The following is a 44,889-nucleotide window of genomic DNA, read 5'->3' as shown; positions in this document are numbered from 1 at the left end:
AGAAGCCCCAATCGTCAAACAGGTTCGCTAGATCTCAAAATGCACTCGGCCAAAGTCAGCCCAGAACACCCGCAACAAGCGCCATTGCCGCGGCAGCGGCTTCGTCCAAGTCCCGCATAGCAGACATCGATATTTCTTTAAAAAGTTACAGGTAATACAAGTTTGCTGTCGCAAACGGTGACTTTTGATATCGATCGAAAATACAAAAAAGCCGGCCATCTTACAATGTAGGAGGCTGGCCTTAGTTAGCTAAACAGTCTGTTTGGCACTTCAAAATAAAGTCGGTAGCGATGAGATCGCTTTATATTTCTCGGACACACCAGTCTCATCGCGATATGTGCTGGTATTGATTGACTGTGAGGCATCGCCACTTTCGACATGCCCCAGTAGATCAAACCGTGTGACTTCATGGATGCCTGGCTGATGAATGAGTTGATGGTTCACGTAATGCCGCAAGCTGTGCATGCACAATTTACGCGGGTTGCCATCTAACGTTAACCGCAAGGATTTGCGCCAGAAATCGTCCAAGCTATCGCCGATTTTTCCGGATGTTGCCTGCTTTGTATCTCGGCCTTTGTAACGAGCTTTCGGCAAAATGTCCGGAAACAACAGCTCATTAGGTGAGTTGCTTTGACTGTTTGCATGATCCAGCAACCCGAGCCCAATCAAGTGAGGGTGGATTGGGATGATCCGGTTTTTCTCGGCTCCCTCGGCTTCATTTTCGCCTTTAATCCCGCGATACCGATTGGATCGAATATGAAAGCAAGGAATGGCATCGATAGTCTCAATATCATCCCCCAGAAGGCCGGACACCTCAGCGCGTCGTGCGCCGGTGTATGCTAGGATAAGGGGCACCCAATAGCGTGAATCTTTGATGACTTTATTTCCGGACACATGCCTACGGCCTTCGCTTAGGCAGCCTTGCCATGCGGTATGATTAAACACGTATTGTAACTCATCAAACCTAAATACAGCACGTCGTTTATGAGCCGGAGTATTCGCTTTTGATTTTGGTTTGAGAAGGGTCACATCCAAGCCGATGGTTTGCTCGTGTCCCTCGGATTTTGCGCGTTTTAAGAGAAGTTCCACGGATTTAAGATGGCGGCGCATGGTCGTTGGCGATAAGCCGTTGTCCGAGGCAGGGTTGAGTTCTGATCTGGCCACAAGGGCCTTGATAGTCAGGTCTTGATCTTTGTCAGAACGTAGGAAGTTTTTCGGAACTTTGGCGAGTGCATCGCGATATTGGCTGAGATGGAACTGCTCAATAGCGGTGACGTCTACGATACCTGTCACCAGCGAGAACAGGCGCAGATCAGATGCACGTTGCCGAGCAACTCCTTCACTTAATTCATCTGTTGCCACCATGCGCCAATACACGGATGCGATGTCTGAGGTGTAGCCGGGCTTACTATTAGTTTTGGAGTTTTGGGCCGCCTCATGCATTTCAGAAAGCAAACGGATTGTTAAATTGTCCGGGGCTTGCCAAGGGGGGTGAGCTCCAGACGGTGCCGCCTTGTCCGGAGTTTTCTGCACGATCGGGGCATTGGCTTTAGATGTGATTTCTACCTGCGCACTTGTCTGAACCAGTGCCTGAGCCTCTTTTTGGTAGAGTTCCATGTTAGGGTTTGGCACGCCTTGCACGGCCCCAAGGGCTGCAAGTTTGGCATTCAAGTGAGCTTCTAAAATTTGACACTCATGCTCGCGGGAGTTCGAAACGTTGAGGTCGGTTCCAGTTGTCTTTACAAAGTCAGCTTCAAGCGCAGCGCGCCCTTCTTTAGAAGTCAATGCGCGGAACTCCCGATCGTAGAGGGCCATAACTGTTTCCAGATTCTCCTTGGTCCATTCTGGATTGATTGAACTTACCGGAAACGCTTTTTGCATGCCGCATTCAAGCATTGATTGCAGAACGACTTTACTCAGCTCCTCACGGATCTGATCTTGATCCGATGTGCGGCCAGTCATGCGTGCCATGCGAGTATTACGCTGCATTTCTTGAACAAACACGCGCAAACGTGCCGATGTGTAAGTTCTGATCAATTCCTCTGGCAGAGGAGGGTTGATGAAGATGAAGCCGTTCAACATAGACAAATACTCCGTTTGTACGTGCTGAATAATATAAAGGGCTTTTTTGAGCTCCTTACTACCCAATGAGATCATCAGGGGAGATGTTTTCTGTGGAAAACCAGAAATACGGCGACGAAAATAATAGGTGCCATCTTTGAGAAAGAGATATTGAGCACGAGCCATAATGAGCCCCTTTTGATTGGGGGCTGACAGAAGAGAATGATATAAATTCACCAAGAGGAGCGATGTCACGTGTTGTGTGACCTCTTGTGTAACCAAAACCCTAAGCAGTGTAAGATCCTACCGGACCTAATTTGCAAATGCGTTTGATATCAAACGCTTAAAGGGTGATTGGCTCCGGCGGTAGGGATCGAACCTACGACAAATTGATTAACAGTCAACTGCTCTACCGCTGAGCTACGCCGGATCACTTCGCGTGTATTAGCAATGCGCGTTTGCGGCGTCCAGAGGGATTTACGCGCAAAATGCGTTTTTCTTTGAATTATGCTTAGCGAAGTTTGAACAAGGCACCTTCATTTGGCACGCCTTCACGGGTGACAAGGTTTTTACCTTCTAGATCAATGAGATGCGCAAAGACGTTTCGGGTGGCGGCTGGGATCAGTGCTTTTGGTGTGTCTGTATATATCTCTTGCGCAAGGATGAGCGCCGGCTTGGGGCCGTGTTTGAGTTGCTCTAGAATCTGTTCCGCGCGAGCGTTGCGATGCGCGATGAGCCAGTCGATCCTCGCAATTGGTTCGGTGATGGGCGCGCCGTGCCCTGCATGCATGACCTGTGGATCAAGATCGCGAATTTTGACGCAAGACGCCATAAAATCGGTAAGATCACCGTCCGGTGGGGACACGAGCGAGCTCGCCCAGCCCATCACCAAATCACCGCAAAACAACGTGTTATCCCATGCAAAACACAGGTGGTTACCCATGTGTCCGGGGGTATGCAGAGCAGTGAGCGTTTGATCACCCGCGCTGAAAACCTCGCCGTCTTTCAACAAAATGTCTGGTGCGAAATCAGGATCGATCCCTTCGCCACCGCTGTTCATTCCTGCTTCCAAACAGGCAAGCATTGCATCGCTGCGACCCGCAGAGCTTGGCCCATAGGCAAGGACGGGCGCACCTGTGGCTTGTGACAGGGCTTTGGCCAGCGGGGAGTGATCAACATGCGAATGCGTGACGACGATATGAGTGATTTCTTGGTCTGAGCACGCTGACAAAAGCGCGTCCAAATGCGCTTGGCTTTCGGGCCCAGGGTCAATCACGGCGATTTGCTCTGCGCCAAGCAAATAGGTGTTCGTGCCACGATATGTCATCGGTGACGGGTTCGGTGCGAGGACGCGACGCAGATTCGGCGCAAGCGTTTCAGCACTGCCAATCGGCGGATTAAAGTCTGCTAGGTTCATCGCCTCTTTCCTCTCGAACGCGCTTATGCGTAGGTTATGACATGTCTTTCGCTTGGCTCAAACGCTATATGCCGCGCTCGCTTTATGGTCGTGCGGCGCTTATTCTGGTTCTTCCGGTTGTGACCTTGCAACTGGTCGTTTCCGTTGTGTTCATTCAACGCCATTTTGAGGGTGTGACCGAGCAAATGAGCCGCAGCGTTGCGCTTGAATTGCGCTATTTGCTCAACGAAATGCAAGGATTGCCGACACAGGCCAGCGCGCTGGATGACGTGCGTAATGTGTCGCGTAGTTTGCGCTACGATTTAGCATTTGTAGGAGAAGACCAAGTTCCTACTCAGAATTTGCGGCGCTGGTATGACTTTTCTGGCATTGTTGTCGTGCGCACGCTGAATGAAAATCTGCGAGAGATGCGTCGCGTTGAAATGCCGGATGATCATCGGATTACGGCATATGCGGATACTCAGTTGGGAATATTACGGATCGGGTTTGATCGCCCACGTGTTTCTGCGACGAATCCACATCAGCTATTGGTGAATATGGTATTTTTTGGCGTTCTGATGACCGTGATTGCTTATCTGTATCTGCGCAATCAGTTGCGTCCGATCACCCGTCTTGGGCGTGTCGCAGAAGCCTTTGGTCGCGGGCAAACGCTGCCCTATAGTGCCTCTGGCGCTGTAGAAGTGCGTGCGGCAGGCAATGCGTTTTTGTCCATGCGCGCGCGGATTGAGCGGCAGATTGAACAACGCACGATGATGCTCTCTGGTGTGAGTCACGACTTACGCACGCCTTTGACGCGGTTGAAGTTGGGCTTGTCGATGCTCGATGACGCGGATCGTGAACCGCTTGAGCGTGATGTGGAGGATATGCGTCGACTGCTCGACGAATTCCTGAGTTTTGCCAGTGGCAATGCGGAGGGGGAGCAGGAGTTGTGCGATCCACTGGCCATGATGCAAAGCGTCGCAGAAGACGCAGTACGGATGGGAACGGATGCGCGGATGTTGATTGAAGATGACGGTGCGCCTGTAATGCTCAACCCGATCTCTATTCGACGCGCGTTGGACAATCTGGTGGGCAATGCAGTGCGCTATGGAAATAGAGCGGAACTTTCAGTGTTACGCACTGAAAAGACTGTGGTTTTCAGAGTGGAAGACGACGGTCCGGGCCTCGAAGAAAGCCAGTATGGCTCAGCTGTAAAACCTTTTGTGCGTCTTGATCCAGCGCGCAATCAGGACAAGGGTACAGGCGTGGGGCTTGGCCTTGCGATTACCAATGACATTGCGCGCGCGCACGGTGGCAGCTTGCGGTTTTCAAAAAGCGAAAAGCTGGGTGGATTGCGTGCCGAAATCGTGATTGGAGCATAAAAAAGCCCCGCCGTTTGACAGGCAGGGCTTTGAATTTTTGTAACCTTACTGTGGTTAACGGTTTTCGATATCCGTATAGTTGCGCTCGGTCTCGCCAAGATAGAGCTGGCGAGGACGGCCAATTTTGTTCTGTGGATCTGCGATCATTTCTTTCCACTGGCTCACCCAACCAACTGTGCGCGAAACCGCAAAGATTGGTGTGAACATGGATGTTGGGAAGCCCATCGCCTCTAGAATGATGCCGGAATAGAAGTCCACATTAGGGAACAGTTTTTTGTCAGCGAAGTACGGATCGGCAAGGGCTGCTTTTTCCAACTCTTTCGCGACTTGAAGCGTCGGGTTGTTTTCAACGCCGAGCAGTTCAAGAACCTCATCCGCAGATTGCTTCATCACTGTCGCACGCGGGTCGAAGTTTTTGTAAACGCGGTGACCAAAACCCATGAGGCGGAAGTCATCATCCTTATCTTTCGCACGTGCGATGTATTCAGGAATGCGATCAACCGTGCCGATTTCGCGCAGCATTTCAAGGCAAGCTTGGTTCGCGCCACCGTGGGCAGGGCCCCAAAGACACGCGATGCCAGCCGCAATACATGCAAACGGGTTTGCACCGGAAGAGGAAGCCAAACGCACAGTCGACGTAGATGCGTTTTGCTCATGATCCGCGTGCAGTGTGAAGATACGATCCATCGCGCGGGCTAGAATCGGGTTCACTTCATAGTCTTCAGCAGGAACGGCAAAGCACATGCGTAAGAAGTTGGATGCATAATCCAGATCATTACGCGGATAAACGAACGGCTGTCCGATGGAATACTTGTACGCCCATGCCGCAATCGTTGGCATTTTCGCGATCAAACGGTGCGACGCGATCTCGCGCTGGCGCTCATCGTTTACGTCCGTGCTGTCGTGATAAAATGCAGACATTGCACCAACAACACCATTCATAATCGCCATCGGGTGTGCGTCGCGACGGAAACCACGGAAGAAGTTCACCATCTGCTCATGCAGCATTGTGTGTAGTGTGATCGTTTGCTCGAACTCTTCAAGCTCTGCCGCTTTCGGCAATTCACCGTAGAGCAGTAGGTAGCAAACTTCCAAGAAATGCGACTTCTCAGCGAGATGATTGATCGGGTAGCCACGGTGCAAAAGTTCACCCTTGCCGCCGTCAATGAAAGTTATTGTGCTGTCGCAGCTCGCCGTCGACGTAAAGCCCGGATCATATGTGAACACGCCTGCTTGCGCATAAAGCTTGCGGATGTCGAGGACATCAGGACCAGCGGTTGGCGAGTAGATCGGCAGTTCAACCGAAGTGTCATCGAAGCTCAGCGTTGCGCTGCGTTTGGCGGTATCAGACATATATTATCCCTTTTCAAATCTGCCCGACGCGCGGATCGCGTTCGGGTCCCGTGTAACTGTTGGGTCTTACCGAAGTCTTACCCGTTGTGGTTTGCCGCATCAGAAATACGAGCAAGGGATTCGTCTTTGCCCAAAACCAGCAACATATCGAATACGCTCGGTGTCACAGCACGACCAGAAAGTGCTGCGCGCAGAGGCCCTGCCATCTTGCCAAACTTGGTGCCGTTTGCTTCGGCAAAGTCTGCGGTTACGGTCTCTAAAGCGTCAAGGGTCCAGCTAGCATTTTGCAAATGCGGCGTCAACGCGTGCAGTATACCACGGGATACTGAATCTAGCGCCTTGCTTGCTTTCTGGTCTGGAAAGATTGGTCTATCAGCTAAGATAAATTCAGCCTTTTCAAGGAGTTCAGGGAACGTTTTTGCCCTTTCTTTCAAGCAAGCCATCGCTGCTGACAAAAGCAATATCTTTGGATCAGTCAGGGGTTCATCCGCGCGCGCGCTCAGAAACTCGAGTAATTCTTGCTGCAAAGCAGCATTATCTGCACTTGCGATATGCTGACCACAAAGATGTTCCAGTTTTTTCGTGTCAAAACGGGCAGGGGATTTGCCGATTCCACCCAGATCGAACCACTCTTTCGCCTGCGCATCGGAAAAGAACTCGTCATCGCCGTGGCTCCACCCCAGACGCGCGAGATAGTTGCGCATGCCCGCAGCAGGGTAGCCCATCAGTTGATATTCTTGCGCCCCCAGAGCGCCATGGCGTTTGGAGAGTTTCTTGCCATCAGGTCCATGAATCAGCGGGATATGCGCGAAAACGGGAACTTCCCAGCCCATCGCCTCGTAGACCATCATCTGACGCGCCGCGTTGCTAAGGTGATCATCTCCACGAATAACATGCGTGACACCCATGTCGTGATCATCAACGACAACGGCCAGCATATAAACAGGCGTGCCATCGGAGCGAAGCAAGATCATATCATCCAGCTGATCATGCCCGATTTTCACATCGCCCTGCACCTCATCGCGGATCACCATTGTGCCACCCTCAGGCGCGCGGACGCGGATCACGTATGGCAGATCAGGGTGTGTGCTTGCGTCCGCATCGCGCCAAGGGCTTCGATAAAGTGTTGATTTCCCCTCTGCACGCGCGGCCTCGCGAAAGGCTTCAATCTCGTCCTGAGTGGCGAAGCATTTGAACGCCTTGCCTGCCGCGAGCATCTCATTGGCCACTTCAGCATGACGATCCGCGCGCTCGAACTGGCTGATCACATCACCGTCGTAATCCAGGCCAAGCCATGCCATGCCATGCAAGATAGCAGCCGTCGCTTCGGGGTTGGAACGCGCGCGATCTGTGTCCTCGATGCGCAGCAAGAATTTTCCACCGCGACCACGTGCATAGAGCCAGTTGAACAAGGCCGTGCGCGCACCGCCGATATGAAGGTAGCCCGTGGGCGAGGGGGCAAAACGAGTGACAACATCAGCGGACATAGCGCGGTTAACCTTTCGGTAAGTATAAATTGGGTAGAGTTGCAAACCTGATAGCTTTGGAACCGCGCAAGGACAAGGACCCCAATGAGCCTCATCCGCGACATGCAAAGCGCGCTGAGCGCAGAGCTTGGCCAAGGCTTCCTGTTTGCGCCGGTTGTGTTTGGCATGGGGATTTTGTTGTTCTTTCAAATGGGCGCTGAGCCGCGAGCGGCTTTGGTCTGGGCGTCTTTCTTGGTCGGCTGCTTGAGCCTAGGTTTGGTTTTCCGCGGACCTGAGATCTTGCGGCCCGTTTTTTGGCTCACGGCTCTGGTGGCATTTGGGTTTGCCGCGGCTGCATGGCGCAGCACGCAGGTGGCGGCCCCTGTTTTGAACTGGCGCTATTATGGCCCCGTAGAAGGGCGCGTGATTGGATTGGATCGCTCTGCTTCTGGTGCTTTACGGGTGACTTTGGACCGTGTGACTTTGGCGCGAATGTCCCCACGCGAAACTCCTGCACGCGTGCGCATTTCGCTATATGGATCTTATGCAGAGCAAAGGCCCTCAGCGGGTGCGCGTGTCATTACAACGGCGCATCTATCGCCCCCGTCGGGCCCCGCAGAGCCGGGCGGTTTCGACTTTCAGCGGCATGCTTGGTTTACGCAAACGGGCGGTGTCGGATATACGCGTGTGCCTTTGCTTTTGGCGGCGTATCCCTCTGACGCATTTAGCTTTTTCAAGTTACGCCTCGCTCTATCGGACAAGGTCACGCAACATTTGAACGGTCAAACAGGAGCGTTTGCATCCGCTTTGATGACAGGCGATCGCAGCGGGTTGAGTCAAGAAACTTTGCATGATTTACGTCATAGTAACCTTGCGCATTTACTCGCGATTTCGGGGCTTCATATGGGGCTCTTGGTGGGCTTTGTCTTTGCTGCGTTACGCTTTGGTTTGTCGCTCATTCCAGCACTCGCGACGGGCAGCATGGTGAAAAAACTGGCCTCGGTCGGCGGACTGATTGCGGCTGCCGGATACTTGGGGCTATCGGGCAGTTCCGTTGCGACGGAGCGCGCGTTTGTGATGGCGGCAGTCGCTTTGAGCGCGGTGATGCTCGAGCGCCGCGCGATCAGTTTGCGTGCTGTGGCCTTAGCGGCGATGATCATCTTGCTGAGACGCCCAGAGGCGATTACGGGGCCTGGGTTTCAGATGTCGTTCGCGGCAACAACAGCGCTTGTTGTTGTGTTCAACGCGTTGAGTCAGCGCAATGCGGGCAAGCCACCAAAGAGTTTCCTTTGGAATTTGGTCTCGGGCACGGTCATTTCGTCCGCAGTCGCAGGCTTGGCGACCTTGCCCATCGCAGCGGCGCATTTCAACAATATCGCGCAATTCGGATTGATCGCAAACCTATTGTCGGTGCCGCTTATGGGCATATGGGTGATCCCTTTGGCCGTGCTCGCGATCTGTTTTCTACCCTTTGGATTGGAATGGATGCCGTTGCGCGCGATGGGGTGGGGGCTCGATTGGATCTTGGGCGTGGCGCATGAAGTCTCGCATTGGGAGGGCGCGATCAACAAAGTGCCTGCGCCACCCTCTTGGGCACTTTTTGCGCTGTGCTTGGGATTGCTCGCGCTTGCTTTGATGGCCACGCGCGCGCGGTTTGTTGGACTGGTGCCGATTTGCTTGGCTCTTTTTGGCTGGGTCACAGTTGAGCGCCCAGATGTCCTCATTTCGGACACGGGTGTTTTGGTGGGTGTTTTGAAAGACCAAGGTCGTGTGTTGAGCAAGGACAAGGGATCAGGGTTTGTCGCAAGCGTTTGGTTGGAAAATGACGGTGACGCGCGCTTTCAGAAGGTTGCAGCGTTGGGTTGGCCAAAAGATCGCATGATACAATTAGGCACGGGGCAGGTTCATGCCGCATCAGGCAAACGCGGGCTGCGCGCGTTCACTGGGTGCAATGCTGCTGACATTGTTGTTTTTTCTGAGAAATTTGAGGGGGCAGTAAATTGCACTGTGTTCGATCAAACCCGTCTGCGCGAAACGGGTAGCGTCGCGGTCAAGCTGTTGGACGACGGTACGTTAGACATAAAAACGGCCCGCCAAATGGCAGGCCGTCGAGTGTGGAATGACAAAGCGCTGCGTAAACAGCGTTTTGATTTCTAGTAGCTGCGGATCAAGCCAACCAAACGCCCTTGGACCTTCACCTGCTCATGCGCGAAGAAACGTGTCTCGTAAGCGGGGTTGGCCGCTTCCAAAGCGATGGTTGTTCCGTTGCGGTGAAAACGCTTGAGCGTGGCTTCCTGATCTTCGACCAAGGCGACAACTATATCGCCATTGTCCGCCGTATTGGTTTCGCGGATCACAACAGTATCACCATCGTTGATTCCTGCGTCGATCATGGAATCGCCTTTAACTTCAAGGGCATAGTGCTCTCCTGGACCAGAGAGCATCTGGCTGGGAACCGCCACATTGTGCGAAGCATGCGCGATAGCTTCAATCGGGACACCCGCCGCGATCTGGCCCATAACAGGCAACTCAACGGCTTGGACGGCTTCTACAGCCATCGCACCGCGTGGCGCGGGAACGTCAGGTTTACCGCCTTCAACAACACGCGGCACAAAGCCCGCAGGGGACATGCCCATGCTGTCAGGAAGCTTCACGATTTCGATCGCTCGCGCACGGTGGGCAAGGCGGCGAATAAAACCGCGCTCTTCCAAAGCCGTGATCAAGCGGTGGATGCCAGATTTAGAACGCAAATCCAGCGCTTCTTTCATCTCATCAAACGAAGGGGGAACACCGTTCCGCTGCATGCGTTTATTGATAAACTCTAGCAAATCGAGCTGTTTTTTGGTCAGCATCTCTGCATCCTCCGGCTGTGCAGTTTTGCTTTGTTCTATCGATGTTCTTGTTTTGTGTCAACTATTTGTTCAGCTCCGTTAAAGAGGAACAAACGCGACATCCTCGCCCGCTTGTTTCGCAGGGTCATGCGGTGGGCGCAGCAACAACGCGTTGGCCTCCGCCAGTACGGTTAACAAAGCGCTGTCTTGACGCTCGAACGGGGTGATGATGCCATCTTCGATGCGCGCGCGCATATAGTGTGCACGTGGTCCATTTATGGGCATTTCTGTCTTGAGCTTGGCATGTCTTTGGGGGGCGGGGGCCATGCCCAACCCAAGCATCGCGCGCACAACAGGAATAACGAAAATAGTACCGCAAACCATTGCAGAGACTGGATTCCCCGGCAAACCAATCATTGCGGCATTCCCCAATTTGCCCGCCATAAGGGGTTTACCCGGACGCATGGCAACTTTGTAAAACGAACGTTGCATGCCCAGTTCTTGGGTGATCCCCGCAACGAGGTCATGATCCCCGACAGAAGCTCCACCTATGGTTAATATCAGATCCGCACCTTGAGCGAGCGCAAAGGCGGTGCGCAAGGCGGGCGCGGTGTCATGAGCGATGGGGAGTACGCGCACCTTTGCACCGCTCGCTTGCAACATAGCCTTAAGGCCGAAGGTGTTAGAAGCGATGATTTGATCGTCGCTGGGAATTTCACCGGGCATCACCAGTTCCGACCCTGTCGAAATAATCGCCACTTCCGGTTGGCGCGTCACGCTTACGTTTGCGATATTCATAGAAGCGAGCAAAGCAATCAACTGCGGTGTCAAAACCTGCGGCGCATCAAGTGTTTGTCCGGTTTTGAAATCTGCGCCAGCTGGGCGAATATAGCTTTTCGTCTCACTTGTTTCGCGGATGGTGATCTGGCGACCAATCGCGTCAATGTCCTCTTGGATCACGATCCAATCGGCACCAGTGGGCACCGGCGCGCCAGTGAAGATACGAACCGCTTCCCCTTCGAATATTTTGTACTCAAAACGCGCACCAGCTGCGGCTTCACCAATCACCTTAAGAGTGCGACCCACCTGATAATCGCTCTTATGGATCGCATATCCATCCATCGCAGAGGCAGGAAAGGGGGGCTGGTCGCGCCTGGCCGACACCGGCTTTGCCAACGTGCGACCATGGGCAGAGGCGAGCGCAACAGCTTCGCTCTCAAGCGGTTCAACAAGCTCAAAAAGCTGTTCTAACGCTTGTTCAACAGAGATCATTTCGCTTCAAAGCGGCCGGATTTTCCGCCGTCTTTCAAAGTGACATGAATGCCGCCAATCTCCATCGTTTTGTCCACGGCTTTTATCATGTCATAAACGGTCAAAGCAGCGGTGCTGACGGCGGTGAGGGCTTCCATTTCGACGCCTGTTTGGCCTGTGGTTTTGACCGTTGCGCTGATTTGCACACCGGGGAGTGCAGCGTCGAGCTCGAGATCAAGCGCGACCTTTGCGATAGGCAGAGGATGGCACAAAGGGATCAAATCAGGCGTCTTTTTCGCGCCCATAATGCCGGCAAGCTGCGCGACGCTGAGCACATCGCCTTTTTTCGCGCGGCCTGAGGAAATGATCTCAAACGCTTCAGTACTCATACGCACCCAACCCGTCGCAGTGGCAACGCGCGATGTTATCTCTTTTTCAGAGACGTCGACCATATGCGCTTCGCCTTTGGCGTTGAAATGGGTCAGTCCGCTCATGCGCCCATTCCTGCACTAGATGCGGGAATTGTAAGCAATGCGCGCGTGGCGCTTTCGACATCCTCCTGGCGCATCAGGCTTTCGCCAATCAAGAAAGTGCGCGCGCCATAACGCGCCATATCAGCGAGGTCTGCGGGGGTGAACAATCCGCTCTCGGAAATGATCAGGCGATCCTCAGGGACCATGCGGCTTAACTCACGTGTGGTGTCCAGTGAGGTCTCGAACGTCTTAAGGTTACGGTTGTTGATGCCCATCAGTGGCGATTTTAGTGCAGAAGCGCGTTCCAGCTCTGCGGCGTCATGAACCTCGAGCAAAACATCCATGCCCCATTCAAATGCGCAGGCTTCCAACTCTGCCGCTTGGGCGTCAGAAACAGAGGCGAGAATGATCAAAATGCAATCTGCCCCAAGCGCGCGGGCCTCGGCGACTTGGTAGGTGTCATACATAAAATCTTTGCGCAAAGCGGGCAGTGCCACGGCATCGCGTGCAGCGGTAAGGAAAGATTTGGCACCTTGAAAGCTTGGGGTGTCTGTGAGGACTGACAAACAGGTTGCGCCGCCTTTTTCATACGCTTGCGCGAGGGAGGCAGGGTCGAAGTCTTCGCGGATCAACCCTTTGGAAGGCGAGGCTTTCTTGACCTCAGCGATCAAGCCATACCCTTCACGCGAAGCACGCATCAAAGCGTCCGCAAAGCCGCGGGTCGGGCTGGCTGCGCGGGCCTCAGATTCGACGGCCTCGAGCGGTTTGGCCGCTTTGTCAGCAATGATTTCTTCGAGTTTATACGCTTTGATGCGATCTAGAGCGGTTTGCGTCATGTCGGTGTCCTATCAATAGGGCGTGATTTTTCGACGAAAAATCGGGGTTACGCTTGGGTTGCTGCCGCGAGCGCTTCAATCTTAGCTTTGGCGGCACCGCTATCAATGCTCTCGCGTGCCAATTCTGCACCTGCTTTAAGATCGCTCACTTTGCCAGCCACCAGCAAGGCCGCCGCACTGTTGAGCAATACAGCATCGCGATACGCATTCTGCTCACCATCCAAAAGCGCACGGAACGCGACGCCGTTTTCTTCAGGCGTACCGCCCATGATGTGCTCGAACGGATGCTCTTGCAGACCTGCATCACTCGGCAGCACTTCGAATTCACTGATCTCACCATCTTTGAGTGCCGCCACCCAAGAGACACCCGCGATGCTGAGTTCATCCGTGCCATCGCTGCCATGTACGAGCCATGCGGCCTCTGATCCAAGCTGGCCCAAGATTTCGGCCATCGGGCGGATCAAGTCACGGCGATAGGCACCGGTCAGCTGGCGTTTCACACCTGCAGGATTGGTCAAAGGGCCAAGAATATTAAAGATGGTGCGCGTCCCAAGCTCTGCGCGCGTAGGCATCACATGACGCGTTGCGGGATGGTGCATGGGGGCCATCATAAACGCGATGCCGCAGTTGGCGAGTGCGGCTTCCACCACATCAACACCGACCATAACGTCAATGCCCATCTGGCCAAGCGCGTCCGCAGCGCCCGATTTCGAACTCAAATTGCGATTGCCGTGTTTCGCCACTGGCACGCCCGCACCAGCAACAACAAACGCGGTCGCGGTCGAGATGTTAAGTGTTCCTTTACCGTCACCGCCTGTGCCAACGATATCCATTGCACCAGCGGGGGCTTTTACCGCGTTGCATTTCGCGCGCATCACAGAGGCGGCAGCGGCATATTCATCCACCGTTTCACCGCGCGTCCGCATCGCCATCAGCAATCCACCGATCTGGCTCGGGGTGGCTTCGCCCGTAAACAGGATTTCAAAGGCGGCTTCTGCCTCAGAGCGCGTCAAAGCACGATCCGCAGCAGCATCAATCAGGGGTTTTAGCGCGTCGCTCATGCGGGAACCTTCATCGTCTTGAGGAAATTTTTCAACATCGCATGCCCATGTTCAGAGCGAATGGATTCAGGATGGAACTGCACGCCGTGGATCGGCAGATCTGCGTGCTCTAATCCCATGATGGTGCCATCGTCTAGTTCAGCGGTGATCTTGAGTGAATTGGGCAAACTTGCGCGATCCACCACCAACGAATGATACCGGGTCGCTGCAAACGGGCTTGGGATGTCTTCGAACAAGCCCGAGTTCGTGTGTTTGATCTGACCCATCTTGCCGTGCACAATCTCGTGGCAGCGCACGACCTGCCCACCAAAGGCTTCTCCTATGGTTTGATGCCCTAGACACACGCCCATAAGCGGTGTTTTCGTCTCGGCCGCCAAACGCACCATTTCAAGACAAATCCCAGCCTGAGCCGGCGCTTTTGGACCCGGAGAGAGCAAAACACCCGCAGGATCAAGCGCCATCGCTTCCGCCGCGCTCATCGCGTCATTGCGGATCACTTTCACATCTGCGCCAAGCTCGCCCAGATAATGAACGAGGTTATATGTAAAGCTGTCGTAATTATCGATCAAAAGCAGCATGAAATCTCTCAAGCAATCCCAAATAGCGCGCAAAGCGGGCACAGTTGGCACATACATGTTCAGGTCAGTGGGCAAGGGTCAAGAGGCCCCTTGTCTTGCGCCCCTCAAAGGGTCAAACTTGCCACCAAAATGAGCATAGCGGTTAAGGCGGGCATATTGTGGCAAAAGGTGCGTTTTCAGGAGTGATTTGGGGGGCTGCCGTTGCAGTCGCTGGCGCGGGTGGATTGTCGTTAGCTTATCCTGACTTCAAGCCGGGGGCTGCTTCAAACGATGCGATGGTCGCAAAACCAGATATGGTCGAACCTTCTGAAGTGGTTGAGACTGAAACCGCGCCTGTGGAAAATTCCGCTGCTTCTGAAGACGACGCGATGGCAAGCACGGAGCCTGTTGCCGAAGAAATGGCGCCAGTAGCAGACGAACCTGAGATCGCCGCGCCAGAGGATGCCCAGCCAGAGATTACCCAGACAGATGCTGATGTGACTGACACGGATGTTGCTGAAACGGATGAACCTGCGGTGGAAGAAGCAGAGACAGCGCAAGCAGACGACGAGGTGTTTGATCCAACCGTTGAGCCAGAGCCGCGCGCGGAACCCACTGCCGAAGCAGAGCCAGAGGTCGCAAGCGAGCCAGAAGCGGAACCCGAAGCCGCGCCAGTAGAACCTTTGCAAGCTGCCGAAACACCTACAGAAGAACTGAGCGAGGAAGAGACCGCCAATGCGCAAACCTCTGAAAGTATCACAGATGAAATCATTGCAGCGCTTCCCAAACCCGAGGGTACGGTTGGCGATCTCGCGCCTGCTGTAACGACAGGTCGTCTTCCGACATTGTCCAACGACGATGATGGTGATGCGGATGCAGCTGCGCCAAGCGCCGTCGCGCCACCGCCTTTTGAGCGTTTTGCTTCTACATTCCAGATTGAGGGCGACAAGCCACGCATGGCGATTGTGTTGATCGACACGGGCGATGGAAATCTCGGTGTCGAAGCTTTGGAGTCTTTCCCTTATCCGTTGACATTTGCGGTCGATACCAGCCAGCCCAATGCGACGGACCGGATGAAGATCTACCGCGACAAAGGGTTTGAAGTGCTGGCACTTGTGGACATGCCACGCGGCGCAACGCCGTCAGATGTGGAAGTCGCGATGAGCGCGCATTTGGCAGCCGTTCCCGAAGCCGTTGGCATCTTGGAGGGTGTGGAAACGGGTGTGCAAACGAGCCGTGAAATGGCGGATCAACTCACTCAAATCATCTTGGCCAGTGGTCACGGTATGCTTTTGCAAAAGAGCGGACTGAACACGGCGCGCAAACTCGCAGAGCGCGAAGGCATCCCTGCTGGAACGGTTTTTCGCGACTTTGACGGCAACGGACAATCCGCCAGTGTGATGCGTCGCTTCTTGGATCAAGCTGCGTTTCGCGCGGGCCAAGAGGGGGGCGTTGTGATGATGGGGCGTTTGCAGGCAGAAACGATCTCTGCACTGCTGATCTGGGGTCTTGCGGACCGCGCCAGCCGTGTCGCTTTGGTGCCTGTCAGCAAAGTCTTGAAACAGGACGATGCGCCCGAAGGTTAACGCGGGTTACAATTGATCCGCGAAACGCTCGGCGCGCGCGCGCATGTCCGCATCTGGGTTAACCTCGGTCACCAATTTTTCGCAATCTTCCTGGAAACCGGTTTTTTCAGTCTCAGACGCGTTGCGTACGGCCCATATGCAATAGCCTAAAGCGGCATGTTTTGACGACCATGGAAAGCGCGCTTTGATGATCAATTGCGCGATGTTCTTGCCCGCTTTGGGGTAGTTCCCTTTCACACCTTGCAAATAAAAACTGTAAGCAGTGAGTTGGTCCATATGCACGCCGTAGCCTTCCTCGTGCATAACGCCTAAGTCATTGAAGGCACTTGGATATCCGCGAGATGCGGCCTCAGTATAAAGGACACGCGCGCGGATTCAATTTTCTTCTCGCCCACGTCCTTTGACATAAGCGTGCGCAAGGTTCGTCGTGCCGATAACATCACCGGCTTTGTGACCTTTTTCATACCAATAGGCGGCTTGTTCATGGTTGGCTGGTTCAGCGGTTTCTTGCAAGCGTCCCAATGCGGTCATTGCGGGGCCGTAGCCTTGATCCGCTGCGCTTTGAAATTCCTTGGCCGCACGGATGCGATCTATTTCGAATGGCTCTGACCCTTCCGCAAAGAGCGTCCCAAGATTGAAAAATGCGCGTACTTCACCTGCTTTTGCAGCTTGTTCAAAGAGTTCCACAGCTTTGCTTGTGTCCTGCTCCACGCCATGACCATCCTGATACGCCGCACCCAGAATATTCAGCGCCATCGCGTTGCCTGCGTCGGCACCCTCTTGGATCACCTTCAAGGCATCATTGTAATCGCCAGCAATATAGGCGAGCCGCGCAGCAGCTATATCGTCTTGAGTGGGGGCACCATAGGCAACAGGGGCCGCAAGAGCGGCAAGCAAAGCGAGTGAAATCAAGCGCATAAGAAAATCCTCATTTGTATAATGAGGGGAGTTTAACGCAGAATGTCTGGTTTCAAAGCAAAACTCTTAGGAGTTGCCGTTGCCCGTAAAACGGCTCGCGTCTTCAGCGGCCTTCCGGATTGCGCCACTCTTGTGCACCGTCTCCATATATTCCGCTTCAGGGTCGCTGTCATAGACCACGCCGCCGCCCGCTTGGATGTAGAGCTTTTCGTCCTTCACCACCGCTGTGCGCAGGGCGATGCACATGTCCATATCGCCGCCCGCAGAAAAATATCCGCAACCGCCGCCATAAATGCCGCGCTTTTCAGGCTCCAACTCGTCAATGATCTCCATTGCGCGCACCTTTGGTGCACCGGAAACTGTGCCCGCAGGCATACCCGCGAAGAACGCACTGAGCGCGTCTTCGTCTTCATGCAATTCGCCCACTACATTGGACACGATATGCATGACGTGAGAATACCGCTCCACGATGAATTCTTCCGTGGGGCGTACTGTGCCAATCTTGGCGACCTTGCCCACATCGTTGCGGCCCAGATCGAGCAGCATTAGGTGTTCTGCCAGCTCTTTCTCGTCGGCGAGCAAGTCTGCTTCCAAAGCGTTGTCTTCCTCAGGTGTCGCGCCGCGTTTGCGGGTGCCTGCGATCGGGCGGATGGTCACTTCATTGCCGAACACGCGCACGAGGATTTCGGGGGATGCACCGACCACCTGAAAGCCGCCAAAGTTGAAATAGAACATGAAGGGCGACGGGTTCGTGCGTCGCAAAGAACGGTACAAAGCAAATGGTGGCTGTTTGAATTCCTGGCACCAACGCTGGGACGGCACCACCTGAAAGATGTCACCCGCTTTGATGTATTCTTTCGCCTTATCGACCGCGCTCAAATACCCTTCATGCGTAAAATTGCTCACGGGGGCAGGGGCGTCCTGTGCATCGCCAAGATCACGAGTTGCGGCAGGCATCGGGCGTTCGAGATCGCGCACAGCGTCCATCACGCGTTCGCCTGCTTGCGCATAAGCTGCGCGCGCAGATTGCCCGTCGCTGACCCATGCGGGGGAAACAACTGTGACTTCGCCTTTGACACCATCAAGCACCGCAACCACGGAAGGGCGCAGCATAATTGCATCTGGCACGCCAAGGACATCGGGATTTACATCTGGCAAGTGTTCAACGTGGCGGATCATATCGTAGCCGAGATAGCCAAAAAGCCCCGCCGCCGCTTGGGGCAGGTCTGCGGGCAGATCAATGTGGCTCTCAGCGATCAGCGCGCGCAACGCATCGAGCGGCGCTTGCTCCATCGCTACGAACGCATCACTGTCATAGCGCGCCATGCGGTTGAGCGAGGCGGTTTCTCCTTCGGAACGCCAGATCAAATCCGGCTTCATTCCGATGATCGAGTAACGCCCACGTATTTCACCGCCCGTCACAGATTCAAGAACAAACGCGTCCTTTTGCGCCCCCGTCAGCTTGAGCATCAGCGACACAGGCGTGTCCAGATCAGCCGCGAGCCGCGTGTAGACGACCTGATTTTCACCGGCTTCATAGGCTTTGGCGAAATCGTTGAAAGAGGGGACCAGCGCCATGGGCGTTACCCTTTAATTAAAGTTAGCATGCACCGCGTTGAGAGCATTTTGATCAAGAGTGATACCCGCGCGTTGCTGAATATCCGTGGCAAACGCGTCAAACAGATCTTGCGCAACGGCGCTAGACGCTTGGCTCGTCAGCTGCGCTCGCAGGCGTTTCACATCATCGCTGTCTTCATCGGCTGCAAGCACATCTTCAAGGCGCACGATCAGCACGTCCGTCACATCATCAACCACGACTGTCGCACCTCTCTCAGCTTCGAACAGAGCAAGGATCGCGGCAGGGGGCATCGCTTCGACAAAGCCAGTGCGCGTGAGTTCTGTCAGCGTCTCAGCTTCTAGATCAACATCCGCAAAATCACTGTCAGAAGTGATCTGGGGCAAAAGCGCTTCTGCTTCTGCGCGCAATGCGTCGAGCGTTGCAGCTGTGCGCCAGCCAAGCGTGACACGCTCTGTGATCTCGTCCAACGGTTGCGGGCGTGGCTCGAGTGTTTCGTCGAGACGCAGTGCAAAGATGCCGCCATCCTCAAGAATTTCCACCTCTGGAAAGTCCTCATCACTGACGCTGCGCGCGACATCGCGAAAGGCTTCATAAGCTGCAAGACCGTCTTCCGCTTCAGGGGTCCAATCGATCTGGCCCAACTCCATGTCGGTTTCTTTGGCAAGGTCTTCCAGCGTGGCGCCACCCGCGAGTAGGTCGTCAATATCGCTCATTTGAGCCTCTACAACGCGACGGGCGCGGTCTGCGGCGAGTTCATCGCGCAGCTGCGGTTTAGCGTCTTCAAAAGAGGTGTTCTGAGCCGCGAGAATACCGTTGATACGAAACAATGCTGGACCAAGGTCGCTTGGGAGCGGGCCAACAACATCGCCTGTTTCGCCAGCAAAGACAGCGTCGCCCGCGCCCTCAAGCGCGCTTAGCGTCATATCGCCAAGATCTACGTCCACCAAGGAGAGACCACGATCCTCGACCAACGCCTCAAACGTTGTACCGCCCGCTTCTAACTGTGCTTTTGCAGAATTTGCATCGTCCTGTGTTCCGAACACCAAACGCTCGACAAGGCGGCGCTCGGTCTTGTTGAACTCGGCGTCGCGCTCATCATAGGCGGCTTGCAACATGCTCTCATCGACTTCTACCGTGTCAGTGATCATATCGGGAGAAAGCCATGCGTAGGTGATCTTCTTGGTCTGTGGCAGAGCGTAATTTTCAATGTTTTCATCGTAGTAAGCTTTGAGTTGTTCGCCGCTAGGATCTGCGACTGGCTCTGCCAGATCAGCGGCTTTCAAACGTGCGACGGTCGCATTGCGACGCTCACCGATGTAGGCGACGATGGTATCTGCGTAGCTGCTTGGCACGGTTGTACCCGACAGGATCGCACCTTGCACAAGTGTTCGCGCGGCTTCTTCGCGCAGGCTTTCTTCGAATGCGGCTTCGTTTAGACCGGCATTTTCAAGTGTGAAACGATAAGCTTCGCGATCAAATTGTCCGTTGATGCCTTGGAAGGCGCTCATGCCTAGGATTTGTTCTTGCAACTGCGCGTCACCCACGGACAGTCCAAGCTGCGCCGTTTCATGATCTAGCGCGCGCGACGTGACGACGCGGGCCAACGATTGACGATCTACACCAAGCGCTTGGGCGGTGGAAAAGGGTACATTCTGACCCGCTTGCGCTGAGATGGCGCGCAGATCTTCTTGCAGCGTGCGTGAATACAGCTCGACCGAGATCGGCTTGTCACCAACAGAGCCAATCGTGCGGATATTACCGCCCAAGCTGGTCGCGCCAAAGCCCGCAAGGCCGACGATCAAAAGGGCCAGCAAGATCCAGATGAATGTCTTCGAAATTGTGTTACCACGTACAGCCATGTTGCGCTTTACCCTATTGCTTGGGGCCGCATTTGTGGACCCGTTTGCAGAGGTTTACTTGGCTCAGGATGAGGGAGCAAGCGAGAAGCGCAAAGCTGCCAAGCGTGTGAACAATTCCGCGATTCCGTCGGCATCGATATTGGCAAACGCGATGCGCAAATGACGCGCGCCATTTGGGTCGTCAGAGGGCGTGAACATGGTGCCGGGCAGGGCAAGGACGCCTGCCTCTTTTACCAATTCCTGCGCAAGCTTGTCTGACGCCATTGCAAAGGGGTGCTCCACATAAGCGAAATACGCGCCACATCCTTTAAGGATCCAGCCTTGTGCGGTGAGCTGAGGCATGTTGGTTTCAATCGCAGCGCGGCGCGCGAGGATTTCATTGCGTTCTCCGGCAAGCCATTCGGTCAGATTTTGCAATCCCCAAAGCGCTGAAAACTGTCCCATCTGGCTTGGGCAAATTGCGACGGTATCGAGGAATTTCTCAGCCTCGGCCATAAGCTCGGGGGACGTAATCATCGCGCCGACGCGGTGGCCCGTTAGGCGGAACGCCTTGGAAAATGAATAAAGGTGGATCAGCGTTTGATCCCAATCGGCTTGTTGAAACAGCGGATGTGGCACGCCAGTTTGGCTGTGAAAGTCGCGGTAGGTCTCATCAACAATCAGCTTGATGCCAGTCTCTTGTGCAAGTTTGAAGAACGCAAGAACAAGCGCTGCGGGGTATTCCGCACCTGCGGGGTTGTTTGGCGTGACGAGCGAAATAGCGCGCGTGCGCTTCGTGATCAATCTGCGCGCGACCTCTGGATCAGGTAGCAAAGCTGCGTTTGTTGGCAGAGCGACGGCCTGAACGCCAGCCATATCGAGCCACATTTTATGATTGAAATACCAAGGGGTCGGCAAAAGGACTTCATCACCGGCTTGCGCAATCGCGCTTATTGCAGCAGCGAAAGCTTGGTTGCAGCCTGAGGTGATCGCCACCTGTTTCGAAGTGATCGAAGCGCCGTAGGCGACGCTCCATTGCGACGCGACTTCTGCTCGCAAGTCAGGCAGACCCAACACCGGCCCATATAGATGCGCTTGCGGCTCGTTCACGATGATGTCCGCCATCGCCGCGCGCATCTCGGCAGGGGGCAAATCCACAGGTGCAGCTTGGCTGACGTTGATCAAAGGGCGCTCTGGCGGGAAATCCACACCATCTAACCAGCGGCGCGCTTCCATGACGGGGGGTGCGAATGTGTGCTCGGTTGCAGAGGTCACGAAGCTAGTCCTGACCGCGATAAGGCTGCACATATTGCAGCGCCATATCCCACGGGAAGAAAATCCACGTATCTTGGCTGACGCCCGTGATGAACGTATCCGTCTGCGGCTCACCAGATGGCTTGGCGTAGACACAGGCGTAATGCGCGTTGGGGTAGAGCGAACGCACGAGTTCCAGCGTTTTGCCGCTATCCACCAGATCGTCCACGATCAAAATGCCTGTGCCGTCGCCCATCAGCTCTGCGTCAGGCGCTTTTAGAACCTTCGCTTCACGACGCTCTGTCGCAGCACCGCCGCCGGAGTGGTAAGACACAACAGCAATCGTATCGACCGCACGAATGTCCAATTCGCGCGCAACGATCATCGCAGGGGCCATACCGCCACGCGTGATCGCAACAACTGCTTTCCATGCACCATCGTCGGGACCTTTGCCATCTAGACGCCACGCAAGTGCGCGCGCATCGCGGTGAAGTTGATCCCAGCTGACGTGAAATCCTTTTTCATGGGGCAAACGATCGGTCATGGGCGATTCTCCGAAGACATAGTTTTTAGCGACTGAGCAAAAGCTTTAGACCCAAAAAGCCCAAAACAGAAGCTGCGATACGATCAAGAATGGGTTTGGCACGCAAATAGCCAGCACTGACATGTTTGGTGGAAAAGGCGAGCACAAGCGCGCTGCCTACGATCAATTCGATAACAAGATGATTGAGCACAACAATGGATTTATCCGCAAACGCCATGCCTTGCGGGAAGATCACCATGATCACAGCACCTGCAAACAGAACGGACTTTGGATTGCTCATATTCACTAACATACCGCCCCAAAACGCACGCATCGGCGGTGTGGGGGCATCCCCCATCGGCGCGCGCGCGTGCGTCCACGTTTGATAGGCGATCCAGATCAAATACAGCGCACCGATGGTCTTGAGTGCGATAAAAGCCCAAGGAAAAACCGCGAAAATCGCATCAAGCCCCAAGAAAGCCAGCGCCGTCCAAGTCGCTGCCATCACGCCCAAACCCCAGACCGTATAAAGCCCAGCCATGCGTCCACTCGCGAGTGTGGTGCGGATGAAATAAAGCATCGCAGGGCCGGGACTTAGGATCGCGGCAAGTAGCGTAAGGTTGAATGCGATCAGATGGGCCAGTTCCATGCGCTTAGTCTTTGGACATGTCCGGCGCGTCGACTGCCTTCATACCAACGACGTGATACCCTGCATCCACGTGGTGCGTTTCACCAGTTACCCCAGAGCTGAGATCGCTGAGCAGATAAAGCGCAGATTTGCCGACATCGTCTGTGGTTACATTGCGGCGCAGCGGGCTGTTGTACTCGTTCCACTTCATAATGTAGCGGAAATCGCCGATGCCAGAGGCGGCAAGCGTTTTGATCGGGCCTGCGGAAATCGCGTTGACGCGAATACCGTCTTTGCCAAGATCTTCGGCCATATAGCGCACAGAAGCCTCCAAAGCCGCCTTCGCCACGCCCATCACATTGTAGTGCGGCATGATCCGCTCAGCACCATAGTAGGTCAGGGTGACTGCGCTGCCGCCTTCGTTCATTAGTTTTTCTGCACGCTGCATAATGGCTGTGAACGAATAAACAGAGATGTCCATCGTCATCGCAAAGTTGTCGCGCGACGTGTCTACGTAACGGCCACGCAGCTCGCTTTTGTCGGAAAAGCCGATTGCGTGAACAACAAAGTCAAAGGTGCCCCAGCGCTTTTCGATTTCCGCGAACAAAGCGTCCATTGATTCTGCGCTACCCACGTCACAGGGCACCACAAAATCGCTTCCTAGCTGCGCTGCGAGCGGCTCGACCCGTTTTTTCAACGCGTCCCCTTGGTAAGAAAATGCAAGCTCTGCGCCTGCATCTGAACAGGCTTTCGCGATACCCCATGCGATAGATTTGTCATTGGCTAAGCCCATGATCAGGCCGCGTTTTCCGGCCATAAGTGCGTTGGACATGTGATCGCTCCAGTTTCAATTGTTGCGTTTGTCTTTAGGGCAATGGGTCCAGCGCATCAAGCTTTGCACCTTTAATTGCCTGCGGGTCAGGCTTGTTTGCCTTGAAAAGCTGGCCTAAGGCCTAGTTTGCAGCGCTGGACGAAGCGAAGATGGAGCGTATGAAATGTCGGATAGAAGCGGACTTTTTGCAGGGGATGACCCTTTTGTGATCGCCAAAGATTGGCTCGCGGAAGCGGTAGAGAGCGAAATTAACGATCCGAATGCGATCGCGCTGAGCACGGTTGATGCGAATGGTCTTCCCAATGCACGCATGGTGCTTTTGAAAGACATCGAGGACGCAGCCTTCGTGTTTTACACAAACTATGAGAGCGCAAAGGCGGGCGAACTCGATAGCGCGGGCAAAGCTGCGTTCGTGATGCATTGGAAGTCTTTGCGTCGTCAAATCCGTGTACGCGGTATCGTGACCAAAGAAGAAGGTCCGCAAGCAGACGAGTACTATAATTCACGTTCGCTCAAGAGCAGACTAGGGGCGTGGGCAAGTCAGCAATCGCGTCCTTTGAACGGGCGAGCGGCCTTGATGGCTGAAGTGGCAAAAGTGACAGCAAAGCATGGCACGTCACCTCAGCGCCCCCCTTTTTGGGGTGGTTACAGGATCACGCCGTTGGAGATAGAGTTCTGGGCAGATGGTGCATTTCGCCTACATGACCGTTTCGTTTGGCGGCGCGAAAGCGTTGATGCCGCATGGGATATCACACGGTTAAACCCGTGAATTTCATGTGACGTGAAATTGCAAGGCTCTGTTTTCTATGCGTTTTTAGAGCTTGATATGTTTGCCTGAATTTCATCAGATGCAAGACAGGGACGAGGTTTTAAAAAGTGGTGGAAACTATGACTTCTGAAGAGACGACGCGTGCAGCACGCGGCGTCGTCAAATGGTTTGATCCGGCAAAAGGATTTGGCTTCGTGGTTGCGGAAGAAGGTGGCGTAGATATTCTTCTACACGCCAACGTCCTGCGCAATTTTGGGCAAAATTCTGTGGCGGACGGAGCCTCGATCGAGATCGTCACGCAAGTCACGGATCGCGGCTGTCAGGCTATTGAAGTCATATCGATTGAACCACCGAAAAATGATGCAGGACCCGCGCTTCCTGATCTGGAAGATTTCGATCCTGAGCAGCTTGCAAATGTCGAGCTACAGCCAGCGCGCGTCAAATGGTTCGATAAGGGCAAAGGATTTGGCTTTGCCAATGTCTTTGGCTCAGACGCCGACATTTTTGTGCACGTAGAAGTTTTACGCCGCTCGGGCTTGGCCGATTTAGCACCGGGTGAAGCATTGGCGATCCGTGTGATTGATGGTAAACGCGGCCTCATGGCAATTGAGGTGAACGCATGGGAAGCAGCTCTACACTAACCCAAGTATTGAGTGCCGGAAGTTTCGCGATCAGCGTTCTCAGTGGCGCGGCTTTCGCAGAAGATACTTGTGCTGAGGATAAAGTTCTCATCCGTGGAGCATTCGGCGAAGCACGCTTCACCATAGAGCTTGCCGATGAACCTGCCGAGCGTGCGCAAGGGCTTATGAACAGAGAATCCATGGCGCCTTCTGCTGGGATGCTTTTCGTGTTTGAGCAACCTCAACCAGTAGCGTTCTGGATGAAAAACACGCTGATCCCGCTTGATATGATATTTACAGATTCGTCTGGGCGCGTTGCGCGTATCCACGAAAATGCGATCCCACATGATGAGACGCCGATTCCCGGTGGTGACGGTATCTATGCCGTGCTCGAAATCAACGGCGGACTAAGCAAAACCTACGGCTTTCAAGTGGGTGATGCGCTGCAACATCCGGCCTTTTCTGACGGCCTTGCAGTAATTCCGTGCAAAGAGTGATTTTCGGGCTTTTCATCTCGTGGCGACACAGCTAAACACCGCCTCAGTCGGGGCGTAGCGCAGCCTGGTAGCGCGACGGTTTTGGGTACCGTAGGTCGCAAGTTCGAATCTTGCCGTCCCGACCACTTCACCCACATATCTTCCAAATTTGGCTTTAGTCCAAACGCGCCATTGCTGCGCTCTACCATATGGTGTGGTTTTTATGAAAGGAGCACCACAGGTAGTAGTTTTACGCGTGCTGCCTGCCATATAGAGTATTTCTAGTGCGAGAATGTCACGTTCGCGGCTTTTCAAAATTTTAACCTCATGGTCAAAATTGATTAATCTCTTGTTAGGGAATCTTCATCTCCTGAGTGAGCAAAAATAGCTAAGCCTGCAGCAAACAAAGGTTTTTTGGGTTAGCGATTCCCACGTGAACTTCGGGGCGAATTGCACTGAATCACACGAGGTCGTGAACGCCTCAAAATTGGCGCTCACGTCAACGCAAAAAACATCACGAAAACGTAAATAATTGGATTGACCGTCCGCAGGCAAATACGTCAGTTTGTGGGAGCGAGGCAGGTAAGCCACAAGATATAGTGGCAAAAGTTCTCTAGCTGGAAAATTGGCAGTATCGGTCAGATTGGTCCGTTGCGCTTAATCATGCGGTCCTATTCAGTCCGTGTGGCGATGCTTTGGGTTCTTCCTCGCACGAGGCGCGCAGGCGCAGGCAACGGAACGTTAGAGTATTTGGGAAGGCTCGGACCATGAAGATTAGCAGACATTTTACCAAAACAGGCGAAGACGCATACGCATCGCTTGAATTTGTATCCACCGTATCCGAGATCCGGAACCCAGACGGTTCCATCGTGTTCAAACTAGACGATGTTGAAGTCCCAAACACTTGGTCGCAGGTTGCGTCTGATGTGATCGCTCAAAAATACTTCCGCAAAGCCGGTGTTCCCAACAAGACCTCGAAGGTCAAAGAAAAGGGCATTCCTGAATTCCTATGGCGTTCTGAGCCAGCCGCAGACAATGACGGGTTTCGCGGCGAAACCTCTTCTAAAGAAGTCTTTGACCGCCTCGCGGGCGCGTGGGCATACTGGGGCTGGAAGGGTGGTTACTTCACCACCGAAGCCGACGCTCAGACGTATTATGACGAGATGCGCTTTATGCTCGCGACACAGCGCGCAGCGCCGAACTCTCCTCAGTGGTTCAACACGGGCCTTCACTGGGCATATGGCATCGACGGACCTGCGCAAGGTCACCACTACGTTGACTATGAGACCGGCGTCCTCACCAAATCGAAATCTTCCTATGAGCACCCGCAGCCGCATGCGTGCTTTATTCAGTCCGTTTCAGACGATCTGGTCGGCGATGGTGGTATCATGGACCTTTGGGTCCGCGAAGCGCGCCTGTTCAAATATGGCTCCGGTACTGGCACGAACTTCTCAAGCTTGCGTGCCGACGGTGAGCAGCTCTCTGGTGGCGGTAAGTCCTCTGGCCTGATGGGTTTCCTCAAGATCGGTGACCGCGCAGCTGGCGCGATCAAGTCAGGCGGCACAACACGTCGCGCCGCGAAGATGGTGATTTGCGATGCAGACCACCCTGACATCCAGGAATTCATCAATTGGAAGGTGAAGGAGGAGCAGAAAGTTGCTTCCATCGTCGCTGGCTCCAAGATGCACGAACAGCACCTTAACGAAATCTTCAAAGCGATCCGCGCTTGGGATGGTTCGTCTGAGGACTCTGTTGATCCAAAGAAGAACCCACAGCTGAAAGCGGCGATCCGCGGTGCCAAGAAAACGGCAATCCCTGAGACATATGTGAAGCGCGTTCTTGATTATGCAAAGCAAGGCTATGCATCCATCGAGTTCCCCACATACGACACAGATTGGGATTCAGAGGCGTATGCGTCCGTTTCCGGCCAAAACTCTAACAACTCCGTGCGTGTCACTGACAGCTTTCTGAAAGCTGTCGAAGCGGACGGTGATTGGGAGTTGATCCGCCGCACAGACGGCACGGTCGCTAAAACAATCAAAGCACGCGACCTGTGGGAAGACATCGGTCACGCCGCGTGGGCCTGTGCAGATCCCGGCATCCAGTACCACGATACGGTCAACGCATGGCACACATGCCCAGAAGACGGCGAAATTCGCGGTTCCAACCCGTGTTCTGAATATATGTTCCTGGACGACACGGCCTGTAACCTCGCATCCATGAACTTGCTAAAGTTCTACAAGGACAGCAAATTTCAAGCGGATGAGTATGTGCACGCCACACGTCTCTGGACAGTAACGCTGGAAATCTCTGTGATGATGGCGCAGTTCCCATCCAAAGAGATCGCGCAACGTTCCTACGACTTCCGTACATTGGGTCTTGGCTATGCCAACATCGGCGGCTTGCTGATGAACATGGGTCATTCATATGACAGCGACGAGGGCCGCGCGCTTTGTGGGGCTTTGACGGCTGTGATGACGGGTGTGTCCTATGCAACCTCTGCTGAAATGGCGGGCGAGCTTGGTGCATTCGCAGGGTACAAGAAGAACCAAGCGCACATGCTGCGTGTCATGCGCAACCACCGCAACGCCGCATATGGCGCGACGGACGGCTACGAGACGCTCGACATCAAGCCTGTTGCGCTTGATCTGGTAAACTGCCCTGACGCGGACCTGACCAAGCTGGCGATGGCCTCTTGGGACGACGCTTTGGCAAAAGGCGAAAAGTACGGGTACCGCAACGCACAAGTCTCTGTGATTGCCCCAACCGGCACTATCGGTCTGGTGATGGATTGTGACACGACGGGCATCGAGCCTGACTTCGCACTCGTTAAGTTCAAGAAACTCGCGGGCGGTGGTTATTTCAAGATCATCAACCAATCTGTTCCCGCGGCGCTTGAGAACCTTGGTTACGGCTCTGCGCAGATCGAAGAGATCGTCTCATATGCGGTTGGTCATGCCTCTATCGGTAACGCGCCGGGCATTAATACCACGTCTTTGGTCGGCCACGGGTTTGGGGCAAATGAATTGGCGAAGATTGAAGGCGCGCTTGCCTCTGCTTTCGACATTCGCTTTGTGTTCAACCAGTGGACGCTGGGCGAAGAGTTCTGTACCGGTGTCCTTGGGATCCCAGCGGAAAAGCTGAACGATCCTTCGTTCGATTTGCTCAAGCACTTGGGATATTCCAAAGCGGATATCGACGCGGCGAACGATCATGTGTGTGGTACAATGACGCTGGAAGGCGCGCCGTACCTCAAAGACGAGCACCTCAGCATCTTTGATTGTGCCAATCCATGCGGCAAGAAGGGCAAGCGTTTCTTGTCCGTCGATAGCCACATCTACATGATGGCTGCGGCGCAGTCGTTCATCTCTGGCGCGATCTCCAAGACAATCAACATGCCCAACGATGCGACCATCGAGGACTGCCAGAAAGCCTATGAGTTGAGCTGGTCCTTGGGTGTTAAAGCCAATGCGCTGTATCGCGACGGATCGAAACTGAGCCAACCACTGGCTGCGGCTTTGGTTGAGGACGATGATGACGCGATGGACATCCTCGAGAGCGGTAACATCACCGAAAAAGCGGCTGTTATTGCAGAGAAAATCATCGAAAAGGTGATCGTCAAAGAGATCGTCAAATCCAACCGCGAAAAGATGCCTGAGCGCCGTAAAGGTTACACTCAGAAAGCGGTTGTTGGAGGTCACAAGGTCTATTTGCGCACGGGTGAGTATGAGGATGGCCAGCTTGGCGAAATCTTCATCGACATGCACAAAGAGGGTGCGGGTTTCCGCGCGATGATGAACAACTTCGCGATTGCTGTGTCTGTCGGTCTTCAGTACGGCGTGCCGCTGGAGGAGTTCGTGGACGCCTTCACCTTCACCAAGTTCGAGCCAGCAGGCATGGTGCAAGGCAACGACAGCATCAAGAATGCGACGTCGATCTTGGATTACATCTTCCGCGAGTTGGCTGTGTCTTACTTGGACCGCACGGACCTCGCGCACATCAAGCCAACGGGCGCATCGTTTGACGATCTGGGCCGTGGCGCGGAAGAGGGCGTGAGCAACGTTTCAGAGTTGAGCGACAAAGCAGCGACCAACTCGTTGGAAGTCTTGAAGCAGATTAGCTCTACCGGATATTTGCGCAAGCGTTTGCCGCAGGAATTGATCGTGCTGCAAGGTGGCCAAGCAGGTGCAGTAGCGTTGAGCGGGACGGCTGATCCGGTCGCGGCTTTGCAGACCTTGGTGCCAGAGGTGAGCGTTGCAGCCGTGATGCCCGCGAGCACAAGCTCAGCGGCAATTGGATCTGCGACAAGCATGGATCAACGCACCAAAGCGAAGATGCAGGGCTATGAAGGCGAAGCTTGTGGGGAGTGTGGTAACTACACGCTCGTGCGCAACGGAACCTGCATGAAGTGCAACACCTGCGGCGGGACATCCGGCTGCAGTTAAGCAAAACGGTGCAATGCGAATTTTCTAGAAAATTCGGGCGCATCAAAATCCGGTCACGAGGCCCTTCAGGGGGCCTCTGACGCAAATCAGGCCGCAGGCAAAAAATATTCCGAGCGGTGATAAATGATGAGCTTGAATTTGCGAACCTGGGGAGCCTTTTGGCTCCCCATTTTTTGTGTCTAGTCGCGGGTTTCCCAGAGCACATCTGCCGCAGCGATGGTTTTGCCATCGTAGCTGACTTCATCAGGGGCGTAGTTGATCCAGAAGCGATGTGTTTGCGTCTCACGCAGGCGCAATCCGCTGGGTAGGCGCTGCGTGGGAATGTTGGCCTGAGCCGCTAAGCCTTCTAGGATGTCAACGTAGCTTGCGGCCTCTGGCCAGCCTGCGACGTAGTGCAATCCGCCCGTGCGCATGATCGCGGGAGCACCGCGCGCAGTGCGTAAAGTGACCTCGGCGGAGCCATCGAGCTCTTCAAACCAGTGCAAAAACGCACCGCCGTTTACTAGTTCGACACTTGTGCTTGGCGGCATGCTTTCAACGCGCGACACGGTGCAGTCGAGGCCCGCAACATTAGGTCCCATCGGTGTCGGAATGCTTAGCTCGGAGGTTTTTGAGCCTGTGCGCGGACCGATCAATGCGACGCCTTTGTAGTTTTGAAGACTTTCTGACGTTTCCAAGAGCCCGGGGGCAAGCACCAGATCATAGCCGCTCAAATCCGCGTTGGGTGCAACAATATCGAGCGACAGGCCCAAACGGCGTGCGGCGCGATACGTCTCAAACGCGAGACGGAACATGTCGAAATCCGCGCCTTGCGGTTGTGCTTCCCAAGCCCAGCACGAGACATAGTCGAAGATCAAGGCGACGCGTGCTTTGAACGTACCGACCTCTGGCATTGCCTCTAATTCGCGCGCGACTTGGCGTGCCTCGTCCAGCGCAGGGGCAGGGGCGGCATCCGGGCGCAAAAGTCCCGCATGCATCTGTTCTTGTGCAAAAGGAGCCTGACGCCAGCGAAAGTAAAGCACGGCTTCTGCGCCGTGCGCGAACGCTTCCCATGCCCAAAGGCGCGCCATTCCGGGCAGAGGTGCGGGATTGTAAGGTGCCCAGTTCACAGGGCCGGGCTGCTGTTCCATCACCCACCAACGGCCGTCATGCGCTTTGCGCGTGCCACGCATCGAGCCAACCGTGCGGTAAAGATCATGGTGGAACGCCTGCATGTCAGGATCACCTTGGCGCAGATAGCGCGCTTTGTGCTCTGGCGTGCCCTCAAGGCGGTCTGATAGAAAGCCAATCGGATAGCTGTCCCAAGAGGCAATATCGAGGTCCGCGCCCACATCATAGTGATCGAAATCCGTGACTCGGCCCATGTAGTTATGGATCAGCGGAACGTCCGTATGAGCGCGCAGTACGTCGGTTTGAACGCGATTGAACCGCACAACCTGATCGGAAGAAAACCGTCTAAATGCAAGCACATGCGATGGATTGGGTTCTGTCACTGTAAGATTGGGTAAGCCGATCTGATCAAAGCTGTCATACTCCATGGACCAAAAAATATTCCCCCACGCGCGGTTCAGTGCATCAGGGCTTTGATAGGTTTGCGCGCACCAGTCTTGGAATGCGCGCTTGGCGGCGTCTGAATAGCTTACGGTTGTTTCGTGGCAGCCATATTCATTGTCCGTTTGCCATGCTTGAATATGTGGATTGCGTGCGAAACGGTTGGCCAAAATTTCCGTGATACGGCGGGATTCTGCAATGAACCCTTCATGCGAGAAGCAGTAGTGCCGACGTGAGCCAAACCCTCGCGTGCGCCCTTCGGCATCGACTGCAAGCATGTCAGGATGTTTGTCGAGCATCCAGCGTGGTGGTGTTGCTGTGGGCGTGCCAAGGATCACCTTTAGGCCTGCGTCACCCAGTACATTGATGGCGCGCTCAAGCCAGTCGAGTTGCAGGTCACCGGGCGATGGTTCTAGGCGCGACCACGCAAATTCGCCGACGCGCACCCATGTGAGGCCTGCCTCGATCATCTGCGCGGCATCAATGGCCCAGCGATCCTCAGTCCAATGTTCGGGGTAGTAGCAAACGCCAAGCGTGCGTTTCATAAGATCACCTGATGTTCTTTTTGACCTTTGCCAATGCCGTGCAAGATAAAGGTTTTCCCATTGTCACCGAGTTCGCCGCGAATGCCATCCGTCGCGGAGGTCACAAACATATCGCTCAGTTCAGATCCACCAAATGCAGGACAGGTCGTATGACGACCGCCAACCTCGTGCGACGCAACGAGAGTGCCATCAGGTGCATATCCGTTGACGCAGAAAGAACCCCAAAGCGCGACCCAAAGCGTGCCATTGGCGTCTATCACCGCACCGTCGGGGTTTACGTTCGCCTCATTGAGGTCGAGCCAGACCTTTGCTTTTGCGTTGGGCCAGCCTGTTTCTGGATCCAGCGTGACGCGCATAATTTGTTTGGTCACGGTGTCCGTGTAATTGGCGAAGGTTGCGTCCACAGCGAAGCAGATCGCGTTCGGGATTGTGATGTCGGTTGCAATCACGCGAAGCTCGCCTTTGTAAAAACGATAAATTGCACCTGCATTCGGCTCTGCGTTAAAGCCCATAGTCCCGATCCAAAAGCCGCCCCAAGGATCGACGCGCCCATCATTGGAACGCGTGATGGGGTTGTCGGTCTCAATATGCACGATTGGATCGCTGAGTGCGCCGTTCGTTATATCAAATCGGTGCAGACCGATCTCGGATGCGATAAGTAAGGTGCTCTCATCAATCCAGCCCGCAGCTGAAACGCTGAGATCGAAATCCCAGGTTTGCGCTTTGCTGTGCAATTTGCGCGCGTTGATATCGAACCAGAAAAGCTCTTGGCGGGTAGGGTGCCACAGCGGCCCTTCGCCAAGCCCGCAAGGCCGTTCGTCAAATATCATTTGGGCTGGGCTAAGTCGAAGGCTTTGACCATTGCCGCCGCACGTTGGGCGACTTCAGCGGCAGTAAAGCCAGGTTTATAAAGCGCGGAGCCGATGCCAAAGCCGTCTGCGCTGGCTGCGATCCACTCTGCGAAATTCGTGTGATCAGCACCACCTACGGCGTAAACCTGTGTGCCAATCGGCAACACGGCGCGAATGGCTTTCAAACCGTCAAACCCAAGAAGCGAGGCAGGGAAAATCTTGAGACCATCTGCCCCTGCACTGAGCGCATCAAAGCACTCTGTCGGGGTCATCACGCCGGGATAGCTATCAAGGCCCGCCAGCTTGGTCGCAGCGATCACTTTCTTGTCTGCATTCGGGGAGACGATCAATTTGCCGCCTGCTTTGGCGACGTCCAGAACCGTTTCAACTGTGATGACAGTGCCGGCACCGATTTGCGCGATATCACCGTAGGCTTTGGCCAGTTTTTCGATGGATTTCAAGGCAGAGGGTGAATTCATCGGGACTTCGATTCGGGTGATGCCTGCATCAATAAGGCCCGCGGCGATGTCTTTGACTTCAATCGGAGTAACACCGCGCAAAATGGCGATAAGAGGACGGCTCATAATTATGACTTTCCGGTTAATGCTTTGTAGGTTGCGCATAATCCAGCGCGGGTCACGGATGCTGCGTCACTTAAAGTGGCGTCGACGCCTTGCTGCGCAAGGGCCTGCTGGTAAAGAGTGCACAAAGTGCTGGATCCAATCAACGCGACGTTTTGACCGAGCCAATATGGTTTGGCCGCGGCCAGCTCCATTCCGATCAGCGCGCCGGACAGCTTGGCGCGTGCGGTGGCGGCACTTTGTCCGTTGAGCAAGTCAGCCGCACGTAGTGAAAAAAGGTTGGTGGTGAACTTTTCTGGCCTTGATAGCGTCTCGGATGCGGCATTCAGGAACGCGCTCTCGTCCATGTCAGTGCCGTTGAGAGAGTGGCGTAAAACTGTACCTGTGCTTATGGCGTCGAACAGTTCGCCAGTCATGAAGGTGCGAAAGCTCACGATCTCGCCCGCGCTCACGTGGACCCATTTGCAATGGGTGCCTGGCAAACACAACACGCCGTCCCAATCCGGATTAAGGGCGAGAAAGCCAGCGATTTGGGTTTCTTCGCCGCGCATGACGTCGGCCGGATCGGGCTGTTTGATGCCTGAAATCAGCCAGACGTGCAGATCATCACCAACGTTGGACACGCGAACCGGCGCATCTGATTTAGCGCTGCAAGGGACGCCGCGATAAGGTGCTTCTTGCCAACCTTGGCGCGATCCGACCATGCCACAGGCGATGACGGTGCATGGATTAGGGACGGTCCAATCGGCAATCAGTGCGCGCAAAACAGGTTCAAATTCGTTTGGCGCGAGCGAAGACATGCCTTTGTCAGACGTTGCTTCGCCCAAAACGGTGCCGCCTGCATCCATCGCGAAGGCACGCAAATTGGACGTGCCCCAATCAACTGCAATCCAGTCTGGTGAAATGGGCGCAGCTTGGCTCATCCTGTCACCACAACGCCGCCATCGATCACCAGTGATTGGCCCGTCATGGCGCGGCTAAGATCAGATGCGAGGAACAGCGTGCCGCCAACGATGTCTTCGGGGGCAAGTGGATCATCAAGGCATTGACGTTCCAGATGTGCTGCAAGACCGTCTTCAGTCACCCACATATCCTTTTGCTTTTGCGTGAGAACCCAACCGGGCGCGAGCGCGTTGACGCGGATCTTGTCGGGCCCGAATTCGCGCGCGAGCGATCGTGTGAGGCCGTTGATCGCGGAATTGGCGGCGGTGTAGAGGGGGTAGCCTGCATTGCCCATCATGTAAGAAATCGAAGTGAAGTTAATGATGGAGCCACCACCAGCTGCGGCCATCATTGGCGCTACGTGTTGGCAGGCAAAGACGTAAGCTTTGAAGTTGATGTCCATCATCCAGTTGTAGAAATCTTCGTCGATTTCGGAAGTGGCATGGCGTTTGTCATTGGCGGCGTTGTTGATCAGCGTGGTGATCGGGCCGTGGCGCTCGGCGGCCTCATTCATTGTCGCTTTAAGACGCTCAATGTCTGTGATGTCGCATTGCATGAAATGGGGGCGATTGCCGTGCTTCTGTTTCATTTCATTGCAGAATTCTGTGGCATCCGAGCGACCGACTATGGCAACGCGCGCGCCTTGCTTCACGAAGCCCTCGGTGAGAGCTGCGCCAATGCCATTGCCACCGCCTGTGATATAGATCGAGGCGTCTTTGAATTCGCTAAATTGTGCAGTCAATGTCGAAGCTCCTTGCGGTGAGGGTGGCCGATTTTTCTAGAAAAATCGAGGCCTCCGCCACGGAAAATTACTGAGATATTTTTAAAGAGAGGAAGAATCAGAGTTTGCGCCCTTCGATGACCCACATAGTATCGGGGAAATCCCACGGCAGCGTGAGGCCTTGGTGCATGAGATAGTTGCCGGAAACGGTGATATTTTCATTTTTCAGGATCGGTGTCCCACGCGAAAGTGAGGGTGCTGTGATGCGGTTGCGCAGACAGATCTCGTATTGCGCGTCTGGATCAAGACGCGTCATGCGTAAAGGACGTGGCGCGATTTGGGTTGAGGTCGCGGCTTTGCCCGCAAAAACCACGAATTGCGTGTCATCTTCGGCCAATTGTTGTTCTGCGATCAATGAGGGATCCGCGCTATCAAGGCGCAAGATATCTGCGCGCTCCATCCAAATTCGGTTGTGTTTCCACCACGCGGTCACGTCTTTGAGGACGGTATGTTCGTGCGCAGTCAGCTCGCGGGGGTCCATCTCAAATCCCATGTGGCGCTGTGCGGCGACCCATGCGCGCATGGAAATGTCGATCACGCGGCCAGAGGTGTGGCAATGGCGCGGGCCGACGTGAGAGCCTGTGACATTGAGTGGTAGGAAGAGGGCGGCGTCGTGTTGCATGCGCAGACGTTCAAGCGCGTCGTTGGAATCTGAGAGCCAGACGCGCTGCGTGCGGGTCAGGATGCCAAAGTCGATGCGACCACCACCCGAAGCGCAGCTTTCTATCTCTACCATTGGGAAGTCCGCGCGCAGACGGTCGATCAGCGCATAAGAGCCGCGTGTTTGCGCAGCATCAGGGGCGGGGAGCACGCGGTTGTGGTCCCATTTGATGTAATCAATCGGGTACTGAGACAGGATTGCGGCCATGCGGTCGTAGATGAAGTCGCGCACCTCTGTCAGGGCCATGTTAAGCGCTTTTTGTTGACGGCCAAGGGTTTGATCCTCAGAGCCGAGTGCCCAATCAGGATGCGCGCGGTGCAGATCGCTGTCAGGGTTGATCATCTCTGGTTCGAACCAGATGCCAAAGGTCATGTCTTTGGAATGGACGTGATCAATTAATGGACCGAGGCCGTCTGGGTATTTACGCGGATCGACTTCCCAATCGGATAGCGAAGTGGTGTCGTCATCGCGTTGCCCGAACCAGCCGTCATCAAGAACGAAGCGATCCGCGCCTAAGTCGGCGGCGCGGTCTGCGATGTCTTTCAGGACGTCGAGTTTGTGATCGAAATAGACCGCTTCCCAGCAGTTGTAATGCACAGGGCGCGGGCGGTTTGGATCGGGGAATGTGACGATATGATCGCGCACGTGGCGTTGGAACGAGACGGCGCAGCCGTTTAACCCATCGTAGCTATAGACAGCATAAAGTGGTGCGGAGGTGAAGCGCGTGGAGGCGGTGGCCTCGACCCGTGGTGCGTGGCCGAACTGGATTTGGCGGCGACCATCGGGAAGCTCTTCAGCGATCATCTTGTGACCACCGGACCATCCGTAGTGGAACGCGTGCGCGGAACCTGTGGTGTTGGTCGCGCCGAATTCAGGGATAATCAAGCCGGGGAAATGTTCGTGGCCTGTGCGCCCTGTGCGGTTCTCGCGCATGCGGATGCCTGGGGACCAAGCGGTGCGATGGGGTTGAAATTCACCACACCAACGCCCTGCGAAGTCGATCATTTCAGCGCTTTGCTGGGATGCAGGAAAGACTGGGGCAGAGAGCCAATGCAAATGGATTGGCTTGTCCGCATCCAGTGTGGCTTGGGACGTGATGATATGGGTGACAGGGTCAATCTGGAAGGTGGCGGTATAGTTTAGACCGTGCGTGTCATCGCGGTAGACCAGCTTGATCGCAGCTTCGGTGACGTCGTCGCTTTCAAAGCAGAACTTCGGCAGCAAGGGCGTGCCATTCTCGGAACGGATGATCATACCCGGCTGGCCGGGGAAGGTGCGCGAGGCTTCGGGGCAAATGCTGAGATCGGGGTTCTCATCGAGCATACCGCCCGTTACGTCCAGCGCATGTGCGGCGTGGATCGTCGCCAAGTCCTCAGCCATCGGCAGGGGCGCGCCCCAATAAACCACTTGCGGTAAACGCGCACCCGTAGCGGCCAGCACCAGCGTCTGGCGGCTGCAATCTAATCTCCAGTGTTGCATCTTATTTAACGGCACCCAGTGTTAGGCCTGCGATAAAGTGCTTCTGCATCAAGAAGAACATCAAGACAGGGGGCAGGGCGGCGACGATAGAGCCTGCGCTCATCAAGTGATACGCCGCGCGATATTGAGAATTAAAGGCGGTGATCCCTGCCGTGACGGGCTGTGCATCAGGGCCTTGGGTGAGGACGACCGCCCAGAAGTAGTCGTTCCAGATGAAGGTAAAAATCAGCACGGCAAGGGCTGCGAGTGCAGGTTTCATCAAGGGCAGGACGACGTAGAGGAAGATCTGCCATTCGCGCACGCCTTCGACGCGGGCTGCTTCGATGAGCGGGAAAGGCAGCGCGCGGATGAAGTTGCGCATGAAGAGGGTGCAAAATCCGGTTTGGAACGCGATGTGGAACAGGATCAGGCCGGTCTTTGTGTCATAGAGGTTCATGTTCACGGTCAGATCGCGCACAGGGACCATCAGGATTTGGAAGGGTACGAAGTTGCCTGCGATGAACATGAAAAAGATCAGCAGGTTGCCTTTGAATTTATAAATACCCAGCGCGAAACCCGTCATGGACGACAGTGCGATTGTGCCAAGGACCGTGGGCACGGTGATGAAAACAGAGTTGAGCAGGTAACGCGGCATGTCGCTCTCAAAGAAGACTTTGCCGTAGTTTTCAAAGAAATTGAAGCTGCTCGGAACGCCCCAGTAATTGCCGTTGGTGAAGTCTGAATCTGGGCGGATCGAGAAGACGGCGACAGCGATCAGCGGCAAAAGCCACATGACAAGAACCACGGGCAGCAGGCCTTGATAGGCCATTTGATAGCTGCGGGACTTCTTTTCGATTGGGGTGGGAAACATCAGCGTGCCTCCTTTTCTTCGCGCCACATGGAATAGAGGAAGTAGACGATAAAGCCGAGCATGATGAAAAACAGCACGGTTGCGATGGCAGAGCCATAACCCATGCGGAAGCCAAACTCGGAAAGGCTTTCTTCAAACATGTAAAAGCTGAGAACGCGGGTCGATCCGAAAGGGCCGCCGTTGGTCATGATAGAGATCAGATCGAACGAACGAAGCGCGCCGATGATGGTCACAACGAAAGCGATGAAAGTCGCGGGTTTTAGCTGAGGTAGGATCACGTACCAGAGCATCTTGTGACCCTTAGCACCATCGAGGCGCGCGGCTTCGACTTGCTCGGGGTCAACGGCGTTTAGACCTGTGAGATAAAGGATCATACAGTAAGCGGTCTGCGGCCAAAGGCCTGCGGCGATGATGCCGTAGGTCGCCATAGTCGGATCGCCAAGGATGTTGATAGAGCCAAGATTGAAGAAGCCGAGAATTGCGTTCAGCAGACCTTCGCGCGGCAGGTAGAACCAAGAAAAGACGAGACCAACGACCACTTGCGAAATCACGAATGGAAAGAAGAACAGCGATTTATAAAGGCGGATACCGCGCACGGTTTGATTGAGGAACAGCGCGATGAACAGGCCCATCGGAATGGCGAGCAGATATAGCACCAACCATTTGAGATTGTTCCAGAAAGAGACTTCGAACTTGCGATCTATATTCTGATCGCCAACGCCGAAAAGGCGTTCGTAATGTGCTGTGCCAACCCATGTTTTCTCGCCCAGACCGTCCCATTCGTGGAAACTGATCCAGAAGCTTTGAAAGATCGGCATGATTACATAAAGTGCAAAGAACGCAATTCCGGGAATGAGGAAAAGCCACGGAGTGATGGCAATCTCATTGCGTCTGTACCAACTACGATCTTGAGGAACCGGTGTGGACATTACATCTTCTCCTGAGCTGGATGCACATGCGAAAACACTGCTGAATAAGTGCTTGCGGATAAGCGGGGTAAGGTGGCCACCCCCAAAGTCTGGGAGTGGCCGAAAGTGAAGCGTTATAGCTTACTTGTAGACGCGTGCGCGTGTCTCTTCGAGACGTGCAAGGATGTCATCCAAGTTGTCTGGGAACACCATGAACTCCTGAAGGCCTTCCATGCCTGCAGATGCCATTTCCGCTGGGAAATCACGGTCAAAGAACTGTGCAACGCCGCCTTTTGCGTTGTTGGACAGCATCTCGAAGCCTTTCGCGATGAACTTGTCGTCCGCGACAGAAGACGCAGAGTTCACTGGAAGCTGGCCCAGCTTGTCGCCACCGTTGATGTCAGACTGAACGTCCGCAGAAGTTACGAACTCCAAGAACGCTTTAGCCGCGTCTTTGTTTGTCGCACCGGATGGGATGTGGAACGTATCTGTTGGGGCGTCTTCACCCTGTGGCACGTCCGCGATTGTTGGGAACTGGTAGAAACCCAACTGATCATCCGTAAGACCTGCTTCACGCAGAGGCGCTACGGAGAAGTTACCCATCAGGTAAGCCGTTGCTTCGCCTTTGACCATGAACGGCAGAGCTTCCTGCCAAGAGTAGTTCTGGTGGTCATCAATGAACGCGCCCATGTCGATCAGCTTGCGCCAGTTTGCGAATGTCTCGCGGACACGCTCGTCTGTCCACTCAACTTCGCCTTGAGCGAGTTGCATGTGGAAATCAAAGCCGTTTGTACGCATGTTCATGTAGTCGAACCAACCGCCGGCAGTCCAAAGGAACTTGGAGCCGATTGTGTAGCACTTGCGACCAGAGTCGATGATCTTTGCGCAGTTCGCCATCTCTTCGTCGAACGTTGCCGGCTCTGTGAGGCCGAGCTCTTTGAAGATGTCTTCGCGGTAGTAGATGCCCCACTGGTAGTACGTGTATGGTACACCCCATTGCTTGCCGTCGATTGTCATCGCGCCTTTTGTGGAGGCAAGTGCCGCCATGGACTCGTCTGCCCAAACGTCAGAGACATCTTCGAACAGGCCAGCAGAAACATATGGACCCATGCGGTTCGCCGCGTACCAGTTCACAACGTCAGGTGCGTTGGCGCTGAGTGAGTTACGGATCTGTGTCTTCCAAGCTTCGCGGTCAACGATTGTGAGGTTAACCGTGAGGTCAGGGTGCATTTCGTCGAACTGAGCTGCAAGACCTTCCATCACTGCGCGTGGCGCAGGGTTGGACATGTCGGATGTGATGTTCAGCTCACCCTTGAGTTTCATGCCGTGGCCGTCTGCAAACGCAGCGCCCGCAAGGATTGTTGTAGCTGTGAGCGTCGCGACGGACGCTTTGATGATGGAACGCATGGTGTCCTCCCTAGGTGCATTCTTATGTCGAAAAGGGCGCGCGATCTCGCGTCACCCTATCGGTCTTTCTTTTCCGAAGTTAAGTTCCATTATTTGAAACTTGGTTTTGGATATTGATACTAAATCGGATCGGGGCTAGGCTTGTCAACAGCCAACACATGCGGCAGCGCAGCAATTTTAGGTTGAGTGCTCGCGGTTGGCGGAGAGGAAAAAGTGATGGGTCTGGACAAGGGTAAAAGCGACGGAACTGTCGGTAAGGCGTTGGAGATATTGGATCTTGTCGCTTCTTTCGAGCGACCTGTGCGCTTTTCCGATGTCCTTGAGATTGCTGAATTCCCTAAGGCTACTGTGTATCGGTTTATTCAAACGCTGACCTCGCAAGGGATGCTGAGTTATGACCCTGATCGTCAAACATATGCATTAGGGATTCGGTTGGTGCGGCTCGCGCATTCCGCATGGCAGCAGTCCTCGTTGGCGCCAGTGGCGCATCCGCACATCGAAAAATTGGCGCGTGATGTGGGTGAAACGGTTCACCTTGCACAGATGGATCATGCGCAAGTTCTTTATGTCGATAAGATTGACCCCGGAAAACCAATCGAGATGTTTAGCCAAGCTGGAAAAGTTGGCCCCGCGTATTGCACAGGCGTTGGCAAGGCGATGATGGCCTACCTTGATGCGCCACATCTGGCCGAAGTGATTGGGCAGCAGAGCTTCCACGTATTCACTGAGTTCACGCTCGCTGATGAAGCAGCCTTGCGTGCTGAATTGATCGATATTCGCAGCAACGGCTATGGCTTTGACCGTGAAGAGCATGAGCCTGACATTATATGTGTCGCTCTGCCCATTTTGACGGCGCAGGGCCGTGTGCTTGGGGCCTTGTCGGTGACAAGTTCTACACAGCGCACCAACTTGGCCGCGCTTGAGGCTTTGGTGCCGCGTATTCAATTGGCCGCAACGGCGATCGCAAATGAAGCGGAAAGCTGGCGCTTTCCAGATCAATCGAAATTTCAATCCGTAAAGACGGCAAAGGGGTAGGCTTATGTCAGGTGTGACGCTCAATAAGGTCATTAAGAAATACGGTGATGTTCAGGTGATCCACGGGATCGATCTTGAAATCGAAGATGGTGAGTTTTGCGTGTTCGTCGGCCCCTCTGGCTGCGGCAAATCCACATTGCTGCGCATGGTTGCTGGTTTAGAGGAAACGACAGATGGCCAGATCAACATTGGCGAGCGTGATGTAACACGTGCCGATCCGTCACAGCGCGGCGTGGCGATGGTGTTTCAGACCTACGCTTTGTACCCGCATATGACGGTGCGTGATAACATGGGGTTCGGTCTGAAGATGAACGGGCACCCCAAGGCTGAGATTGTCGAGAAGGTTGCAGAAGCGAGCCGCATTCTGAAGCTTGATGAGTATTTAGAACGCAAGCCAGCCGCATTGTCTGGTGGTCAGCGTCAGCGTGTCTCTATCGGACGTGCAATTGTGCGCGGGCCTGAAGTGTTCTTGTTTGACGAGCCTTTGTCGAATTTGGACGCGGAATTGCGTGTGGAGATGCGTGTCGAGATCGCGCGCCTGCACAAGGAAATCGGCGCGACGATGATTTACGTTACGCACGATCAGGTCGAAGCGATGACTTTGGCGGATAAGATCGTGGTGCTGCGTCTTGGTGTGATCGAGCAGTTTGGGAGCCCGATGGACTTATATCGTGATCCGGATAACAAGTTTGTTGCGGGCTTTATCGGCTCTCCTGCGATGAACTTTATGGACGGTGTTCTGGGCGAAGGTGGCTCTGTCACGGTGCCCGCGTTGCAAAGAGATGTGGCGACAGGTGTAAATGGCGTTGCAGGCGCGAAGGTGAGTTACGGGATCCGCCCTGAGCACATCACGATTGATCCTGCGGGTTCGACCCATAAGGTTGATATGACCGAAAGCCTTGGTGGAATTTCATATGCTTATTTGGTTGCGGAAACGGGGGAGCGGATCGTGGTGGAAGAACGCGGCGATGTGCGTTCCAAAGATGGCGACGTGGTTGGTTTGAGTTTTGAAGACAGTCGTTCCTATGTCTTTGATGCAGCGAGTGAGATGCGTATCAGATAGGTTTTGGATCGCTTGCGCGCTCCGACCGGGGCGAGGGGCTAGCCCCTCGCGCTCCCCAGAGTTTATTTTGAAAGATGAAGGTTAGTCGACGGAAAGGCCGCTCGGCACAGTCGCAGGCCGACCCAACGGGCGATTGTTGCCCGATTTTCCTGTGAGGCTGTGCAAGAAGCTTTCAAGATCAGAGATTTCTGATGGTGTCAGTATCATGGGTGTGATGTCGAGCGCGCGGTTTTGGCGTTTCATCTCGCGTGTGTCTGATTGTATCGTAAAATCAATCGCTTGTAGCCACGGTGCCGCTGGCAGGTTTGCCATGTCGCGGGTCCAAATGGAGCGCGATGTTTTGGGGTTGATGTGGTGTTGGATCATGCTTTCCAGCGTTGGGAATGCGCCATTGTGGCCGTAAGGCGCGGTGAGTGCGATATTTCTAAGTGGCGGTGTGCGGAAACGGTAAGCGTCCTCGAGGGCGTCACTTTCCCCCATACGCCCCACATCGCGCGGCATTGGATCAAACCGGCGCGTGCGGCCAGGGCCAAAGGCGGGCAGGCCGAGGGCGAGGAATTTTTGATCTGTGAAGAGTGGGCCTGAGTGGCATGAGGCGCAATCCGCCTTGCCGTAAAACAGCGCCATGCCGCGCGCCGCGTCCTCTGGAAGTGGTATGTTGTTTTCAATGTAGGCATCGAACAGGCTGTCATGGCTTTGCCATTCCGTGTTAATGAAAGCGCCAAGAGCATTGCCGATTTGCACGATGGTCAGGTCTTGCGGCTCATTGATCTCTTCAAAAGCCGCCGCAAACATATCCGCATATTCAGGGATAGCGCGCACGCGTTTGGCGATGATTGGCCATGCCGCATCAATACGGTCGTGCACTGCACCTGCGACCTGGTTTTCTTTGGGGTTTCCCGCCATTTCAAATTGTGCGGTCAGTGGAAAGAGCGCTTGGGCTGCGGTGATATTATCGAGGCCCTTCGGCAGCCATTCTTCGGCCGGGGAATTGAAACCGTTGCCGTAAATGTCAGAGATCGACAGACGCCCATCGTGGAAGATGTTGGTGATGCTCTTGTGGCCGATGTTCCACAGCGCTGGGGCATTGCGTGGTATGCGTTTGCGAATGCGGCTATCACCCGTGCCAGCTGTTCGTTTGGGACCAACGCCTATGCCACCTTCACCGATCCCAAGGCTGAGACCATCGGTGCCGCCGTGATCGTGGTGATGGCACGTCCCACAGGAAATATTGCGGTTCCCACTTAGGATCTTATCGTAGAATAACAGCTGCCCAATCCTTGCCTTTTCAGGGTCACTGGGGTGAAACTGATCGGGAGTTAAAGGCGCGGGCAGATCATTCGCTTGTGCGCTGAGCGGTAGCATCAAAAGGAGCGCAACATGCGCAAATTTCTGGCAATATTGGCGGTTTTGGCCACCCCCGCGCTGGGCGAAATTGAGCAAGGCCGCGATCTGATGGAGCAAGGCCGCTTTGAAGAGGCGCGCGAGGCGTTTTGGCCCGCTGCCCGCTCTGGCAATGCGGACGCTGAGGAGCTGATCGGCGTGATGTATGCGCTCGGCCTTGGGGTGGCGCAGGACTATGAGCGCGCGTTTGAATGGTATCTGCGCTCTGCCATGAAAGGACATCCGGGCGCGCAGAGCGGGGTGGGCTGGTACTATGAGGTTGGCCTTGGCATGCCCGCGCCTGATTTGACCCGCGCGTATCTGTGGTATGTCTTGAGCGCCATCGGCGGCGACCCCGATGCGGCGATCTCGCAGGAAGAGGTTGTGAAGAAAATGACGCAAGAACAAATTGATAAGGCCCATGTGCTGATCGATGACTACCGTGTGTGGATGTATCCGTTTCGGTAGGAGGGTAGTGGGGTTTTGTTTGTGGGGAAAGGGGTTTGGTGTAACACAGGCCTGAGATCATATAACTAAATGTACGGAGTTAATTATGGCGCGTGAGACTGAATGAGCCGTCACACGCGCCAAAAGAAAAGTCATCATTATTATGTCGGATATTGCCAATTTAATGTAATATACACAGAGTCCTCGAGCACCCTACTTTTGACGGGTTGACGTCTGACCGTAGAACGATTCAGCTAACCGCATGATCCG

General features: G+C 54.6%; 38 protein-coding genes and 2 tRNA genes. 11 read left to right on the top strand and 29 right to left on the bottom strand.

The genetic code is table 11. The features are described 5' to 3' along the window. Positions 1-270 precede the first annotated feature (270 nt). The 3 genes from PFRI_RS08140 to PFRI_RS08130 form a co-directional block, all read right to left on the bottom strand. The gene (locus PFRI_RS08140) at positions 271-2,247 is read right to left on the bottom strand and encodes a site-specific integrase (RefSeq protein ID WP_072630207.1); all 1,977 of its coding nucleotides are present in this window, start codon (positions 2,245-2,247) and stop codon (positions 271-273) included. A gap of 169 nt (positions 2,248-2,416) precedes the next feature. Beyond that, a tRNA-Asn gene (locus PFRI_RS08135) sits at positions 2,417-2,491 on the bottom strand. A gap of 81 nt (positions 2,492-2,572) precedes the next feature. Next, the gene (locus PFRI_RS08130; RefSeq protein WP_072630206.1) at positions 2,573-3,478 is read right to left on the bottom strand and encodes an MBL fold metallo-hydrolase; all 906 of its coding nucleotides are present in this window, start codon (positions 3,476-3,478) and stop codon (positions 2,573-2,575) included. A 41-nt stretch (positions 3,479-3,519) separates the two neighbouring features. Between PFRI_RS08130 and PFRI_RS08125 the strand changes: the two genes are divergently transcribed. After that, complete coding sequence (locus PFRI_RS08125; protein WP_072630205.1) at positions 3,520-4,839, top strand: ATP-binding protein; 1,320 nt, start codon at positions 3,520-3,522, stop codon at positions 4,837-4,839. Positions 4,840-4,893: 54 nt separating this feature from the next. Here PFRI_RS08125 and gltA read toward each other — a convergent pair whose 3' ends face one another. Both gltA and gltX read right to left on the bottom strand, forming a co-directional pair. Next, complete coding sequence (gene gltA / locus PFRI_RS08120) at positions 4,894-6,192, bottom strand: citrate synthase (protein ID WP_072630204.1); 1,299 nt, start codon at positions 6,190-6,192, stop codon at positions 4,894-4,896. 77 nt (positions 6,193-6,269) lie between these two features. Beyond that, positions 6,270-7,679 carry a glutamate--tRNA ligase gene (gene gltX, locus PFRI_RS08115; protein ID WP_072630203.1) on the bottom strand — a complete coding sequence of 470 codons (1,410 nt, stop codon included), beginning with the start codon at positions 7,677-7,679 and terminating at the stop codon, positions 6,270-6,272. Positions 7,680-7,763: 84 nt separating this feature from the next. Between gltX and PFRI_RS08110 the strand changes: the two genes are divergently transcribed. After that, positions 7,764-9,815, top strand: coding sequence for a ComEC/Rec2 family competence protein (locus tag PFRI_RS08110; RefSeq protein WP_072630202.1), 2,052 nt, complete (start codon positions 7,764-7,766; stop codon positions 9,813-9,815). On the opposite strand, the gene lexA is transcribed toward PFRI_RS08110, so the two are convergent. The 6 genes from lexA to PFRI_RS08080 all read right to left on the bottom strand — a co-directional run bounded on the left by lexA (position 9,812) and on the right by PFRI_RS08080 (position 14,688). Further along, a complete protein-coding gene (lexA, locus tag PFRI_RS08105) occupies positions 9,812-10,510 on the bottom strand; it encodes a transcriptional repressor LexA (protein WP_072630201.1) in 699 nt (232 codons plus the stop codon). The genes PFRI_RS08110 and lexA overlap by 4 nt on opposite strands. Before the next feature lie 78 nt (positions 10,511-10,588). Further along, the gene (locus tag PFRI_RS08100; protein ID WP_072630200.1) at positions 10,589-11,761 is read right to left on the bottom strand and encodes a molybdopterin molybdotransferase MoeA; all 1,173 of its coding nucleotides are present in this window, start codon (positions 11,759-11,761) and stop codon (positions 10,589-10,591) included. Then, the gene (gene moaC, locus PFRI_RS08095; RefSeq protein ID WP_072630199.1) at positions 11,758-12,234 is read right to left on the bottom strand and encodes a cyclic pyranopterin monophosphate synthase MoaC; all 477 of its coding nucleotides are present in this window, start codon (positions 12,232-12,234) and stop codon (positions 11,758-11,760) included. The genes PFRI_RS08100 and moaC overlap by 4 nt, the downstream gene beginning before the upstream one ends. Continuing rightward, the gene (gene trpC / locus PFRI_RS08090; protein WP_072630198.1) at positions 12,231-13,049 is read right to left on the bottom strand and encodes an indole-3-glycerol phosphate synthase TrpC; all 819 of its coding nucleotides are present in this window, start codon (positions 13,047-13,049) and stop codon (positions 12,231-12,233) included. The genes moaC and trpC overlap by 4 nt, the downstream gene beginning before the upstream one ends. A gap of 47 nt (positions 13,050-13,096) precedes the next feature. Next, positions 13,097-14,110: an anthranilate phosphoribosyltransferase gene (trpD, locus tag PFRI_RS08085; protein ID WP_072630197.1), complete on the bottom strand. Its 1,014-nt coding sequence runs from the start codon at positions 14,108-14,110 to the stop codon at positions 13,097-13,099. Then, positions 14,107-14,688, bottom strand: coding sequence for an anthranilate synthase component II (locus PFRI_RS08080; RefSeq protein ID WP_072630209.1), 582 nt, complete (start codon positions 14,686-14,688; stop codon positions 14,107-14,109). Before PFRI_RS08080 ends, trpD begins: the two co-directional genes overlap by 4 nt. A gap of 158 nt (positions 14,689-14,846) precedes the next feature. Between PFRI_RS08080 and PFRI_RS08075 the strand changes: the two genes are divergently transcribed. Continuing rightward, a complete protein-coding gene (locus PFRI_RS08075; protein ID WP_072630196.1) occupies positions 14,847-16,253 on the top strand; it encodes a divergent polysaccharide deacetylase family protein in 1,407 nt (468 codons plus the stop codon). A 6-nt stretch (positions 16,254-16,259) separates the two neighbouring features. Here the strand turns inward: PFRI_RS08075 and PFRI_RS08070 are convergent, their stop codons facing one another. From PFRI_RS08070 to fabI, 8 genes are all read right to left on the bottom strand, one after another. Beyond that, the gene (locus PFRI_RS08070; RefSeq protein ID WP_072630195.1) at positions 16,260-16,556 is read right to left on the bottom strand and encodes a hypothetical protein; all 297 of its coding nucleotides are present in this window, start codon (positions 16,554-16,556) and stop codon (positions 16,260-16,262) included. A gap of 72 nt (positions 16,557-16,628) precedes the next feature. Further along, positions 16,629-17,171: a tetratricopeptide repeat protein gene (locus PFRI_RS08065; RefSeq protein ID WP_072630194.1), complete on the bottom strand. Its 543-nt coding sequence runs from the start codon at positions 17,169-17,171 to the stop codon at positions 16,629-16,631. Positions 17,172-17,237: 66 nt separating this feature from the next. After that, positions 17,238-18,749, bottom strand: coding sequence for an anthranilate synthase component I (gene trpE / locus PFRI_RS08060; RefSeq protein WP_072630193.1), 1,512 nt, complete (start codon positions 18,747-18,749; stop codon positions 17,238-17,240). A gap of 12 nt (positions 18,750-18,761) precedes the next feature. Beyond that, entirely contained in the window at positions 18,762-20,609 is a 1,848-nt protein-coding gene (locus tag PFRI_RS08055; RefSeq protein ID WP_072630192.1) for a peptidylprolyl isomerase, read from the bottom strand. A gap of 63 nt (positions 20,610-20,672) precedes the next feature. Continuing rightward, positions 20,673-21,863 (bottom strand): aminotransferase, encoded by a 1,191-nt coding sequence (locus tag PFRI_RS08050; RefSeq protein WP_281249316.1) that lies wholly within the window; start codon positions 21,861-21,863, stop codon positions 20,673-20,675. A 4-nt stretch (positions 21,864-21,867) separates the two neighbouring features. Further along, positions 21,868-22,386: a xanthine phosphoribosyltransferase gene (gene gpt / locus PFRI_RS08045; RefSeq protein WP_072630190.1), complete on the bottom strand. Its 519-nt coding sequence runs from the start codon at positions 22,384-22,386 to the stop codon at positions 21,868-21,870. A 25-nt stretch (positions 22,387-22,411) separates the two neighbouring features. After that, positions 22,412-23,014: a LysE family translocator gene (locus PFRI_RS08040; RefSeq protein ID WP_072630189.1), complete on the bottom strand. Its 603-nt coding sequence runs from the start codon at positions 23,012-23,014 to the stop codon at positions 22,412-22,414. 4 nt (positions 23,015-23,018) lie between these two features. Continuing rightward, positions 23,019-23,825: an enoyl-ACP reductase FabI gene (gene fabI, locus PFRI_RS08035; protein WP_072630188.1), complete on the bottom strand. Its 807-nt coding sequence runs from the start codon at positions 23,823-23,825 to the stop codon at positions 23,019-23,021. Positions 23,826-23,988: 163 nt separating this feature from the next. Here fabI and pdxH point away from each other — a divergent pair, with 163 nt between their 5' ends. The 5 genes from pdxH to PFRI_RS08010 all read left to right on the top strand — a co-directional run bounded on the left by pdxH (position 23,989) and on the right by PFRI_RS08010 (position 30,135). Beyond that, entirely contained in the window at positions 23,989-24,594 is a 606-nt protein-coding gene (gene pdxH / locus PFRI_RS08030; RefSeq protein ID WP_072630187.1) for a pyridoxamine 5'-phosphate oxidase, read from the top strand. Positions 24,595-24,713: 119 nt separating this feature from the next. Then, a complete protein-coding gene (locus PFRI_RS08025) occupies positions 24,714-25,235 on the top strand; it encodes a cold-shock protein (protein ID WP_072630186.1) in 522 nt (173 codons plus the stop codon). After that, complete coding sequence (locus PFRI_RS08020; RefSeq protein WP_072630185.1) at positions 25,214-25,711, top strand: DUF192 domain-containing protein; 498 nt, start codon at positions 25,214-25,216, stop codon at positions 25,709-25,711. The genes PFRI_RS08025 and PFRI_RS08020 overlap by 22 nt, the downstream gene beginning before the upstream one ends. A gap of 48 nt (positions 25,712-25,759) precedes the next feature. Continuing rightward, positions 25,760-25,836 (top strand) — tRNA-Pro (locus PFRI_RS08015). Positions 25,837-26,457: 621 nt separating this feature from the next. Beyond that, positions 26,458-30,135, top strand: a complete 3,678-nt coding sequence (locus PFRI_RS08010; protein ID WP_072630184.1) for a vitamin B12-dependent ribonucleotide reductase — start codon at positions 26,458-26,460, stop codon at positions 30,133-30,135. A 179-nt stretch (positions 30,136-30,314) separates the two neighbouring features. On the opposite strand, the gene PFRI_RS08005 is transcribed toward PFRI_RS08010, so the two are convergent. The 9 genes from PFRI_RS08005 to PFRI_RS07965 form a co-directional block, all read right to left on the bottom strand. Further along, positions 30,315-32,231, bottom strand: coding sequence for a beta-galactosidase (locus PFRI_RS08005; protein ID WP_072630183.1), 1,917 nt, complete (start codon positions 32,229-32,231; stop codon positions 30,315-30,317). Beyond that, the gene (locus PFRI_RS08000) at positions 32,228-33,061 is read right to left on the bottom strand and encodes an SMP-30/gluconolactonase/LRE family protein (RefSeq protein ID WP_072630182.1); all 834 of its coding nucleotides are present in this window, start codon (positions 33,059-33,061) and stop codon (positions 32,228-32,230) included. The genes PFRI_RS08005 and PFRI_RS08000 overlap by 4 nt, the downstream gene beginning before the upstream one ends. Beyond that, a complete protein-coding gene (locus tag PFRI_RS07995; protein WP_072630181.1) occupies positions 33,058-33,666 on the bottom strand; it encodes a 2-dehydro-3-deoxy-6-phosphogalactonate aldolase in 609 nt (202 codons plus the stop codon). Before PFRI_RS07995 ends, PFRI_RS08000 begins: the two co-directional genes overlap by 4 nt. A 2-nt stretch (positions 33,667-33,668) precedes the next feature. Then, positions 33,669-34,586: a 2-dehydro-3-deoxygalactonokinase gene (locus tag PFRI_RS07990; protein WP_072630180.1), complete on the bottom strand. Its 918-nt coding sequence runs from the start codon at positions 34,584-34,586 to the stop codon at positions 33,669-33,671. Further along, positions 34,583-35,347: an SDR family NAD(P)-dependent oxidoreductase gene (locus tag PFRI_RS07985; RefSeq protein ID WP_072630179.1), complete on the bottom strand. Its 765-nt coding sequence runs from the start codon at positions 35,345-35,347 to the stop codon at positions 34,583-34,585. Before PFRI_RS07985 ends, PFRI_RS07990 begins: the two co-directional genes overlap by 4 nt. A gap of 97 nt (positions 35,348-35,444) precedes the next feature. Beyond that, positions 35,445-37,526 carry an alpha-galactosidase gene (locus tag PFRI_RS07980; protein ID WP_072630178.1) on the bottom strand — a complete coding sequence of 694 codons (2,082 nt, stop codon included), beginning with the start codon at positions 37,524-37,526 and terminating at the stop codon, positions 35,445-35,447. 1 nt (position 37,527) lies between these two features. After that, positions 37,528-38,376 (bottom strand): carbohydrate ABC transporter permease, encoded by an 849-nt coding sequence (locus tag PFRI_RS07975; RefSeq protein ID WP_072630177.1) that lies wholly within the window; start codon positions 38,374-38,376, stop codon positions 37,528-37,530. Beyond that, positions 38,376-39,305 carry a carbohydrate ABC transporter permease gene (locus tag PFRI_RS07970; RefSeq protein ID WP_072630176.1) on the bottom strand — a complete coding sequence of 310 codons (930 nt, stop codon included), beginning with the start codon at positions 39,303-39,305 and terminating at the stop codon, positions 38,376-38,378. Before PFRI_RS07970 ends, PFRI_RS07975 begins: the two co-directional genes overlap by 1 nt. A 120-nt stretch (positions 39,306-39,425) precedes the next feature. Next, the gene (locus PFRI_RS07965) at positions 39,426-40,691 is read right to left on the bottom strand and encodes an ABC transporter substrate-binding protein (protein ID WP_175549240.1); all 1,266 of its coding nucleotides are present in this window, start codon (positions 40,689-40,691) and stop codon (positions 39,426-39,428) included. Between the two features lie 216 nt (positions 40,692-40,907). Between PFRI_RS07965 and PFRI_RS07960 the strand changes: the two genes are divergently transcribed. Beyond that, entirely contained in the window at positions 40,908-41,726 is an 819-nt protein-coding gene (locus PFRI_RS07960) for an IclR family transcriptional regulator (RefSeq protein WP_072630175.1), read from the top strand. Between the two features lie 4 nt (positions 41,727-41,730). Continuing rightward, the gene (locus PFRI_RS07955) at positions 41,731-42,789 is read left to right on the top strand and encodes an ABC transporter ATP-binding protein (protein ID WP_072630174.1); all 1,059 of its coding nucleotides are present in this window, start codon (positions 41,731-41,733) and stop codon (positions 42,787-42,789) included. 81 nt (positions 42,790-42,870) lie between these two features. Here PFRI_RS07955 and PFRI_RS07950 read toward each other — a convergent pair whose 3' ends face one another. Further along, positions 42,871-44,154, bottom strand: a complete 1,284-nt coding sequence (locus PFRI_RS07950; protein ID WP_072630173.1) for a cytochrome-c peroxidase — start codon at positions 44,152-44,154, stop codon at positions 42,871-42,873. Positions 44,155-44,169: 15 nt separating this feature from the next. On the opposite strand from PFRI_RS07950, the gene PFRI_RS07945 reads away from it, so the two are divergent. Beyond that, positions 44,170-44,640 (top strand): tetratricopeptide repeat protein, encoded by a 471-nt coding sequence (locus PFRI_RS07945; protein ID WP_072630172.1) that lies wholly within the window; start codon positions 44,170-44,172, stop codon positions 44,638-44,640. Positions 44,641-44,889 lie beyond the last annotated feature (249 nt).

This window comes from Planktotalea frisia, assembly GCF_001890925.1.
Lineage (GTDB): Bacteria > Pseudomonadota > Alphaproteobacteria > Rhodobacterales > Rhodobacteraceae > Planktotalea > Planktotalea frisia.
Note: the sequence above shows the minus strand (reverse complement) of the source record. Positions and strands in the feature narration are given on the sequence as shown.

Excerpts from the sequence above, each read along its gene's own strand:
- fabI (WP_072630188.1), bottom strand. The coding sequence starts at position 23,825 with ATGTCCAACGCACTTATGGCCGGAAAACGCGGCCTGATCATGGGCTTA.
- PFRI_RS08140 (WP_072630207.1), bottom strand. The coding sequence starts at position 2,247 with ATGGCTCGTGCTCAATATCTCTTTCTCAAAGATGGCACCTATTATTTT.
- PFRI_RS07990 (WP_072630180.1), bottom strand. The coding sequence starts at position 34,586 with ATGAGCCAAGCTGCGCCCATTTCACCAGACTGGATTGCAGTTGATTGG.
- PFRI_RS07965 (WP_175549240.1), bottom strand. The coding sequence starts at position 40,691 with ATGCGTTCCATCATCAAAGCGTCCGTCGCGACGCTCACAGCTACAACA.
- gpt (WP_072630190.1), bottom strand. The coding sequence starts at position 22,386 with ATGACCGATCGTTTGCCCCATGAAAAAGGATTTCACGTCAGCTGGGAT.
- PFRI_RS08025 (WP_072630186.1), top strand. The coding sequence starts at position 24,714 with ATGACTTCTGAAGAGACGACGCGTGCAGCACGCGGCGTCGTCAAATGG.
- PFRI_RS07950 (WP_072630173.1), bottom strand. The coding sequence starts at position 44,154 with ATGCTACCGCTCAGCGCACAAGCGAATGATCTGCCCGCGCCTTTAACT.
- moaC (WP_072630199.1), bottom strand. The coding sequence starts at position 12,234 with ATGAGCGGACTGACCCATTTCAACGCCAAAGGCGAAGCGCATATGGTC.
- PFRI_RS08005 (WP_072630183.1), bottom strand. The coding sequence starts at position 32,231 with ATGAAACGCACGCTTGGCGTTTGCTACTACCCCGAACATTGGACTGAG.
- PFRI_RS08080 (WP_072630209.1), bottom strand. The coding sequence starts at position 14,688 with ATGCTGCTTTTGATCGATAATTACGACAGCTTTACATATAACCTCGTT.
- trpE (WP_072630193.1), bottom strand. The coding sequence starts at position 18,749 with ATGGCGCTGGTCCCCTCTTTCAACGATTTCGCCAAAGCCTATGAAGCC.
- PFRI_RS07960 (WP_072630175.1), top strand. The coding sequence starts at position 40,908 with ATGGGTCTGGACAAGGGTAAAAGCGACGGAACTGTCGGTAAGGCGTTG.
- PFRI_RS08010 (WP_072630184.1), top strand. The coding sequence starts at position 26,458 with ATGAAGATTAGCAGACATTTTACCAAAACAGGCGAAGACGCATACGCA.
- PFRI_RS08065 (WP_072630194.1), bottom strand. The coding sequence starts at position 17,171 with ATGCGCTTGATTTCACTCGCTTTGCTTGCCGCTCTTGCGGCCCCTGTT.
- PFRI_RS07970 (WP_072630176.1), bottom strand. The coding sequence starts at position 39,305 with ATGTCCACACCGGTTCCTCAAGATCGTAGTTGGTACAGACGCAATGAG.
- pdxH (WP_072630187.1), top strand. The coding sequence starts at position 23,989 with ATGTCGGATAGAAGCGGACTTTTTGCAGGGGATGACCCTTTTGTGATC.
- PFRI_RS07980 (WP_072630178.1), bottom strand. The coding sequence starts at position 37,526 with ATGCAACACTGGAGATTAGATTGCAGCCGCCAGACGCTGGTGCTGGCC.
- PFRI_RS08070 (WP_072630195.1), bottom strand. The coding sequence starts at position 16,556 with ATGCACGAGGAAGGCTACGGCGTGCATATGGACCAACTCACTGCTTAC.
- PFRI_RS08110 (WP_072630202.1), top strand. The coding sequence starts at position 7,764 with ATGAGCCTCATCCGCGACATGCAAAGCGCGCTGAGCGCAGAGCTTGGC.
- PFRI_RS07955 (WP_072630174.1), top strand. The coding sequence starts at position 41,731 with ATGTCAGGTGTGACGCTCAATAAGGTCATTAAGAAATACGGTGATGTT.
- PFRI_RS08000 (WP_072630182.1), bottom strand. The coding sequence starts at position 33,061 with ATGATATTTGACGAACGGCCTTGCGGGCTTGGCGAAGGGCCGCTGTGG.
- PFRI_RS07945 (WP_072630172.1), top strand. The coding sequence starts at position 44,170 with ATGCGCAAATTTCTGGCAATATTGGCGGTTTTGGCCACCCCCGCGCTG.
- PFRI_RS08130 (WP_072630206.1), bottom strand. The coding sequence starts at position 3,478 with ATGAACCTAGCAGACTTTAATCCGCCGATTGGCAGTGCTGAAACGCTT.
- PFRI_RS07975 (WP_072630177.1), bottom strand. The coding sequence starts at position 38,376 with ATGTTTCCCACCCCAATCGAAAAGAAGTCCCGCAGCTATCAAATGGCC.
- PFRI_RS08125 (WP_072630205.1), top strand. The coding sequence starts at position 3,520 with ATGTCTTTCGCTTGGCTCAAACGCTATATGCCGCGCTCGCTTTATGGT.
- PFRI_RS08040 (WP_072630189.1), bottom strand. The coding sequence starts at position 23,014 with ATGGAACTGGCCCATCTGATCGCATTCAACCTTACGCTACTTGCCGCG.
- trpD (WP_072630197.1), bottom strand. The coding sequence starts at position 14,110 with ATGAGCGACGCGCTAAAACCCCTGATTGATGCTGCTGCGGATCGTGCT.
- lexA (WP_072630201.1), bottom strand. The coding sequence starts at position 10,510 with ATGCTGACCAAAAAACAGCTCGATTTGCTAGAGTTTATCAATAAACGC.
- PFRI_RS08020 (WP_072630185.1), top strand. The coding sequence starts at position 25,214 with ATGGGAAGCAGCTCTACACTAACCCAAGTATTGAGTGCCGGAAGTTTC.
- gltA (WP_072630204.1), bottom strand. The coding sequence starts at position 6,192 with ATGTCTGATACCGCCAAACGCAGCGCAACGCTGAGCTTCGATGACACT.
- PFRI_RS08055 (WP_072630192.1), bottom strand. The coding sequence starts at position 20,609 with ATGGCTGTACGTGGTAACACAATTTCGAAGACATTCATCTGGATCTTG.
- PFRI_RS07995 (WP_072630181.1), bottom strand. The coding sequence starts at position 33,666 with ATGAGCCGTCCTCTTATCGCCATTTTGCGCGGTGTTACTCCGATTGAA.
- PFRI_RS08100 (WP_072630200.1), bottom strand. The coding sequence starts at position 11,761 with ATGATCTCTGTTGAACAAGCGTTAGAACAGCTTTTTGAGCTTGTTGAA.
- gltX (WP_072630203.1), bottom strand. The coding sequence starts at position 7,679 with ATGTCCGCTGATGTTGTCACTCGTTTTGCCCCCTCGCCCACGGGCTAC.
- trpC (WP_072630198.1), bottom strand. The coding sequence starts at position 13,049 with ATGACGCAAACCGCTCTAGATCGCATCAAAGCGTATAAACTCGAAGAA.